Here is a 57,671-nt window from a genome sequence, read left to right on the forward strand (position 1 = left end):
TAGAAGAAAAGTGATTTATGGTAAATTGCGAGTGGATATAGAAGGATATTAAAGCAATTATGTCACTATAAAAATGTGGAAATTATCAAAGCACATGCAATGAAGAACCATATTCATATGCTCGTAAAGATTCCCCCGAAACTGGCAATATCAAGTTTTATGGGATATTTGAAAGGAAAATCTTCGCTGATAATATTCGAAAAGCATGCGAATCTGAAGTAGAAGTATGGAAACCGAAATTTTTGGGCAAAGGGATATTATGTGAGTATGGTAGGCTTAATACAAAAGTAGTTGAGGAATATATTAGGAATCAAGAAAAGGAAGATATGATTTCAGATAGTCTATCGAAGAAAGAATATATAGACCCCTTTAAGGGGTAAGCCATGGTGTTATTTGCAGCTGTCAGTCTTTCACATGCCCCTTGAGGGGCTGTGAAGTCCTAGGTCCTTATAGGGTAGCCTAAAAACCGCCCGTTTTACGGGCGGATTGTTATTTTAATTCAAAAAATAATTATTACATAGTTACTTCTTTAGTACCTTGTACTTGTACTTCAACACGACGGTCAGGTGCTAAGCAAGCAATTAATGCTTTACGACCTTTAACGGTGTCACATGTTGCGCCAGTTACAGGGTTTGCTTCACCGTAGCCTACAGCCGTTACGTTAGCTGCCGGTGCACCTTTAGAAACGATGTAGTTAGCTACAGTTTCTGCACGGCGTTGTGAAAGTTTTAAGTTTGAAGCTTCTTTACCGATACGGTCTGTATAACCGTTAACTTGGATAGCAGCATTTACTAAACCTGCATTGTTGATTTCTGTTTGCATTGCATCTAAAGCTTGAGCTGCTGCCGGTTTTAAGTTTGCTTTACCGAAAGCAAATAATACGTCAGAGCTGAATGCGAAGTTTTTAGTTTCAATTGCTGGCGCTGCAACAGGAACTGCACCTTGACCGAAACGGTATGATAAACCAGCAGATACAGAGCTGATATCCGGACGGTAGTCAGTTGCACCCATACGTTTTAATGTAGAGTAGCTTGCTTTACCTGCATTGTTTAACCATTGGTATTCAATGCGAGCCGCTAACTCTGGAAGGATTGCATACTCAACACCAGCACCTAAAATTAAAGAGCTTTGGAAACGACGAGTTTTCACTTTCTCTTGTGCTGCGTTAAATGTTTTATATGTGTTGTTTACTAATGCGATACCCGCTTTACCGTAAACATCTAAGTTAGGTAATACTTCGTAGCTTGGTTTTAATGCAATTACTGCACCGTGAGCTGCGTGACGGAAAGTTTTCTTGTCTGCTTTGCCGTTAGGTTTTTCTGTACCGCGTACACGACCAAAGTAGTCATAGCCAACTTCTGCCGCTAAACCTAATTTATCTTGGTTTAAGATTTGGTAACCACCGAATACACCGTAAGTTACAGAGTTTTTGTTGATACCATATTTACCCCCTTTAGCTGCATCTAATTGTTCGATGCCATCGTGGAATGATGCCCAGCCTGCTTTTGCGCCTGCATAGAAAGTATTTGCTTGTGGTGCTGCTTGAGCTACTGCTGCAGCTGATAATACTGCTAAAGCAACTAATGATTTTTTCATATTGGTGTCCTCTAAATTTTTATCATCATCCATTAAATACCCCTGTTATGGGGACAATGAATACCAGTTTTGGATGCTTTCTTGTGCGCTATGCAAGAAAGAAAACTGCTATTACCATTCTATTTTATCAAATTATGAGCTAAAAATACAATAAAACCGCTATTTGTGATTTATAGACAAAGGTTTGCTTTAAATCGTTGTAGCTTTTAATATCATCAAATAATAAAAAACGCCCATATTGCTGCGGGCGTTTTTTTATTATTTAGTTATAAAGAACACACTAAATTACATAGTTACGTTTTTAGAACCTTGGACTTGAACTTCAACACGACGGTCAGGTGCTAAGCACGCGATTAATGCTTTACGACCTTTAACAGCGTCACATGTAGTGCCAGTTACAGGGTTTGCTTCACCGTAACCTACAGCAGTTATATTAGCCGCGTTTTGACCTTTAGAAACTAAGTAGTTAGCTACAGTTTCAGCACGACGTTGAGAAAGTTTTAAGTTTGAAGCTTCTTTACCGATACGGTCTGTGTAGCCGTTAACTTGGATCGCAGGAGAAGCTAAACCTAAGTTAGCGATTTCAGTATTAGCTGCATCTAAAGCTGCTGCCGCTGCTGGTTTTAAGTTAGATTTACCGAAAGCAAATAATACATCAGAGCTGAATGCGAAGTTTTTAGTTACAACTTCTGGTTCAGCAACTGGTGCTACAGCGCCTTGACCGAAACGGTATGATAAACCTGCTGTTACAGAGTGGATATCTGGAGCATATTGGAAGCTCACATCTTGTGTGCCTGAACGAACTAATGCTTTATTGAAGTTACCCGCTTTGTTTAAATATTGGTACTCAATACGTGCTGCTAATTCAGGAAGGATTGCGTATTCAATACCCGCACCTAAGATTGTGGATGCTTTTAATTTGTGGAATTTCTCTGTCGGTTCGTTAGTGTTTTCTGCACCGTAGAATTTGTAGTCGTTACGAACAACGGCAACACCTACTTTACCGTAAACATCTAAGTTAGGTAATACTTCGTAGCTTGGTTTTAATGCAAAATTTAAACCGTGAGCAGAGTGTTTGAATTCACGGAAATTACCAATGTTACCACGTACACGACCGTAGTAATCATAACCTAATTCAGCTGCTAAGCCAAAGTTGTTTTGGTTTAAGATTTGGTAACCACCGAATACACCATAAGTTACTGAGTTACGGTTGATACCGTAAGCTGTTGTATCTGAGTTATAACGAGCATCGTTTGAATATTTGTCGTTAAATTGACGAACGCCTTCGTGGAATGACGCCCAACCTACTTTAGCACCTGCGTATGCGGTGTTTTGCTGTGGAGCTGCCTGAGCTACTGAAGCTAATGCTAAGCCAGATACTGCTAATGCAATTACTGTTTTTTTCATTTTGATGATCCTCTAGATTGTCATCGATTAAAAAAATAAATAACTTCAATACCACTTGGTACTAAAGCTTTAACTTATATGCTTTCGCCTCATTAGAGAAGAAAGATAGTTAATTTTCTAGGATACTGAGCAAAAGTACAACAAAAATTTGTAATTTTGCTAAAAAAAGTTGCAATATCCCTATACAACATATTCTTGTTCTCTAATTGAATGAGCAAGAATATGTTTATTATCGGAGTTCAAATTCACAAAATCAATAACCCATCCCCCCTAAAAGTGTAAGAAAGTGTATAGAACTGTTGATTTAATGAGCTGTGTGTAATAATTTTAATCATTCAACTTGTTTTCTTCACTTTCATTTTCAATATTCACAAATCTTGTTAATATCGTTTTACCTCGAATTTATACCTATAATTAATATGCTTCCACAATTGTCGAAAACGCCAGAACTGAATAAAACGGTTATACAGTTTTTAGCAGAACTCAAATATCAACATTTTAGCGGTGATATTGCTTCTAATTATGCTGACCGCCTTTCTTTAGCGACAGATAATAGTGTTTATCAACAACTTCCGCAGGCGATTTTATTTCCTAAATCGGTTTCGGATGTGGTGATTCTAATGAAATTGGCACAACGTTCGCATTTTCAACATCTGACATTTACCCCTCGTGGCGGCGGTACCGGCACGAACGGGCAATCGCTGAATAACAATATTATTGTCGATCTCTCCCGCTATCTAAATCAAATCCTTGAATTAAATGTAGAAGAACGTTGGGTGCGAGTGCAAGCCGGCGTGGTCAAAGATCAACTTAACCAATTTCTAAAACCGCATGGTTTGTTTTTCTCACCGGAACTCTCCACCAGTAACCGCGCAACCTTAGGCGGTATGATTAACACCGACGCCTCCGGGCAAGGCTCACTCCAATATGGCAAAACCTCTGATCATGTTTTAGCTATCAAATCGGTATTGATGAACGGCGAAGTGTTGGAAACACAAGCGGTCAAATCTGACGATTTTTTTGCAGAAATCGACCGCTTGAACTTAACCGCTACAGGTAAACAGCTCCACCGTGAAATTTTCAGTTGTTGCCGTGAGTTACGTCCGACTGTACTTGCCGAGTTGCCGCAGCTTAATCGCTTTTTAACCGGCTACGATTTAAAAAATGTGTTTAATGCGGACGAAAGCGAGTTTAACCTCACCCGTATTCTAACCGGCTCGGAAGGCTCGCTTGCTTTTGTTTGTGAGGCGAAGCTAAATTTGTTGCCGCTGCCGAAATTCCGTACTTTAATTAACATTAAATATAATTCGTTTGATGCGGCATTGCGTTCTGCGCCGTTTATGCTTCAAGCCAAGGCGCTGTCGGTTGAGACGGTCGATTCTAAAGTGCTGAATTTGGCGAAACAAGACATTATTTGGTATTCGGTGTCCGATTTATTAACCGAAGATGCGAATAACCCGATTCTCGGCATTAATATTGTGGAATATGCCGGCAGCGATCAGACGTTAATCGAACAACAAGTTGCGGATTTAATAAAAGCGTTAGACGAGAAACTGACGGATTCAACCAGCGGTATTATCGGTTATCAAATTTGTAACGATATTGCTTCCATCGAAAAAATTTATGCAATGCGTAAAAAAGCGGTCGGCTTATTGGGGAATGCCAAAGGTTGGGCGAGGCCGATAGCGTTTGTGGAAGACACTTGCGTACCGCCGGAGCATCTTGCTGATTACATCGCCGAGTTCCGCCAATTATTAGATGATCACGGTTTGGAATACGGTATGTTCGGTCATGTAGATGCCGGTGTGCTACATGTTCGCCCCGCATTAGATTTAACCGACCGTGCGCAAGTGCAAAAATTTAAAGCTATTTCCGATCAAGTGGTTGAGCTTACTGCGAAATACGGCGGTTTGATTTGGGGCGAGCACGGCAAGGGTATGCGTTCGGTGTATGGCGAGAAATTCTTCGGCGAAAAATTATGGCGAGAATTACGTTATATCAAACAGCTGTTTGATCCACAAAATCGCTTGAATCCGGGCAAAATTTGTACACCGCTGAATAGCAATGCGGTGCTTTACCCGATCGATTCATCAATGCGTGCCGATTTTGATCGCCAAATTCCAATCCAAGTGCGTGAAGCGTTTAAAGGAGCGATGAACTGTAACGGCAACGGCTTGTGCTTTAATTTTGACGTACATAGTACGATGTGTCCGTCAATGAAAGTGTCGGGTAACCGCCTTTATTCGCCGAAAGGGCGTGCGACTTTGATTCGAGAATGGCTCAGATTGCTTGCCGAACAAAACGTATCGCTGGACGATTTGATCTTCAAACCGCGTAAACAAGCGGCCAAATTAACCGATTTTGTGGTAAAAATTCGCAACACGCTGAATAAACAGAAGAAATATGATTTTTCGCACGAAGTGAAAGCGGCAATGGATACTTGCCTTGCGTGTAAAGCTTGTGCCAGCCAGTGTCCGATCAAAATTGACGTGCCGACTTTCAGATCGCAGTTTAATGAGCTGTACCATAGCCGTTATTTGCGTCCGGCAAAAGATTATCTGGTGTCTAATCTGGAGTTTTTCGTACCGATGATGGCGAAAGCACCGAAGTTTTTTAACTTTTTCAGCAGCTCAAAATTAGCGGAAAGTGTAGCGAATAAAACAATCGGAATGACTTGTTTACCGGCGCTTTCCGTACCGAACTTGCAGCAACAATTGGTCGAGATTGGTTATCAGGGGGTGACCTTAGAGGCTTTGGAAGCACAAGCAAGCGGTCAAAAATCAGCGGAATTTTGCAAAACCGTGCTGGTAGTGCAAGACCCGTTCACTTCGTTCTATGATGCGAAAGTGGTCGCGGATTTTGTACGGTTACTACAAAAACTCGGTTGTCGTCCGGTGGTGTTACCGTTTAAACCGAGTGGTAAGGCACAACATATCAAAGGTTTTTTAAGTAAGTTTGCCAAAACTGCACGCAATCAGGCGGAGTTTCTCAATCGTGTCGCCCAACTCGGCTTACCGATGGTAGCGGTTGATCCTGCTCTGACCTTAGTTTACCGTGATGAATATCGTGATATCTTAAAAGCGGAACGTGGTGATTTCAAAGTGCAACTGGCTCACGAATGGTTACGTGATATGATTCAAGCCGGTAAACTGGAGCATTGCAAAAAATCGGTGAATTCCGACCGCTTGAACTGGTATTTATTCGCACACTGTACCGAAGCGACCGAATTGCCGAATGCACCAAAAGAGTGGCAGGCGATTTTCGCCCATTTCGGCGAACAGCTCGTGAGCGAAAATGTCGGTTGTTGCGGTATGGCAGGAACATTTGGACACGAAACCAAACATCTTGAAATGTCAAAAGCGATTTATCAGCAATCGTGGCAAGTGAAGTTGAAAAATAAACCGCTGGAGCGTTGCCTTGCGACCGGCTATTCCTGCCGTTCGCAAGTAAAACGTTTTGAGCATTATTCGGTTAAACACCCGATTCAGGCATTGCTTGAGGTGGCGTAGTAAATCTCCCCTAACCCCTCTTTACTAAAGAGGGGGATCAATATTGAAGGCAAGGAGAGATCGTGACTTTTTATTCATGTCTTCTTTTATAAAGAAGGCTATAAAGGAAACATAATGACTATTTGGAAGCAAACTGCAACTTGTGAACAATTAAACGCACTTAGCCAAAAATCGGCGGTGGCACATTTAGGTATTGAATTTACCGCAATCGGTGAAGATTGGGTTGAAGCGCAGCTGATGGTGGATGAGCGTACCCAACAACCGTTTGGTGTATTGCATGGCGGTGTGTCAGCCGCTTTAGCGGAAACCACTGCCAATGCTGGTGCGTTAATGGTATGTGAAGCGCATCAAATTGCGGTCGGAATGGAACTGAATATCAGCCATTTAAAATCAGTGCCAGCAGGTACAAAAGCAATTGCCCGCGCGAATCCGCTGAAATTAGGGCGAGAGGTTCAAGTGTGGAATATTGATATTAAAGACGAACAAGGCAACCTTTGCGCCGTGGCTCGCCTTTCAACTAAAACCTTAGATAAACGTTAGTTTCTCATCAAATACAAGCGGTCGACTTTGATCAACTTTTTGCAAAATTCTTGTTAAATCCGACCGCTATTCGCAAAAGGCGGTTGGATCTAGTGCCAACCTATTATAAAATGCCTTTCTTTTTATCTGTCCTTAACCCAAGAGAAACTCAACATGAATTCAAATCGTAGTTTACTGGTACTGGGGCTGTTATTGGTGTCTTTCCTTGTATTCACTCAGTGGCAACAAGATTTTAACCCTGAAATTCAGGCGCAAAAACAAGCACAACAACAAGCTCAAGTTGCATCACAATCAGGCGATGTGCCTGCTGCATCTAACGCAAATACCGTTATTGCGGAGAATGCAACCCAAGGTAAAACCATCACTATCCAAAGTGATGTATTACGTTTAACCATCGATACTTTAGGTGGCGATGTGATTGCTTCGGATTTATTAGCGCATAATGCGGAATTAAATTCTGAAACACCATTTAAATTATTAAAAACCGGTGCAACAACTTATGTTGCTCAAAGTGGTTTAGTAGGTAAAAACGGTATTGATACCAATACAGGCCGTCCGCAATACCAAGTTGCGCAAGACGCATTTGTATTAGCTGAAGGTCAAAATGAAATCAGTGTGCCAATGACGTTTGAAAAAGACGGCGTACTTTATACCAAAACTTTCATATTAAAACGTGGTAGCTATGATGTCGCAGTGAACTTCAATGTGAAAAACCAATCTGCACAAGCAATCGAAGTTCAGCCTTACGGTCAGTTAAAACATACCTTAGTGAAAAGCTCTGGTAACTTAACCATGCCAACTTATACTGGCGGTGCGTATTCTTCATCGGAAACCAACTATAAAAAATATAGTTTCGATGAAATGGCAAAAGCAAATTTAAATATTGATACGAAAGCCGGTTGGGTTGCGGTATTACAACACTACTTCGTTTCTGCCTGGGTACCGAATCAAGATGCGCAAAACTCGCTTTATTCTCGTACTAACAACAGTATTGCAACCATCGGTTACCGTGGTCCGGTAACAGAAGTGGCGCCAAACAGCGAAGCGACGATTACCAGCCAACTATGGACCGGTCCGAAAGATCAAAAAGAGATGGAAGCGACCGCGGCAAACCTTGATTTAACCGTAGATTACGGTTGGGCGTGGTTTATTGCAAAACCGTTATTTGCGTTACTCACTTTCATTCAAAGTATTGTGACTAACTGGGGCTTAGCAATTATTGGTGTAACGCTTGTGGTTAAAACGATTCTTTATCCGTTAACCAAAGCGCAATACACTTCAATGGCGAAAATGCGTATGTTACAGCCGAAAATCCAAGAAATGCGTGAGCGTTTCGGTGATGATCGTCAACGTATGAGCCAGGAAATGATGAAGCTCTATAAAGATGAGAAAGTAAACCCGATGGGCGGTTGTTTACCGATTCTTATCCAAATGCCGATTTTCATCGCATTATATTGGACGTTTATGGAAGCGGTAGAACTTCGTCACGCACCGTTCTTCGGTTGGATTCAAGATTTATCAGCACAAGACCCGTACTATATTCTGCCATTATTAATGGGTGGTTCGATGTTCTTGTTACAAAAAATGTCGCCGACACCAGTGGCAGATCCGGTACAACAAAAAGTGATGACATTCATGCCGGTTTTATTCACGGTATTCTTCCTCTGGTTCCCATCAGGCTTAGTGCTTTACTGGTTAACTTCAAACTTAATTACGATTGCACAACAATGGTTAATTTACCGTAACCTTGAGAAAAAAGGTTTACACTCTCGTAGAAAATAAACGAGCGTTTTAATTAAAAAAGCACTGTTCACCAACGGTGCTTTTTTGTTTTTATGGTATGATAAAGCAACGACAAGCGGTCCGATTTGCAAATTTTTTTGCAAAAACGACCGCTTCTTTAATAGAAAAGGATACCAAATGAAAGATACGATTGTCGCTCAGGCAACCCCGATTGGTCGTGGGGGCGTGGGCATTTTACGCATCTCGGGGCCATTGGCTCAAGAGGTGGCAAAAGAAGTGCTGGGCAAAGAGCTAAAACCCCGTCTTGCCAACTATTTGCCGTTTAAAGATCAAGACGGCACAGTGTTAGACCAAGGCATTGCGTTGTTCTTTAAAGCACCGAATTCGTTTACCGGCGAAGACGTGTTAGAGCTGCAAGGGCATGGCGGTCAAGTGATCTTAGATATTTTACTGAAACGCATTTTAGCGGTTAAAGGCGTGCGTATTGCCCGTGCCGGTGAGTTTTCCGAGCAAGCGTTTTTAAATGATAAACTCGACCTTGCACAAGCGGAAGCAATTGCCGATTTAATTGATGCGACCAGCGAACAGGCGGCACGTTCGGCGTTAAAATCGCTACAAGGTGAATTTTCCAATAAAATTAATCAGTTAGTTGATTCGGTCATTTATCTACGTACCTATGTGGAAGCGGCGATTGATTTCCCCGATGAGGAAATCGACTTTTTAGCCGACGGTAAAATCGAAGGGCATTTAAACGATATTATTCGCCAACTGAACGGCGTACGCAAAGAAGCGAAACAAGGTGCGATTTTGCGTGAAGGGATGAAAGTGGTGATTGCCGGTCGTCCGAATGCCGGTAAATCAAGCCTGTTAAACGCTTTGGCGGGCAGAGAAGCGGCGATTGTAACCAATATCGCCGGTACTACCCGTGACGTATTGCGTGAGCATATTCATATTGACGGTATGCCGTTACATATTATTGATACCGCCGGTTTACGTGAAGCGAGCGATGAGGTTGAGAAAATTGGCATCCAACGTGCGTGGGATGAGATCGAACAGGCGGATCACGTTTTATTGATGATCGACAGCACCGAACAAACGGCAGAAGCATTTAAAACTGAATGGGCAGACTTTTTAGCCAAATTACCGCAAAACATTCCGGTCACTGTAATTCGTAACAAAGTGGATTTATCCGGTGAAAGCGAAGGCTTGCAAGAACTAGACGGCTTTACTTTGATTCGTTTATCGGCACAAACCAAAGTGGGTGTGGATTTACTACGTGAACACCTCAAAAACTCCATGGGCTACCAAAGCTCAACTGAAGGTGGCTTCTTAGCTCGCCGCCGTCACTTACAAGCATTGGAAACCGCCGCAGAGCATTTAGAGCGCGGTCATATCCAATTAACCCAATTCTTTGCCGGCGAATTACTCGCAGAAGAATTGCGTATGGTACAAAATGCGTTAAGCGAAATTACCGGTCAATTTACCTCGGATGATCTGCTAGGCAATATCTTCAGCTCATTCTGTATCGGTAAATAATCATGAAACAAGCGGTCGATTTTCGGCAAAATTTTGCAAAAAATTTCCAGAAAATGACCGCTTGCTCTGTATTCATTATTGGTTACAATGGCTTAAGTTTCATTCTTACTCGAGAACATTATGACTAAATCAATTTGCATTATTACAGGTAGTACATTAGGCGGTGCGGAATACGTTGCCGACCACCTCGAAAGTTGTTTAACAGCGCAAGGTTTTGAAGTGGAATTATTCAACCAAGCGACCTTGGCGGATATTCAGCAGCAAGCGCATTTAATTGTGGTGACTTCAACCCATGGCGCAGGCGAATTGCCGGATAATATCAAACCGTTATTTGACGAGTTGGCGGCAAGCGATTTAGATCTCAGCGGTATGAAATTCGGTGTGGTCGGTTTAGGCAGCACTGATTACGATACTTTCTGTCATTCGGTGGATATCGTTGAAAACAGCTTGATCGCAAAAGGTGCGAAGCTGGTATGTGAATCGGTTCGCATTGATGTGGCAAATAATTTTGACCACGATGGCACTGCAGAAGCATGGCTGCCAAGTTTTGTTGAGCAGTTATAACGAATAGTTTGAAATGACAAGCGGTCGAAATTTGCAAAAGATTTGAAGATTCCGACCGCTTTTTTTACGCTTAAAGCATCGCTTTTAACGCTTCGGTGAGCTGTTGATAACGCTGATATTTTTGTTGATAAGCGGCGAAATTTGCCGGGTTTGGTTGCACTTTTAACATTTCTGTTTTCAATGCTTGTACTTGTGAAATCTCTGCGCCGGTGCCTTGCATCGCCATTAATGCCGCACCTAAACAACCAGTTTCTTCCACTTGCGGAATTTTCAATTGCATACCGGTTAAATCGGCGAGCATTTGCAGCCAAATCGGCGATTTGGTCGGTCCGCCGGTCACACGTAATACGTTTGCATTCGGGAAACGTTGCTTCATACAGCTGAGGTGGTGCATAAGACTAAACAGCACGCCTTCATAAATTGCCTGTAATAAATGCGCTTGGCTATGGTGCGCTTGCAAGCCGTAGAAACCCGCTTGCATACCTAAGCCAGCATTCGAGCCGTATAAAAACGGCACAAATAACACAGAGCTGGCTGCCGGCGGTAGACTCGCCACCTGCTGATTAATTTCCGCATAATCCAGTTTCCATTGTTTCACAAACCATTCCAAATTACCGGCAGAAGTCGGGCTGGCTTCGTGTACGATAAATTTGCCTTCGTCTACATAGCGACCATAGACGAACGGCAAGGTTTGAGTCGAGTCGAGATTATCGGTAATGCCGCTGACAACCGACCATGTGCCTAATACTACATTCAGTTTGCTTTCGTCATCTAAGTTGGCACAACGCGCGGTGGAAACCACATCAAATAAGCCGCCGACCACCGCTGTTCCTGCCGCTAAGCTGGTTAGTTCGGCTGCCGCTTCGGTAACATAGCCGGCAATTTGATTTGGTTTAATCACAGGCGGTAGCTTTTCTAAAATATTTTGCAAACCGAGTAAATCGGTAAGCGCTTGGTCGTATTCGCCGGTTGCCATATTGTAGAGATTGCTTTCGGAAATATTGGTTTCTTCGGCAAATAATTCGCCGGTTAGACAGAATCGTAAATAGTCGTGCGACATCAGGACCGAGCCGATTTGCGCATAACGTTCCGGCTCGTTGTCTTGTACCCAACGCAAAATCGAAACAGGATGTCCGGTCCATAACGTCTGGCGGGTAATCGGATAAAGTTTTTCCGGAATACCGTCCGCCTGCCACTGTTTCACAATCGATAGAGAACGTTGGTCAGAAGACAAAATCGCTCTGCCAAGCGGTTGGTTTTGCTGATCAAGTAAAAATGCGCCTTTGCCTTGTGCCGAAATGCCCACCCCTTTGATAGCGGTCGGATTTATCCCACTTTTTGCAATAGTTTGACGTACTACCTCGGCACATACCTGCCAGAGTTGCTGCATATCACGCTCGGCATAGCCCGCCTGTTCACTGATAACCGCCACATTTTCACGATGAATGCCGTGCAATTCACCTATTTGGTTAAAAAGTGCGGCTTTAACAAAAGTACCGCCGCAGTCTATGCCTAGGTAGTAATTCATTGTCTACTCCAATTATTTGAGAGGCAAAACATTGCCTCCCATCATTGCTATGTTTTTTATCCTAATTTGTTACAAGCGGTCATTTTTGCAGAATTTTTTGCAAATCAAACCGCTTGTTATGCTTATTTAGCTAAGGCATCCACTTTTTCGACTAATTCTTTACCGTGTTTTTCGATAAAGTCTTTACGAACTTCCGCTTCAATTACCGCTTTAAACGGTGCGTTATCCACTTGTTCGATGACTTCTACACCGGCTTTGCGAAGTTTTTCGATAATATCTTTTTCGTTTTTCACGTTGAGATCACGCTGGAATTGACCTGCCTCTTTTGCTGCATCTAACACCACTTTTTGCAATTCCGGAGTTAAGCCGTCAAATTTCGCTTTGTTCATCACGACGATTAATGGTGTATAGCCGTGGTTGGTGAGGCTTAAATGTTTTTGCACTTCATATAATTTTGCCGACCAGAAAATACCGATTGGGTGTTCTTGTGCATCCACCGCACGGGTTTCAAGCGCAGTATAAAGTTCGGAAAGCGGCATCGGTACCGGGTTACCGCCTAATAAGCTGAATGCTTTGATATACATTGGGTTTTGGTTGGTGCGAACTTTTAAACCTTTGATGTCTTCAGGTTTATTGACGGCATGTTTTGAGTTAGAGAAAGCACGGAAGCCGACATCCCAGAACGCTAAGCCTTTTAAGCCTTGTTTTTCAAGATCTTGTAATAAACCTTGACCGATTTCACCGTCTAACACTTTGTAAACGTGTTCACGATCTTTAAAGATAAACGGAATATCGATCACGTTTAATTTCGGCTCTAAACCGGTGAAGTTTGGTGAACCTGACATTTCAATATCAATCGTACCGCCACGCACACCGCTGATCATGGTTTGTGCATTACCTAATGTGCTGTCCGGGAATAATTTAAGTTTGATTTCCCCTTTAGTTTTGTCTTTTAATAATTCATCAAATTTTTTCGCCGCAACGTGTTGGCTGTCGGAACGTGGCGCTTCATAACCGAAACGAAGCGAGATTTCCGCATTAGCCACACCTGAAAAAGCGACTGCACTGGCAACGAAAGCTGATAAAGTTTTTAGATTAAAAAATTTCATAGGGGTCTCCTAAGTAGGTTGGGAATTTGTTGTCTAGTTCCCCTCTTTACCAAAGAGGGGGAGCTAATTTTTTACTGCATCCAGCTTAACGGCACTAAAATTAAATCCGGTACGAATACGAAGAGCAGTAATAAACCAATCATCATAAATAGATACGGCATAATGCCTTTTGCCGCTTGGTCGAACGGCAGTTTTGACACGCCGGTAATCACGTTTAATACATTACCGACCGGCGGGGTAATTAAGCCGATTGAGGTGTTAAGAATAAATAACACACCGAAGTAAACCGGGTCGATTCCTGCTTCTTCAATTAACGGCATTAACACCGGTGTTAAGATTAAAACGGTTGGAGTTAAGTCCATCACCATACCGATCACGAATACCGCTAACATCACCACTAATAATAACGTTGTCGGGCTTTCGATTAACGGCTCAAGCAATTCGGTTAACATAGTCGGTAATTCCGCAACGGTAATTAACCAGCCGGTTACATTTGCCGCTGCCACTAAGAACATCACTACTGCAGTGGTTTTTGCCGCCGCTAAAATCACTTTGTAGAGGTCTTTGAATTTCAATTCACGATAAACGAACAGTGAAACCACTAACGCATAGAAAGTTGCTACCGCACCGGCTTCGGTTGGGGTGAACATACCTGAACGGAAACCACCGATAATAATTACTGGCAACATTAACGCCCAAATACTGTTTTTAAATGAAATACAAAGTTCTTGTTTGGTCGCTTTTGAGAAGGTCATTAAATCAAGGCGTTTGGCTTGCCACCACCAGAGGGCAGCTAAACAGATACCCATCATAATGCCCGGGAAAATTCCTGCTAAGAATAATTTAGTGATAGATACGCCACTTGCTACCCCAAATACGATAAACGGAATGCTTGGCGGAATAATCGGTGCAATAATACCCGCAGTGCCGATTAAACCGGCTGAACGGTCAATCGGGTAACCGGTAGTTTTCATCATCGGTAATAACATTGCTGCTACCGCTGCAGTGTCCGCTACCGCTGAACCGGAAAGGCTTGCCATAATCATTGCGGCAAGAATCGCTACAAAGCCTAAACCACCGCGTCTATGACCGACTAATTTCATCGGTAAGTCGATAATACGTTTAGAAAGTCCGCCCTCATTCATAATTTCACCGGCGAGAATAAAGAACGGAATTGCCATGAGCGAGAAGCTATCTGCACCACTAACAAGTTGTTGAGCAAGAATTTGCGCATCAAATAAATCTAAGTGAAGCATTAACGCCACACCGCAAATCAGTAATGCAAAGGCAACCGGCACACCTAAAATAATTGCACCAAGTAATACGGCAAGGAAAATTACGACTGTCATTGCACCTCTCCCTTAACTAAAGCGGTCAAATTTGTCGCTATTCTTGCAATAATCAAAATACCGATTAACACCCCCGCAATTACGCTAGCAAGGAAAGTAATCCCTTGCGGTAAACCTGAAATCGGTGCGAGGTTGTTGAGGTTGAGTTGGAATTGAATCCAACTACCGTCTACGATGAGATAACAGCAGAATAACATCGCCGCATCAGTAAATAGTTTTAAAACGTTACGAGCGATTGGCGAGAGTTTCTCTGTGAGTACGGTGACGCTAACGTGTTGATTTTCGCTAAATGCCAATACCGCACCTAAAAAGGCGAGCCAAACGAACATATAGCGAGAAACTTCTTCGGTCACATTGATACTGCTGTTAAAGCCGTAACGCAGCACCACATTGAGGAAAACCAAAATCGACATTGCCGATAAAATAATCACGGCAAAGGCTTCAATCGTTTTTCCAACAAATTGAGCGATGGGTTTCATCTTTTGCTCCTTGATTTGATCCTAAGGCTTACGCCCTTGGCTAGATTTCTGTCATTGCAATCTTAACGACCACTTTCCTAATCGTTTCAGTGCCGTTAAAAATCGCTGTTCTATGGCAATCTTCCGGGAAAAACACGGCAAAATTACCGGTTTCACAGGTAAAAATTTGCTCATTTTCGACCGTTTGATAATACTGTATATCTCGTTCCAGCAAGTAAGCGGTGTGAATTGGATTCTTACCGCTATCTACCGCAAACGCCATTTTCTCTTTACCTTTGTGAAGACTTTGTGAAGATATTGCACATCTAAGTAATTACGGTGGACTTCAGGTTGGAATGCTGAAATGTCTTTGGTTTCCAAATCCAATACTTGGACGTAAATATCTCTGCCTTTCAGCTCGTAAACGCCCGCTTCCATCGTATCAAAATCGGTATTTTTTAAATAATGCAATGCGTATTGAATCGCTTCCGGGTATTGCTTTGGGTTGTAGTTTGAAATGTGTCCGAAAAACATCGTGTGTTCCTCGTAAAATTTTTAAAGAATTTGACCGCTTACCCTTTTTAACCCTCGCCCCTTGTGGGAGAGGGAGGAGAAAATCTTTAGATTTTCGGAGGGAGAGGGGAGTTCCCTCTCTCTGCTTATTTCGCTGAACGCTTCAATAAGCTGTCTCTCGCCCCCTGCGGGAGAGAGTGTTTTTTACAACGATTTCAATTTTGCCCATACGGTTTCATCAACCGGAATACCGTTTGCGATGTTATCAGCAAGAATGGTGGTGAACTCGTGTCCCGGTAAACGTACTGGCACATTCGGATCTGCCGGTTCGGCGGTTTTTACATAATCCATAATGCGATTAAGTTTTTCGTCTTTGGTTTTACCATCAATTAAACGTTCAACTTCAATCGCAATAAATACTTGTGAAACACAGTATTCGTCATCTTTATCTTCGGTTACCGAGCAAGTAGATTCACCGTTAGAAAGTAGAGTGGCGATCATATCCAACACGATTGATAAGCCCGAACCTTTCCAAAAGCCCATCGGCATTAAGCGGCGGTTTTTCTCAACGGTTGCCGGATTACGAGTTGGGTGGCCGTCATCATCAAAACCGGCATCGACAAAGGTTTGGCGGCCTTGTAAGCGGTGAACTTCCAACATGCCGTAAGAATACATTGAGCAAGACATATCTACCATTGTGATTGGCGTAGTCGGTACGGCAACAATTAATGGGTTGGTACCGACACGGCATTCTTTTGCACCCCAAGGCGGCATTACCGCTAATGCATTAGTCCAGCAGATACCGATATAGCCTTTTTCTGCCGCTTGCCAGCCGTAAGAACCGCCACGCATCCAGTGGTTGGCATTACGTAACGCCACTACACCGATACCGTTTTGCGAAGCGAGTTCCATCGCTCTGTCCATCATTTTTTTCGCAGTGAGATTACCGATGGCTTGATGAGCGTCCCATTGCTCGATTGCACCCAATGAAAGTACTTTGGTCGGAACGGCTTCTGGTACAATATCGCCGTTTTCCAACTGCTGAATAAAACGAGGGAAGCGGTTTACCCCGTGTGAATATGCACCCGCTTGAGTGGTATCGGCAAATACCGTTGCACATTCTTCTGCGATTTCTTCACGTACGTTACGAGCCAATAAAACACGTTTAAATTCAGCTTTTAAATCTTGATAAGAAACTCTCATTGGACACCTCTAATTTATGTCGTTTCAAATAGTAAAATGGTGTTTCATAAGTTACGCTTCACCAGCACGGAAGTCAATTAAATGGGAAAAATAAAAATATATTAGAATCAATGAGTTATAAAAAAATTTTCCAACTTGTGACAGAGATCTCACTTTCTAAAGTCCATTTTTTAGGCTAAATTAAGCACAAAGCAAACGTTTTCTAAATTTCAGAGAAAAAGGATAAAGAATGAAAAAAGTATATGTAACCCATGGTTATACGGCGAATCCGAGCCGAAATTGGTTTCCGTGGTTAAAACAAGCATTGGAAAAATTGGGGGTAGAGTGTGAGTGTTTGGCAATGCCGGATGCCAATAACCCGAATCCGCAAGCGTGGTTGGAACATCATAAAAATACGCTTAAATTAAATGAAGAAACGGTATTGATCGGGCATAGTTTGGGCTGTATTGCGTTACTGAATTATCTGGCGGTAACGCAACAAAAAGTGAATACTGCAATTTTTGTTTCCGGCTTTTATGAAAAATTACCAACTTTGCCGGAACTGGATTCATTTGCAACTTTTTACGCAAATCAGACCGCTTGTTTGCCGACAAAATCTTATGTGATTTCTGCCTTAGATGATGAGATTGTGCCGCACTTATTCAGCGACAGATTGGCGCAATATTTACAAGCGGATTATATTCGCTTGGCGCAGGGTGGGCATTTTATTGATCGAGACGGAATAACCGAATTACCGGTTTTATTAGAACTCTTAAAACAAATTTTGAAATAGGCACAAGCGGGCGGCTTGTGCCAAAGTGAGAGGAGTGTGAAGTTAGGCACAGACTGAAAAGATTTTATGGTTTGTGTCTTCACTGTTAAGCACGGACAACACCGCATTGGCTAATGCTTTACGGCTCATATAACTGCCGGGCAGTTCAATCGCATTTTCAATTAAATGGAAGGTTTCGCCTTCGCTGGTATTTAGCCCGCACGGACGTAAAATCGTCCAGTTTAGCGAGCTTTCACGTAGTAAGTTTTCTGCCTGTGTTTTTTCTTGTAGCGCTTCACCTAACACTTGTTTTACTGGTTCAGGCAAGAAAGCCCACTGTTCACCGCAACCCATACTGGTAATAAAAATAAAACGAGCGGCAGGCGCATATTTCAGCATGGCACGAATAATATTGATATTACCGGCAGCATCGCTACGTACACCGTCTTTTTTGCCACCGATATAGCTGATTACTACTTTTGGCGAATATTGCTGCATCACCGCTTCACAGGCTTCCGGTGACATTACATCGGCAACCGCTGTTTGGCGATCAGCAAAAAGCGGGTCTGCCGAAGGTTGGCGCAACACCGAGACGATTGGCTGATCAGCCGCCGCCAGTAATGCGCGTCCGGCTAAGCCGTTGGCTCCAAATAATAAAATCATTATTCACCCTTGATTAATTGACGCATAAAGTCGATTTGGTTTTGGCGTAAATTGCGAGCTTCATCACGTCCGACAAAGATTTTAAACATTGCGCCGCCTTGATGGTTAATAAAGTTAAGTGATACGGTATGTTTGCCCATAAATGGACGCTCAAGTAAATAAATCGCCGCACAGTTTTCATAACGTAGGTGACCGTATACACCGCCTTCCTGAGCGTGATCGAAGTTGTAAAAACCTCTGCCGATTTGACCGCTTGGTAGCTTGCCGGTGACCTCAACCACCGCATCCGGCGTGTGTGCAATAAAGGTCACCGCATCTTCTAGCGTTGCTAGCGCTTGCATAATTTCTACAAAACGTGCGCCGTCCGTTTTTGCAACCATTTCCGCCGGTAAGCAGCTAATCACTTCTTCCAAACTACACTGTTTCATACCAGCAACCATTTCTAAAATTTGTCCCGGATTTTCGGCAAGTGATTGACGTAACTCGCTTAATTGTTCTTCACTTAATTTAATCATGCTGTTCTCCTTTTTATCTTCTGTGGGTAGCGTGAGCATTAATTTGCGGATCAAGGTCGGTGACCAGTATCGGCCGCTAATATTCAAGCGAGCGATGCCTTCTTGATCAATGTTTAATAAAGATAATTGTTGCCATTGCATCAGCAATTTCATTGCTTTCGGATTATGTTTAAATAACTTAATATCCAGATAGCCCAGTTCTAAATCGTGTTGCACGACACCAAGTAACGGCTTATTTACCCCGTGTTTACTTAAAAACGACAGCGCTTTTTTATCTGCAGGCGTATCTAAATAGGTTTGTAAGGTGGAATGCACTTGGAAGCTATAACCACCGAAATTACCGCCTGCACCGGAGCCGAAAGCAAGGCACGGCATATTGGATTTGACTAACGTGTTATAACGGTTACGTTCCCCGCGATTCGGGAAAGCAAAGTGGTTATTACTGACTTGTTGCCAACCGGCTTTTTGTAAATTCTCTACCGCATAAGCGTAATGTTGCGCTTGTACCTCAAAACTTGCGGCGGCAGGCAGAGAACCGTGTTCAATCATTTTATTAATCGGTAAAAACGGATAGTTATTAAATGCATAAATATCCAGACCCGATAACGGTAGGCTACTTGCCACTTGAATATCATTTGCCCAAACTTCGTCCGTTTGATTTGGTAAACCGAAAATCAAATCGGCAACGATAACCGCATCCAATTCACACAAGGCTTTAAGGTATTCATAAGCTTCCTCGCCGCTATGTTTGCGCCCTAAACGTTTACGAATTTTCGAGTTAAAGGTTTGAATACCGATTGAAATACGATTCACACCGGCGGCTATGCAAGCACGCGCCTTTTCAATATCAAAATGACTAATACGACCTTCAATCGTAAATTCACAATCGTCCGCTAACGGCAAATATTGATAGCAGGCTTTGATTAAGCGTACCAGATCTTCGGTATCCAGTGCGGTTGGCGTTCCACCACCGAAATAAACCGCTTTAATTTTACCGTTACTTTGGCGGATACCGGCTTCATACGCCAATTCTTCAATCAGTTTATCGGTATAAATTTTACTGTAGTCTTGTTTCCACGCATTGCGGTAAAAACCACAGAAAATACAGTGACTGGCACAAAAAGGAATATGGAAATACACCAAACCATCTTCTTTGAGGGCGTGAATAGCAGCTTGTCCCCATACGTTCTGCCATTCTTCTTGCGGCACCGCTTCACCACCCCAGATCGGCATTAATGCCTGACGTTCAGGGAATGCTTTTGGAGCAGCTTGAGTTGCCTGCCAATTTGTTGTTGTAATCATAATCACTCTCTCGATCAGTAATAGAAGAAGGGGAGAGTTATACCGAATCCAGTTGTAAATGATATTGATTTCTATCAACTTTTGTCAAGTTAACAGGAATTATTCGCATAAAAAAAGCAGAGCATTTTGCTCTGCTTTTTCGATTACTTATAAAAGGTTAACCTTTTAAACCTTCGGCAATACGTACCACATCTACGCCGGCATTTGCTTCTACACGTTGCATAAACGGCGAGAGTTGCTCAAGGTGTGAGAAATCCAATCCTAACAGACGGCACCAATTTAACATGATGTAAAGATACACATCTGCGACCGAGATATTTTCACCGAAGAAAATATGGCTTTCTAAATGCTCATTGGCGGTCGCTAACTGATTTAAAATCTGTTCTGCCGCTTGCTGACGAATAATGCGAGTTAACTCTTCATTACCCTCCGCATAGCTCGGTAAACGGAATAACGGTACAAATGATTTATGCACATCGCTATTAAAAAAGGCTAACCAACGTGCTGCTTTCGCTTTATCACGTAAGGTTTTGCTACCGAATAATTTTGCTTCCGGATATTTCTCATCTAAATAGTGCAAAATCGCTTGGTTTTGTGAAAGCGCTAAATCGCCGTCCACTAATAACGGTACTGCGCCACGTGGATTCAACGCTAAAAATTCCGCTGATTTAATAAAATCACGGCTCACGAGTTCCGCTTGATATTCTGCACCCGTCCATTCTAACGCAACGTGGGGAACAAATGAGCAAGCACCTTTTAAACAATAAAGTTTCATATCTTTCTCCAAATCAAATATCCTCGACCATTTTTAGCCGAGGAAGTAGTAATTTTATGGTAATAATTTCTCTAAACGCCACAAGTCCGCAAAACTTGCACGTGCTTTAATTAGGTGTGCTTGGTCACCGTCAACCATAATTTCAACCGCTTTCGGACGAGAATTGTAGGTTGAAGACATCGCCGCACCATAAGCACCTGCCGAACGCATTGCAATTAAGTCGCCTTGTTCAATCGCCAGTTCTCTGCTTTTACCTAAAAAGTCTGAGGTTTCACAAATCGGGCCAACTACGTCATAGACCGCTTTTTCACGTGCAAGTGATTGATCTACCTCGGTAATTTGCATATAAGCTTCATAAAGCGCCGGGCGGATCATATCGTTCATACCGGTATCAACAATCGCGAAATTACGATCTTCATTCGCTTTAAGGTATTCCACTTTAGTGACTAAGATCCCTGCATTTGCCGTGATCGCACGCCCCGGCTCTAAAATGATCTCAAGATCTGCATAACCTTTTAATTTTTCGAGTAATGCTTTGGCATATTCGGTTGGGTGCGGCGGCTCTTCACTGTTATACGGTACGCCCAAGCCACCACCTAAATCTAAGTGATGTAACTCAATACCGTCTTCTTTTAATTGTTCCATTAACACAATTAGGCGATCAGTCGCATCTAAAAACGGTTGTAATTCGGTTAATTGTGAACCGATATGGCAATCCATACCGGTAATTTTTACGTTTGGTAACGTTTTGGCTAAACGATACACCTCACGTGCTTGGGTTACGCTTACCCCAAATTTATTTTCTTTTAAACCGGTGGAAATATAAGGGTGAGTATGTGCATCAACATCCGGATTTACACGTAATGAAATCGGTGCGATTTTACCTAACTGACCGGCAACTTCATTAATGCGATGTAGCTCGGCGATTGATTCGATATTAAAGCAGCGAATACCGATTTCTAACGCACGCTGGATTTCACTGTGTGATTTTGCTACACCGGAAAATACCACTTTACTCGGTTCGCCACCTGCGGCAAGTACACGTTCAAGCTCGCCTTGCGATACTATGTCAAAGCCCGAGCCAAGGCGTGCCATTACATTTAATAAAGCGATATTGGAATTGGATTTCACCGCAAAACAAATTAAGTGTGGGTGTGAGCCGAACGCTTTATCAAAAGCGTGCCAGTGGCGCTCAAGTGTTGCACGAGAATAGATATAAGCCGGTGTACCGTATTGATTAATGATGTCTGAGACGGAAACGTCTTCCGCAAAAAGCTGTTGGTTTTTATAGTTGAAATGATTCATTTATTTACTTGTCCGTTGTGTTTGAAAAATAAAACCACGGCAAAGTAGCCACACTCGTATTTGCAAAAAATTGGGTAAATTTGACCGCTTGTTATACGCATATTTTTGAATTGCCGTGGTTAGAAATTATTTTGTTTGTTGGTGAGTCGGTTGCTGCTCAGGAAAATAAAGCGGGCCTTTTACACCACAAGCCGCTAACCCGAATGAGGTAACCAAAGCCACTAAAAGTAATTTTTTCATCATAAATCCTTGAGAGTGAATTATTTGCTGATTCTAAAACAAATTGAGGTAATGAAAAAGTAAAAAAGCCGTTTCGCCTGTTTTTAAATAATCACTCTCGCCCCTTGCGGGAGAGGGACAGATTTTTCTTCGTCTAGGAGAAAAAACAGGGAGAAAGGGAAGTAGCTAAAAGGCCTTATGATTTAACAGCCACGCACGGCAAGCCGTACGTGGTTACGATCAGCCTACAGCTGAGTGAGCCATGCTGTGGCTCCAAATCTTTCTACGATAGTGCTTGTTTCCGACGAATGCTTTTATTTTCCTTATATATTGACCACTTATCTGAATCTACTGAGAGACCAAAGCTATTCGAAAGATCATAGCTTGTTAATATTTAAAGGAAATCCCCCCCCTCTTTAGCAAAGAGGGGATAGGGGAGATTTGGCAGAATTAAAAAACGAAAAAATAAATCTGATTAAGATAATATAAAATTGAGTGGATTATATCAATATTGCTATATAGCATATATTTCTCAATTATATGTGAATACGCCCATAATAAATTCTAATTTTATATAATAATAGGAATAAAATAAGCGGTCTTATTTTTCCTAAACTTTACAAGTTGTTAGAAAAATTTGACCGCTTGGTTTTGGAGGCTCTTAGGAAGAACAATAACTATTTGCTGCTAAGGGCCTACCCCTCAATATTATCAACTAATTTGAAGAGTTGATGTCCAATTTCTAACTGTTTATTTAATTTAACAGTAAAGACTTCGCTTTTGTAGCTTAAAGAAATATATAAATCATAGAATCCAAATTCTAGCGCACTCATATCAATACCTTTTAGCATTTTTGTTGCATAGTAGCAGGCATTATAAGAACCTTGTGGATTATTGATTTTTTCTCCTAGTCCAGCTTTTTTGATCTGTCCTAATGCAAAGGAGTATTGCTTCTGTGTAATCGCTTTTTGGGCAATTAAATAGTATCTTGCTTGATTAAATTCAGTAATATCAATACCAGGGATTACAAATGCACCTTCAATATGCATTGTTTTTTCTTTGACCCATTCTTTTTCAATACTAATAAAATAATCAGAAATAGGATTTCTTCCGATTAACTTTCTTTTCGCTAAATAAATCTTATTTTGATTTTTAAATAAGCGATACTCAAAATAATCATCTGAGGCATATTTATCTAAATGACCTGCAGTAAAGTTGATACTTTGATAATTTCGTTCTTCTTTATTTTCAGATACAGAAATCTGAACTTCATATAACCCTTCTTCAAGATGGTTAACATCTATACCTTTAAATCCCATTGTTGCAGTACCTGCTGCGGTATAGTCAAAATATTTATCTCCATATAATGTATTTGACATGTCCTTTTTCTGGGTTATACCAAGGGGATATTCAAACTCAACATTTGTTGCTAGGTTAATAAACTTTAAATTTTTTGATAAATAAGTATAGTCAGGGGAGTTAACTCCTTCTATATAAGACAATCCTTCAATAAAAAATAATCTATTTTCTGAAATATGTAGATTATCTATCTTGTTTATGTGTAATTTTGGTTTTTTATTATTTGGCTTCTTAAAAAATAAACTCATGCTATATTCCTAGTAATAATTTCAATTATAGACTATAAATAAATTTATTGTCTTATATAATATCTATGATAAGGTGAATATTAAAATTCACATTGTTTATCGTTAACTAATAATATTTTATTTAGTTTTTCACTAAAAATCTCGTTGTTATGACTCAACGATACATACAACTCATATTCTCCATTCTCCCATATCTGAGTATCTATGCCTTCGAATTTCATAGTAGCATAATAACAGGACACGTAATTACCATATATGTCATTTAATTTCTTAGATAAGTCATTCTTTTTTACCTGCCCTAATAAGTAAGAATATGTTTCATTACTCGTTAAGTTTTTAGCTACTAAATAATAATTCCCAATATGAAAATCAGGCATGGCAAGCCCTTTTATGATATATTCACCTTCGATGTGAAACCTACTTTCTCTCACCCAATAACTGTTTAATGTAAATAGGGATGAAATATTTTTATCTCCTAATATATTTCTTTTGGTAAGAAAGATATCATTTTTTCTGCTAACTAAATAATATTCACAATCTTTATAAATATATTTATGATTGATCTGTTTATCTAAAACCAGGCTTTTATAATCTCTATCAGTGTTTGATTTTGTTACAGAGATATTTAGTTTATAAGTACCATTTTCTAATGATGATAAATTAATGCCTTTAAAATTTAATGTTGCAGTTCCCCCTGCAGAGTAATTAAATAAATAATCTTCATATAATTCTCTTGTTTGTTCAATTTTAGGTACAGTACCTAAAAGGTATTCTGTCATTGTATTATTAATAATGCTATTAAAAGAAATATATTTGTTTAAGTCTTTATAAGTTTCAGAATTATAATTTTTTATATATAATAGTCCTTCTATAAACAGCTTTCCATCTATAATCTTGATCATGCTGATTTTATTAATACTTTCTTCTTTTAATAAGATAGAATGTTTTCTATGACTAAGAATTGCTTTGCTTCTTATGTTAGGCAATACAATACTATTGTAGCTAGCATCATCAATAAAATTTTTATTTAAATTTTGGTATACTTTCTGTGATAATAAATTTGTTACAGATAGTATTTCTTGTAAAAAATAAGAAGTTACTTGGTTATGTTGAAATGCTAACTCAGATTCTGTATAGAAAACATTTAAATTCTTGTATTTAGATTCTAATTTATCGAGTAATTCTTTTTGTCCATATTCATGATAAAAATGATCGTTTCTTGATAAAAAGAAGTATATTGATTTATTTAAATTCTTTGAGTTTTCTATTTCTGTGAATAATAAATTATTATAATATGCGATATTATCTTCATTATAATTGTTTCCCATAACATGTGTGGCGATGTCTTGATTATAATTTTTCATCCATGAGCCAATGTGGGCTACTGGAGCAGAAGATACAATATTTGGAAAATCATATTTTATTCCAATAAATAAAGCTGCAAATCCACCTTTAGAAGCTCCAAGAAGAGTACAATCATCTTTAGTAAGATATAAACGATTTAATACTCTTTCTATTAAACAAGCAACTACATCAGAAAAATGAAGTTATCCAGAACTGCCTAAATAACAGGATTGCTCATCCTTAAATATATCTACAATCATCAAGGAATTACATTTGAAGAAATTTATAGATTTATCAAAATCCCATCCGTAATGTCTATATCCATTAAAAAGAACAACTAAATGTGCAATATCTTTTCGACTTGGCTTAAGGATATAACTAATTTTATAACCATTAATAACTTCTACTTGGATTTTTGATTTATGTGTTAATTGCATGATTTTACCTTTTAAACCTTTTGCTTCTTACTTAACTCCTCCTGGAATAATTTAGATAAAATATTAGAAATATAGATGAATTTATCTCTGTCTCTTATATAATTTATCTAAACAAGCTATATTCCAGCTATTGGGGATTAATCTATTATAAATATATTTCTTATGTGTCTGGGTAAATTCCTATTTAAAATAAAACTCTTCTAATGAATGGAAGAATAATGAAAGTGAATTGGTTATTTCTTCATTTAATTTATCATGGCATAATGAATAATCAAAAATTATTAATTTATTTTCATTGCTTGAAATATCATGTTTTTCTGACATTTCATGTATGAATTGGTCATTTCCTTTTCGTGTAAAAATATTACATATAATATTTTTTTGACTTATTGAGTATTCAATAACATGATTCTCTATATTATTTTCTGAATTAATGTAAACATCTAATACTAAAGTAGAATCTCGATATACCCATGATTTGTATGCAAACTTATCACTTTTTTCAGATGCTTTTGTGTCTAAGAACCGTTTAATAAAGTTAAGAAAATAAAGATAATTCGCGCGAGTTTTTAATAGTTTTTCAATATCAAGTAAAGCTTTATTCTTTAATTGATTAATTATTTTTTCTACATCAACAGGACTCACAAAAACTCTATTTATTAAGTCAGGAATACTTTTAGAAGTACTAAGTAAATTAACTATTTCATGATTTAGAGTATTAGCAAACGTTTCTGGAGAACGGCTTGGATGTAATACCTGATTCTTTTCAATAAGATTCTTTGCATTAGGTATAATAATTTGATTACGGTATGTGAAAAATTTAAAGCAATCTTTCCAAAAATCATTTAATTTTGCTACCTTCAAATTAGCTTTCATTACAGCAGTTGCTACCAATGACTCATCATTTGGGTATTGGTATAAATCCACTTTGTTTTCTATAAAATGATGGGTCAACTTTTGACGTTCTATCAAACAAGAATCTATAGCTTTTCCTGATAATCGGCTTAATGGAAAAAATGCTTGATAAACAGAGGGGGCAATCAATTGTCCTCTTTGAGTCCAAGCCCATGAATCCATTGCGGGACCAAAATTATATAATAATGCATCATCTTCAATTTGCTCAAATTTCTGAAAGAAATTACCTAGATTAGGAAATGTAAAATCTACGTCAGATTCAATTAACCAATAGTAATCAGCCTGAATATTTCGTCTGAAAGCATAATAAAAGTAGTCCCCACATAGCCAGCCTAAGCCTTTCTGGTTTGGGTGATTACTTAAAATTTGAATGTTTTCTAATAGTTCTTTATTTAAAGAAATTTTATTAGCATACTGTGGATATTGAATAATTTCTTTCGTTTCATCGACAATAAAGTAAATGTTTTCAGATTTAAAATATTCACCTAACTGTTTGTACAATCTTTCTTCATTAATAGTCCATTGATGAGTTCTAATACCAATAACAGTCTTCTTCATAAGTTTTTGCTCCTTATATTAATATTAGACTCTTTGTTTTTTAATTAACTCTTCTTGGAATACTTTTGATAAAATATTCGCTGTATAAATAAACTTTTCTTTATTTCCTTCACATAGTGCATCAAGACAAGCTCGGTTCCAGCTATTTGAAACAAGTCTTTTATATACGTATGCTTTATGCTTTTGTATAAATTCATAAGCAATATTGTATATTTCATCTTTCTCTTCTTCAGAGTAGAATTCAAATTCTCTGAGATAAATTAGTAAATCATGGTTCATGTAGAAAGCAATTTGATATGCTTTACGTAATTCGGGGATGTATTGCCATAAATTATTAATTGCTGCCATTCTTCCTTTAAAATTGCTTACGGATTTAGATGTTGTAATACTAGTTGCATTACCATAAATCAACCAAACATATACTCTGTTATTAATCAAGCCTATTCTCGCTACTTTTGAATACAGTTTGGCGGTAAACAGCTTGTCCTCATATAAACCTGTTTCAAAATATATATTATGTTCTTGAAGAGTTTTTACTCGATATAATTTATTCGTCGATAATGAATCATCAAATTGAGATAGTCTATTCTCAAAAGTACTAATTTTATTGGTTTTGTATAATGATCTAAACCACTCGCTTTCTACATTAGTTTCAAAGTCGCGACGTACTGTAACACCAGATACCACATCTAAATTGTTTTCCAGCATATACTTCATTAAATTTGAGAAAGCATCAGGATAAATTAGATCATCTGAGTCTAAAAAGAAGATAAATTCACCTTTCGCATTATCAATACCAAAATTTCTAGTTAAACCTAAGCCTTCATTTTTTTTATAAAAATAACGAAAACGAGGATCGTTAAATGAGCTAACAATATTCTCTACGGTCACTTCATGCCCATCATCAACAATCATTACATCTAAATTTTTATAATTTGATTGTTGAATAGATTTTAATGTTGCAGGCAATGTTTTACGAGAATTGTAACAAGGTACAAGAATCGAAATTAAAGGCTGTTCTAATTTATTGCGGCTGAATAATTTTTTTAATAGTTTCATGCTGTATCTCCTTTACGTTGTTTGATCTAAAGATAGGATTAAGCTATCCCATTTAGCAAAAACAGTTTGATTAGAGAAGTTGTTAAAGATCATTTCAATATCCTTTAACTTAATATTTTTACTATTTTCAATGGCTTTAACTACGTTCTCATAATCACCGTAAGGTAATAAAAATCCTGATTGATTATGGTTTACAATTTCTTTAGCAGCTGTAAATGAATCAAAAACAATCACAGGTTTGCCATAAGCATAGGCTTCTAGTAAAACAAGAGGAAAGCCCTCTGATTTACTCATTAATAATAAGGAATTATTTTCTGAGAAAATTTTAGTTTTATTACTTTCAAAGCCTCTCACTTTTAAAATATGCTCTAGACCATGACGATTAATTTCAGCTATAAATTCATCTTTTAAAGCTCCATCACCATAGATATTTACTACAATATTTGAGTTCTGAGCAAGAATTGTTTTTCCAAGGTCAATGATGGCAAATATATTTTTATCCGCATCTAGACGGCTAATTACTGCAGTATTTAATTGATGTTTTTTATTCTGTTTAATTGGACCAAATTCCTCATCAATAGAGTTATGCATAAATCCTAATTTATCTTGAATCTCAGGATTTAAATGAGGTTTAAGTAAGTCTACAGCTGATTGTGTAAGCAATAATAACTTTTGATAGTTATAGAGTTTGCCTTTATTTAACCAATCTAAATGTGGCCCATAAAGTTCTCTGGAAATCATATCTTTAACATCACCATGGAACATCAGAATTGATTTAGCGTTAGTTAAATATTTTTGGAAATACATATGAGCAGAAAACTGTAATGAAATTACAATGCCATCTGTATTTTGTAAAATATTAGCGCAAGCGCCATTTAAATATTGGCTAGATAATTTAAAATCAATATATTCGCTTTCTAATAAATGATATTCAGAGTTTGCTTCTGCAAATTCTTTAATAGCAATAACATAAATGCGAGAGTTATACTTCTGCTTATAGTATTTTGCCATATTCTTTAAAAATGAGTGGACACCACCAATTTGGTTTAAGTCATTTACTAAGAAAATAATATCCTTGCTGAATCTTAAATCTGCATTAAAATTTATTTTATCTACAATACGCTGAGTAGATTTTCCATCTTCCAGTGGATAAAATTCATTAATAATCTTACTATTGTTTGAGTTAAGCTTATTCCAGTTTAATGTATATAATTCAAATTCAGTTCGAATAATTTGCTCTTTAGGTAAATAATCTCCAAAATCGAAGTAAACCCCTCGTTGTTTCATATATTCATCATAATCATACTGGAATAGAATGATTGGCTTATTTAATACAGCAAAGTCAAGAACTAATGATGAATAGTCGCTGATTAAGATATCTGCGATTTTCATTAGCTCTGCCATATTTTCATGTGAGGTACAGTCAATAACGCCGTTATATGTATTAGCTAAATAATTTAGGTAATGCATTTTTGTGATCAATACATAATCATTATCTAAGTAATTTAGTAATGTATTTGGGTCAAAGGGCAATTGTACGGCACCAGCTTTACGGAAAGTTGGTGCATATAAAACAATTTTCTTATCAAATGGAATACCTAATTTATGCTTTATATATGAGCTATCAAGATACTCGGGTAAAGTAGTGTGTTTACTATATTTTTTTAGTAGATTCCAATTAAATTGATATAATTCTTCCGCTTCTTGTGCGACATATTTCCTAGATGCTAGTATTTCTAGCTCTTGTTTTCTGGAAGTATGTTGTTTTACAAATGATTCATAGTCGTACTGTATTAGAACTGCAGGCTTATTATATCTATCAAATGTATAGATTAATTCGTGGTAATCGCTAATTAATAAATCAGCAATTAAAAGGGCATCCTTATTATCTAAATCGGAAGTATAGTAGATATTATTTTCTGCTTGTTCGATATATCCTTTAAAAGGTAATAAAGTAAGCAAACAATACTCTTCACCTAAATGAGATAATAATTTATTAGGATCAAATGGGAAATAAAGTTCACCTACCCCTCTAAATTCAGGAGCATATAAAATAACCTTTTTATTAGGTAAACCTAATTTATTACGTAAGGCATTGATTTTATCGGCATTGCTTGTAGAAATAGATGAAAATAAATTATCCATTTTGGCACAACCAAGTTGTAATATTTCACCATCATAGCGCATTGCTTTACGTAAAAATGTATCAGTATAAAAATTAGACATTGAAATCATGCTGTCATAGGCAAGATCATAGCGGATTGCTGTTGCTAGATTTTTAATGTCAAAGTCAATGAACATTTTTTTATAAGGGATACCGTGCCATACCGAAACCCATTTATTAGTATCAGTAATACGGTAGCTATAGTTCATTGTGCCTGAGTCAATAACATAATCTGCAGTAAATTTTAAATATTCACCAAATGAAGTTCCATTCTTGACTAATACATGAGTATTTTTATACACAATGTCTTCAGGTAATTCACGTAATATAATATATACGTCAAATTTATCTTTATAGTATTGGATAAATGATGAAATATCAGCCATTACTCGATGGTTATAGTCTGATGGAATAAGTAGTACTGTTTTTCTGATAGCGGTACCAATAGACTGGCTAATACCACTTTGTTTCATTCTAGTTACAACAGTAGTGATTTTATGTGGAGATGAGTATGTGTTATTAAGGTGGCGTTCAGCCTGTTGGAGCTGCTTTTTCCAATGTGTATTATATGGAGCTATTTCAAGAGCTTTAGCAATAAATGAATGAGCCTCTGAGAAATGCCCTAATTTAAGGTGACATAATCCTAGCTTAAAGGTATTTTTTGCATGTAAAGGAGATGTGCTATAAGCAGCTTCAAAGCAAGATAAAGCTTCTGCCCATTGTTTTTTTCTGTATAAAACTAATCCTCGATGATACCCTTTAGGAGCAATCACATTATGATAAGAGTTTTTCAAAAATTTCATTCATTTATTCCTTATTTTATTATTTTTGTATTTTAGCTCTATAAATCTTCATTTCCGCCTCATTGATAACTTCCATATTTGGCGTATCAAAGGCGCTATCAAATTTAGTTTTTGGCGTACGCCAATCACCGTAATTTTCTGTTAGGTATAAATCATAATTTTCAGGTATTAAATATTGTTGTCCGAGAAAATGCGTATATACCAAGTTGAATGGCGAGTTATGCCATTTTATTTTGACACCTGCGTGCCAATAGTCATTAGGTTCGCGATAATGGATAAATACATCAATCACGATGCCATTAACGTGTCTTAACATTACTAAATGTTTTGTTCGAGTTGGTACTACATAAAAATAGCCTGAGGTCGCTAAATAATTTGCTAATTCTTCATAGGAATGGTCATCCCAAACACCGACATCAATATCTTTATCATGTCCTAATAGTTTTCCTTCTCGGATGCAGCCTAAGAGGGTACCGCTAATTAGAAAGAAAGGAATTTTGTGTTGATCCAGTACTTTTTTGAGATCTGCTAACGCAATAGAAGCTGATTTATCGTTATAAGCGGTCTTTTTTTTCTTAAATTTTGCTTGCTTTGGTACAGTTTGCTTTGCGCTAAGTGCTAATGCCGTTTCTGTTAAACCTGCTCGTAATGCCGCATTTGTTCTTGGATGAATAAGCAAATCGGACTTTAGGTAAGAAGTCGTTGTTCTTACTTGTTCAATACGCTGGTCTAAACGCTGATAATCCTCAGCGGTATTTACTAGGTTTGCCAAATGTATCCAAACTTTTTTTCTTTTATTGAGTAATGCACACTGTTCTAATAATTGCCAAGCCTCTTCTTGGCGTTGGCACTTCACTAGAATGTCGGCATATAAAAAAACAGCTTCGGGTACTTTTGCAAAATTTGTTATTTTTTTAACCGCTTGTTCAGCTAGGGAGTATTCTCCACATAAGAAATAGCTTTGTGCTAAGAAGTAATATCCGATATTAATGCCTTTATTGAGCATTTTATTGGCTATCTTTCTTACATGAGAATGATCTGCCCGTTCAAGTGCGGAAAGTAGGTGAAGCCCATACCAATAGGCAAGCAAAGAACGTTGGGAGTTACTTTCTCTCAGGACTCTTTGCAAGCTTGGTAAATGCTTTTGTAAGGTTTGGAACATTAACAAATTACTCTTATTCGTGAATTTGTTTTTGTCCGGCAGCGAGGTCTTTCTTCGCAAGCATTTTTTTTACCTGAGTGGTTGAGATATCAGGGGTTCTGGGCAAATAAACCACTTCGCAGTAATCTGCCAAGAAGTCGAATTTCCCTTCCCAGTCATCGCCCATCACAAATACATCGATTTCGTGATTTTTTACATCCTCGATTTTTTGCTCCCAGTTTGTTTCTGGAATCACTTCGTCCACATAACGAATTGCTCTCAGAATATGCTCACGTTCTTCGTAGGTGTAAGCACAGACTTTGCCTTTTCCAAGGTTAAATTGGTCGGTTGAAATTGCAACAGTAAGGTGATCTCCTAATGCTCTTGCTCTTTCTAGTAGGCGGATATGTCCATGGTGTAATAGATCAAATGTGCCATAAGTTAACACTTTTTTCATCCCTAAACTCCGTGTCGTTAAATATAAAAAGAAAATGTTATAAATTATTTTTTGATTAATTTTTTAGAAATCTGTCGTATTTGAGTAAAGGATTGCTTTTTAGCTTTTTGTTGTTTTATTTTTTCAATATTTAATAATTTTTCTGTATGCCGCACATATAGTTGTTGTTGCGATAATACATACTTGCCGTCAGCCAGTTGTTGTAAAGCATTTATTGCTTGCTGCGTGGCGTTTTTATTATGGACAAACAGTTCTTGATATAGTGCCTCATCTACTAATTTTTGCTCAGTTAGCGCCTGGGTCACGCTGATAGCGAGCTTTTCAGGAGTGGTAACTTCATAGCCTAATTTAGAGCGATGAGCAACTTCTAAGCTAAATTCATCCAGTTTTTGTTGATTCATTAGCGGTATAGTAAGCAATACCACCGGTTTTTTGCCAAAAATAGCATCAAAGATTGCGCCGCTAAAATCGGAAATAACAATATCTGCTATTGAAATAAGTGAGAGTAAGTCATCACTTTCATAGAAAAAATGTAGATTAGGGTACAGTTTTTCATAATTTTGATGCTTATTAGCTAATAAAAGCGTGTTGTGATGCAATTTCACCAATACGTTGTGCGATTCAGCTAATTTGGCTATTTCTGTTATATATAGTGAGAAGCTAGATAATTCTCCCCAGCTTGGTGCATATAGAATCGTTTTTTTATTCGTATCTAAGACATTGCCGTAAGTTTTTTTCGCTTTTTGATGAAATAAAGGCTGATGCCATAAATCATATCGTGGGCAGCCTGTTATCTCAGTCGGAGAGAAATAGGAAATTCGTTTATAGGCATAATGCCCATAAACCAAATTTAGATCTGCAAATGTTCTCCAAGTACCATAGTTATGTGGTTCCTTAGCATATCCATATTGAAGCAATGCAATTTTTGTATGGCGAAATAAATAAAGTTGCTCAAAAGTTGTTTGAGCAACTAGAACGTCAAAATTTCCATCAATTTTTGCATGTATATCTGTATGGCTGATATAAGCAATATTATTGTTTATATCTCGTAATATATCCTTACAGATTGGTACACTACGCCTACGTTTTTCAATAATCAGTAAGGCAATAGGTAACGCTTGTAATAAGGGCTTGAAATGTAAAACCTGAAAACTATTCCAAGCGATAAATGCTATTTTCATCAACATTTACACCCAGTTATATTTATTAAAATAATGTCTATTCTTTATAGAAAAGTAATATCTTAGGTTGTCGTTTTAAAAGACACAATGTTAGACTATAATCCGTAATTATTACATTATATCTATAAGCTTGTATAGCTTATACTCATTTTACACACTTTTTCAATAGAGTCTTTTCATAAGATGAAAATAAAAAAACATAATTCAATCATAGGGTTAACTTTAGCTGCTTTGTTAATCTCAGCCTGCTCAAGCCTCCCAACTTCAGGCCCTAGCCATAGTGCGATTTTAGAAGCTAATTCTCAGAACTCAGATAAACCTTTACCGGAAGTTAATTTAGTGGAGTTAGATAATGGATTAGTTCAACAGTTGTATCAGACTCAGCAAAGTCAGCAATTTTCCGGCTTTGTAGGTACGGCAGGTGGTGCGGGCTATGCCGGTGCGGTTAATGTGGGAGACGTGCTTGAAATTTCGATTTGGGAAGCGCCGCCGGCTGTGTTGTTTGGCGGTACCTTCAGCTCTGAAGGGCAGGGTAGCGGGCATTTAACCCAATTACCAGCACAAATGGTTAACCAAAACGGTACGGTTACAGTGCCGTTTGTCGGTAATATTCGTGTTGCAGGTAAAACACCGGAAGCGATTCAGTCTCAAATTGTTGGGGCATTGCAGCGTAAAGCGAATCAACCGCAAGTATTGGTAAAAATTGCTAATAATAACTCTGCGGATGTTACTGTTATTCGTCAAGGTAACAGTATTCGTATGCCGCTGAGTGCAAATAACGAACGTGTGTTAGATGCTGTTGCGGCAGTAGGCGGTACAACAGAAAATATTGAAGATGTTACGGTTAAATTAACCCGTGGCTCTCAAGTAAAAACATTAGCGTTTGAAACCTTAATTTCCGATCCAGCGCAAAATATTATGTTATGTGCCGGTGATGTGGTTTCGTTGTTGAATACACCTTATAGCTTTACCGGTTTAGGCGCGGTGGGTAATAACCAGCAAATGAAATTCTCCAGTAAGGGTATTACGCTTGCTGAAGCAATCGGTAAGATGGGTGGTTTAATTGATACTCGTTCGGATCCGAGAGGGGTATTCGTATTCCGCCACGTGCCTTTTGCACAATTAAGTTTAGAACAACAAGCGCAATGGAAGGCTAAAGGCTATGGTATCGGTATGGATGTGCCGACGGTTTATCGCGTGAATTTACTTGAGCCGCAATCTATATTTTTATTACAGCGTTTCCCAATGCAAGATAAAGATATTGTGTATGTTTCAAATGCGCCATTGTCTGAGTTCCAAAAATTCTTAAGAATGATTTTCTCAGTAACATCACCGATTACAAGTACAACTAACAGTATTCGTAGCTATTAATGAAGGTCGATAGACCCTAAAAGATAAATCTATTTAGAGGAAAGGATAATGGTAGCGATTACCGCAGAAAAACCGAATAAACCTAAGAAAAAAAGCTTATTAAGAAAGTTAAATCCATTACTTTGGTTAACGGTGATTTTTCCAACATTATTTTCAGCCATTTATTTTGGACTGTTTGCTTCGGATATTTATGTATCTGAATCAAGTTTTGTGGTGCGTTCGCCACGTAATCAGTCGTCGCTTTCAGGCGTGGGGGCGTTGTTACAAGGGACAGGTTTTACTCGTTCGCAAGACGATACTTATTCGGTGCAAGAATATATGCGTTCCCGTACTGCATTAGAACAATTACAAACCGAATTACCGGTTCGTGATTTTTATGCAACAAAAGGCGATATTCTGAGCCGTTTTAACGGTTTCGGTTTAAATGATACGCAGGAAGCGTTTTTCCGCTATTTTAAAGATCGTTTAAGCATTGATGTGGATTCCGTATCAGGGATTGCGACTTTACGTGTACAAGCGTTTGAAGCGAGTGAGGGACAGCAGTTAAATGATAAATTGTTAAGACTGGGTGAAGACTTGATTAACCGTTTAAATGCTCGAGGTCGTAAAGATACCCTTGAGTTTGCTGCTCAAGCGGTGCAAGAAGCAGAAAAAAATGTCAATGAGACCGCTGAAGCGTTAAGTAAATATCGTATCAAAAATAAAATTTTTGATTTGCCGGCACAATCGGGCGTACAGCTTTCTTTAATTTCGAGCCTGAAAAGTGAACTAATTCGTGTGGAAACGCAATTAGCGCAATTGCAGTCAATTACACCGGATAACCCACAAGTTGATGCATTACTGATGCGCCAAAAAAGTTTACGTAAAGAAATTGATGAACAGTCAAAACAGCTTTCGGGTAATACAGGAAGCTCGGTTGCGAATCAATCGGCGGATTATCAACGTTTAGTGTTAGCCAATGAATTAGCGCAGCAGCAACTTACCGCAGCAATGGCATCATTACACAACACCCGAGGCGAAGCCGACCGTCAGCAACTTTATTTAGAAGTTATCAGTCAACCAAGTAAACCGGACTGGGCGTTGGCGCCAAGTCGTTTATATAACATTATTGCCACTTTTATTATCGGTTTAATGTTATATGGAATTTTCGGTTTATTAATCACGAGCGTGAGAGAGCATAAAAACTAATGCAGTATGGTGACCAAACAACGTTTCGACAATCATTAGCCATTCAGGGGCGTGTGATTTATGCGCTGTTGATGCGGGAGATTATTACCCGCTATGGGCGTAAGAATTTAGGTTTTTTATGGTTGTTTGTTGAGCCGTTGCTCTTAACGTTTTTAATTGTGTTAATGTGGAAGTTTTTCCGTGCGGATAAAGTTTCTACGTTAAATATTGTTGCGTTTACGATTACCGGCTATCCGATGGCGATGATGTGGCGAAATGTCTCAAATCGTGCGATTGGTTCGATTTCCGCTAACTTAAGTCTGTTATATCACCGTAACGTGCGCGTATTAGATACGATTTTTGCTCGTATGTTATTGGAAGTTGCCGGTGCGACAGTTGCTCAAATTCTTATTACGGCGGTGTTAGTTTTTATCGGTTGGATTGATACGCCGAAAGATGTGTTTTACATGGTGCTGGCTTGGACTTTAATGGCATTTTTTGCCTTTGGGTTAGGGCTGGTTATTTGTTCGTTAGCACAGAAGATCGAAGTATTCGGTAAAATTTGGAATACGCTGAGTTTCGTGTTATTACCGCTTTCAGGTGCATTTTTCTTCGTACATTCATTGCCTTCACAAATTCGTGAAATTGCGCAATGGGTGCCGATGATTAGCGGCACTGAAATGTTTCGTCATGGTTATTTTGGCGATTTAGTCCCAACGTATGAAAATATCGGTTTTTTAGTGGTATGCGATTTAGCAATGCTGTTATTAGGGCTGATTCTGGTGCGAAACTTCAGTAAAGGAATTGAACCGCAATGATTAGTGTAAAAAATGTGAGCAAGCGCTATCATACTAATAGCGGTTGGAAAACGGTGTTACAGGATATTAATTTTGATCTACATAAAGGCGAAAAAATTGGTATTCTGGGACGTAACGGTGCAGGTAAGTCAACCTTAATTCGTTTAATGAGCGGCGTTGAGCCGCCGACAACCGGTACGATTGAACGCCATATGTCGATTTCTTGGCCGCTTGCGTTTAGCGGGGCGTTTCAAGGCAGTTTAACTGGTATGGATAACCTGCGTTTTATTTGCCGGATTTATAATGCTGATTTCGATTATGTGAAAGCATTTACCGAGGAATTTTCTGAGCTTGGCGATTATTTATATGAGCCGGTGAAGAAATATTCTTCCGGTATGAAAGCCCGACTTGCGTTTGCCTTGTCGCTTTCAGTTGAGTTTGATTGTTACTTAATTGATGAGGTAATTGCGGTAGGTGACTCTCGCTTTGCGGCAAAATGTAAGCACGAATTATTCGAGAAACGCAAAGATCGTTCGATTATTTTAGTATCGCATAGCCCGTCTGCAATGAAGGAATATTGCGATAATGCGATGGTGCTTGATAAGGGCATTATGCATAAATTCGAAAATATGGAGGAGGCTTATAAGTTCTATAATGCCACCCAGTAAGAAAGACAAGCGGTTAAAAATGTAAAATTTTTTGCAAATTTGACCGCTTGTAGCTTTAAACTCTCTACGATGGCGCTCGTCTTTGACGAGTGCCTTTATTTTTCCCATATATCAATCAATTATCAGCACTCGTCAGGTGACAGGTGCTTATCTTCCGTGCAATTCGTGTTTTCCGTGGTTGAATTTCAGGCGTTTCCTGTTTTATTTAAAGCCGTCTTTACGTAGCAGTAACCGCCGTTATCTTGCGGGACAAATTCAAATAAATGCGTGATGCAATTTGGGGCGTCTGCATCTTGGTGCGAAACAAATAGCAACTGGGTTTGACTATTAGTCACAAGCTGTTCGATAAACTGTTTAACCAATTTGCGGTTTACGCCGTCTAGGCCTTGCAGCGGTTCGTCTAAAATCAGAATCGGCGGGTGTTTTACCATGGCACGAGTAATCAATAATAACCGTTGTTGCCCCCACGAAAGTGAACGGAACGGTTTTTTCGCCAGATTGGCTAAATGCAAATGTTCCAGCCATTCCATTGCTTTTAGCTGTAAGGCACTTGGTACTGGTTGATAAACGCCGATTGAGTCAAAAAAGCCGGATAAAATCACGTCTAACGCCGAACAATTCACCCGATAATCCATATGTAATTGGCTGCTCACATAGCCGATATTTTTCTTTATGTCCCAAATTGTTTCACCGGAGCCACGCTGACGTCCGAATAAATGTACGTAATTAGCATAGGCTTGCGGATGGTCACCGGTAATAATCGAAAGCAAGGTCGATTTGCCGGCACCGTTCTGGCCTTTAATCCACCAATGTTGTTTTGGGGCAACCGTCCAAGTTAGATCATCAATAATGGTTTTTTCACCGTAATGAATCATCACGTTTTTCAGTTCGAACGGATTGGTATTCGGCGGGAGCTGAATCAGCGGTGCAGCACTGTCCGGTAAAGGCGCATTCACATTCTGTTCTGCAAATTTTAGCGGAGAATAGACCGCTTGTTGTTCAATCGCTTGGCGTTCGCCTTGTAAAATTAGTTGCAGATTATCTAACAAAGCAATATGCGTGGCACAGTCGGGAATATCATTAAAACGGTTGGAAATCAGTACCACCGCCATTTGCTTACCGAGCTGTGCCATAACGCCTTGCCAATAAGCGACCGAGGCTTGGTCTAACCCTTCAAAAGGCTCATCTAAAATCAGTAGATCCGGTTCGCTAACTAACATTTGGCAAAATAATACTTTGCGGCTTTCACCGGTCGAGAGCTGAATAAACGGGCGATCTAATAACGGCTGGATACGTAACTTCGCTGCATATTCTTCGCATAATTGCGTTTTTTCGCTACCGTTTAAGATGATTTGACGGGCAGTCAATCCGAAATCATCCGGTGAAACCATATCGTTATTACGGTGTTTAAATATTTGCTCAATGATTTTTTGTTGCTGCTCGAAAGAGAGTAAAGCGATATGTTGGAAGCTGTTTTGATATTCACCCGAATATAACGAAAGTGAATTGTGTAACGCTTGGGCGAAGGCGGTTTTGCCCGAGCCATTACCGCCGACAATTACCCAAAAATCGTGAGTGTTAATCTCTAGTGATTCAATCGACAGTTTACGTTGCTGCGAAAGGAAAAATAAGGCGTTATGGATGTTGATGTTTGGCATATTGTGTTCCTGTTATGACGGAAAACACAACGCTAATGGAATAATTATGCTAAGTGTGCGCGTTATATTTTCCGTATCAGAGAGTTTTTATATTTTTAGAGTTGTTTGCCTACTGCAAACCAATCGGCACGCCCGTTAAGGAAGTCTTGCACGGACATCGGTTTTTTGCCAGAAGGTTGTAATTGAGTGATATTTAATACACCGTCTTGTGTTGCAATTTGAATACCGTTTTTATCCACTTGTAATACCGTACCGGCAGCTTTGGTTTGATGCGGTAACACATTCGCTTGATACACTTTCACGCTTTGTTCCACGCCGCCCACCTCTAACGTGAGGAAGCTAATCGGCCACGGGTTAAACGCACGAATATTGCGTTCTAGCTGACAAGCGGTCAAATTCCAGTCTAATTTTGCTTCTTCTTTTGAGAGTTTTTCCGCATAGTTGGAAAGCGCTTCATCTTGTTTTTCCGCTTGAAATGTTTGGCTTTCTAAACCGTTTAACACCGCTAATAACGCCGGCGGCGCAAGTTCGGCTAATTTGGCATATAACGAAGCGGAGGTTTCGTCTGCAGCAATCGGTGTAGTAACTTTGTGTAACATATCGCCGGTATCTAAGCCGATATCCATTTGCATAATGGTCACGCCGGTTTCCTGATCGCCTGCCCAAATCGAGCGTTGAATCGGTGCCGCACCACGCCAGCGTGGTAACAGCGAACCATGCACATTTAAACAACCGTATTTCGGCGCATTCAGTACCGCTTCCGGTAAGATTAAACCGTAAGCTACTACGACCATCACATCGGCATTCAGTGCTTTTAATTCCGCTTGCGCTTCTTCTTTACGTAAGGATTTTGGTTGATATACCGGAATGTTATGTTGTTCGGCTAATTGTTTTACCGGGCTGGCTTGCAGTTTTTTACCTCTGCCGGCAGGTTTGTCCGGTTGGGTATAAACCGCAATCACATTATGTTCTGAATCTAATAACGCTTGTAAGTGTTGTGCGGCAAAATCAGGTGTGCCGGCAAAAATAATATTAAGTTTTGACATAATTTTTCGTTGATAAGTGAATGGATAACGGAATTGTAACAGAAGAAATGCGGCAGCTGTGTTTTGTGCTAAATATTTTTAACCACGGAATGCGCAGATTGCACGGAAGATAGCGCCCGTCTCCCGACGGGTGCTGATAATTAAAAATACAGGCACGCGTCAGAGCCGAGCGCTATTAGGGGGATATTTGAAAAGCTGCAGAAGGGGTAATTATAACCAACCGCGTTCTTTATAATATTTCACAGCACCGGAATGGAGCGGAGCGGATAGCGCATTTTTGACCATTTCCGTTTCGGATAAATGAGCAAATGCCGGATGCGATTTTTTAAAACGGGCGAAATTTTCAAATACCGCTTTCACTACTCGGTAAACCTGTTCCTCACTTACATCGCTTGACGTGACTAAAGTTGCATAAACCCCGAAAGAATCGACCGCTTGTTCAACACCTTTATAAACTTTTGCCGGAATGGTTGCTTTCGCATAATAACTTTGCTCCGCCACCAATTTACTAACCACTTCATCGGTAACCGGAATCAAGCGAATATCGCAACTATTCGCGGTTTCTTTTAACGCTGCATTCGGGTGACCGACATTATAGCTAATCGCATCGACATCTTTATCGCATAATGCGCTACCCATTTCAGCTGGCGTGAGTTTTAACGCTTCTTTAAAATTCGCTTCCGTCCAGCCTTTAGTTTTTAGTAATACATTCATTGTTGCTTGCGTACCGGAGCCATCTACGCCGACATTCACTTTTTTACCTTGCAAATCATCGACCGATTGAATAGCGGAATCGTTGCGTACTACTAAGGTAAACGGTTCGGGATAAATCGAGAAAATGGCACGTAGTTTGTCGTTCTGTTTGCCTTCAAATGAACTGGTGCCGTGATAAGAATGATATTGCCAATCCGACTGCACAATGCCCATTTCTAACTGACCGTTAGCGATTTTATTCAGATTATCAACCGAAGCATCGCTGGCAAATGCTTTACAAGCGGTGTGATTTTCGCTGCGATTTACAAATTGGCAAATCACATTACCGGTGACGAAATAAAGTCCGGTGTCACTGCCTGTGCCTAATTTAATTTGGGTTTGTTCCGCCTGTGCGAAGCCTGCAAGTAGCATTGTGGCTAAGAGTGAGAGTTTTGGTGGGATTTTCATGGAAATTTCCTCAAAATAGAATGGTGTTTGCCGGTTGAAGATATCCTTTTTTGTACAATATATGCAACTTTTTTCTCCATTTTTTAACCGCAAGCGGTCAAAAATCGCCAATTTCTTGCAATTAGGGTATGATCTAATCTTTTATTTGAGCATGATGACATATGGAATACTTTATCCCTCAACAGCCGGTAATTTTTGAGGAAGAAATCAAAAAGAGCCGATTTATCACATACTTACGTCATACGGAAGGTATGGAACAGGCGAAAGCGTTTTGGGCGGAAATGAAAATGCTTCATCCTCAAGCTCGCCATTGGTGTTGGGCAACGGTGGCGGGAATGCCGAATGATTCGCAACAATACGGTTTTTCGGATGACGGTGAACCTTCCGGCACTGCCGGTAAGCCGATGCTCAATTACCTGTTAGGTTCGGGACTGGGAGAAATTACTGCGGTCGTAGTGCGCTATTACGGCGGCATTCAATTAGGTACCGGCGGTTTGGTTAAAGCATACGGTGGCGGTGTGCAACAGGCGTTATTGCAAGTGGAAAAGCAGCGCAAAGTGCTGCGCCAAAATTACCAGTTGGTATGTGAATACGATCAATTCAATACAGTGCAGCATTTGCTGAATAGCTACGATATTGAGCTGCTTGAGCAGCATTTTACCGAGGTAATTGAGCTGAATTTAGCGATTAATCCGGCGGATATTGCGCTGCTAAGTGAACAATTGACGCAGCGTTTTTCCGGCAAGTTGCAGCTTAACAAACCGGATTAATTTATGTATGGGCGCTTTTTTGCTAAAATCCCGCCTTATTTAACCGCTTATAGAAACACTTTGAGGACTTTGTGCAGTTTTTAACTATTATCCGCATTGTCGGAATTTTGGTAATGAGCTTTTCGGTTACGATGCTTTTACCGGCGTTTGTCGCACTGATTTATGGTGATGGTGGCGGTCGAGAATTTTTACAATCGTTCCTACTCACATTTTCGGTCGGCGCACTTTTATGGTGGTTTTGCCGAGATCGAAAGGAAGAACTCCGCTCACGGGAAGGTTTTTTAATCGTGGTCTTGTTCTGGGTGGTACTGGGCTCATTAGGGGCTGTGCCTTTTATTATTTTAGAGCACCCGAATTTAAATATCAGTGAATCGATTTTCGAATCGTTTTCGGGGCTTACCACCACCGGTGCAACGGTAATCACCGGTTTGGACAGTCTACCGAAAGCGATTTTATTCTACCGCCAATTCCTGCAATGGTTGGGCGGTATGGGGATCATCGTATTAGCGATTGCGATTATTCCGCTGATTGGTTTAGGTAAATTATACCGAGCCGAAATGCCAGGTCCGTTAAAAGACCAAAAAATGCGCCCTCGGATTGCGGAAATTTCCAAGTTACTTTGGCAGATTTATTTCACCTTAACCGTCTTATGTACCTTTGCGTTTAAAATGGCGGGGATGACATGGTTTGATGCGATTTGCCATAGTTTTGCCACGATTTCCATCGGCGGTTTTTCAACGCATGATGCAAGTATGGGCTATTTTAACAGTGGTGCAATTAATCTGATCACTGTGGTGTTTTTATTGATTTCGTCTTGTAACTTCGGGTTACATTTTGCCTTAATCGATCGCCTTAAAGATAAAAATAGTAAACGTTCCGGTAATCTGGTTAAGCGCTTATATTGGAAGGATTATGAGTTCCGTTCGTTTGCTTTTATTCAGCTTAGTTTATTCCTAATTTGCTTGGCAATTTTGAGCGGTTATAACTATTTTGAAGATTCGCAGATAACTTTCCAGCAAGCGTTATTCCAATCGGTCTCGATTTCAACCACAGCCGGTTTTACCACCAATGATTTCAGCCAATGGCCGTCATTTTTACCGATCTTATTGGTGATGGCGTCATTTATCGGTGGTTGTGCCGGCTCAACCGGTGGCGGCTTGAAAGTGATTCGTGTGATGTTACTGTATTTGCAAGCCAATCGAGAAATTCACCGCTTCGTACATCCAAATTCGGTTAAACCGATTAAGTTAGGTACGCATATTTTCTCGGATCGTATTGAAGAGGGGATTTGGGCGTTTTTCTCCGCCTATGTCTTTGTATTTATTGTGTGCTGGCTTGGCAGTATCGCCTTTGGCATGGAAACCTTTGATGCGTTTAATGCGGTGATTGCCTCATTAAATAATCTGGGGCCGGCACTAGGCAGCGTAAGTAGTAATTTTACCCAAATACCGGACGGCGCCAAATGGGTACTGACCATTGCGATGGTGTGCGGACGTTTAGAAGTATTTACCTTATTGGTTATTCTAAGCCCGGTATTTTGGAAAGATTAATCATAAAAACGGAATGAATAAATGAAAACCCTAATTCTCTATTTTACGACGGACGGGCAAACTCAGCGCATCGCACAAGCGATTGCCGCTGAAATTGCACACGAAGTGGAATTAGTTTCACTGAAGCAACAAGCGGTCGATTTTGCCGAAAAACTTGCAAGTGCCGATCAAATTGTGATTGGCGCTTCGATTCGATACGGGCATTTTGATCAAACGGTGTATAAGTTTATCGAGCAGTATCATCAGATGCTGAATCAAAAAACGTCTGCATTTTTTAGTGTGAATCTGACCGCACGTAAAGAGAATCGAAAGACGCCGGAAACTAACGTTTATACCCGTAAGTTTCTCGCTAGAATTAAGTGGAAACCGACTAAGGTAGAAGTAATTGCCGGCGCACTATTGTATCCTCGCTACACGTTATTTGATCGCCTTTGTATTCAGTTAATTATGAAATTGACCAAAGGCGAAACGGATGCAAGTCGAGAATATGAATATACAAATTGGCAACAAGTTGCCCAATTTGGACAAATGTTAAACAAATTCCGGTGAGTGTAAATTTAGTTAAATATATTAATCGGATTTTAACGTTTGCTTTATAATCGCCCGCCACCACCTAATGGTGGGCATAGAGTGTTTTATTTTTCAAAGGAAAAGCAAATGAGTATCTTAAAAGAGTTTCGTGAATTCGCTGTAAAAGGTAACGTAGTTGATATGGCTGTCGGTGTGATCATCGGTGGTGCATTCGGTAAAATCGTATCTTCATTAGTAAGCGATGTAGTAATGCCACCTATCGGCTGGTTAATCGGCGGCGTGGATTTTAAAGATCTTGCAGTTGAAATCGCACCAGCAAAAGAAGGTGCTGAAGCGGTAATGTTAAAATACGGTGCATTCATCCAAAACGTATTTGATTTCTTAATTATTGCAATCGCAGTATTCGGTATGGTTAAAGTGATCAACAAACTTAAAAAACCAGCAGAAGCTGCGCCGGCTGAACCATCAGCAGAAGAAAAATTATTAACAGAAATCCGTGATTTATTGAAAAAATAATTCGGATAAAAAAAGAGGGAGCGTAAGCTCATCTTATCTAAGGAATAAAAAATAGCGAGTAGATTACTCGCTATTTTTTATGTTTACGGATTGATACGGTTTAACTCGTGTTTTAATAACACAATTGCCCCACTGATTAGTAAGAAGTCTTTGAAAATAAAGCTACTAAAGCCGAGCTGGAATAACAGACTGAGCGTCACGACACCAGTACCTAATAAACCTAATGCGCCGATAATGCCTGCTCTCGGTGAGAAAATTCCCGCAAATAAGCTTAGGTAAGTAATTCCTTCAATTGTCCCCAGCACATAGCTTGTTCCATAGAAACCAAACCAATCATATAAAAAACTTAGCCAGCTATTCGAAATCAACGGCTTGAGTGCCTCCACCTCAAAATCAAACCATTTAAATACCCCGAAAGTCGCAAATACAATAAAAAGTGATAAACGTAAAATCAGAATATCAATCTCAGATTTTTGAAAACGACGAAGTAGGTTTTGCATAATGTCTCCTTATAAATAATTATGATACTTATAAGGGACGCAAGAATAGCTAGGCTCTTACACGGAAATTTGCAAGTGTCATCATAGAGCGATTTGGAACCACAGGGTAGCTCACTCAGCAGTAGGCTGATCGTAACCATGTATGGCTTGCTGAGCGTGGACAACAAACGATTTCCCCTCTCCCTGATTTTTCTTCTGTACGAAGAAAAATCTATCCCTCTCCCACAAGGGGTGAGGGTGATTATTTACGAAGGTACTCGTATAGGCAAGCGCCATTGTAGGTGTGTCGCTAGATATATATGAAAGCGGTCAAAATCCGCAAAAAATTTGCAAATTTTGACCGCTTGTTATCCGTTAATTAAAGAATAAAACGACTTAAATCTTCATTCTCTACTACGTCATTTAACGCATCTTGTACGTATTTCTCATCAATTACGATTTTCTCGCCTGAGCGTTCGCTTGCGTCGAATGAGATGCCATCCATAAGGCGTTCTAATACGGTGTGTAAGCGACGAGCACCGATGTTTTCGGTTTTTTCGTTTACACGGAATGCCGATTCGGCGATTTTGCTGATACCGTCTTTAGTAAACTCGATTTCCACACCTTCGGTTTTCATTAACTCACGATATTGTAGCGTTAATGAAGCGTTAGGTTCGGTAAGGATACGTTCGAAATCTTCTTTCGTGAGTGATTTTAATTCAACACGAATCGGTAAACGTCCTTGTAATTCCGGTAATAAATCTGACGGGCGAGCCACTTGGAATGCTCCTGAACAGATAAATAAAATATGGTCGGTTTTTACCATACCGTGTTTGGTGTTGACCGTAGAACCTTCGATAATCGGCAGTAAATCACGTTGTACACCTTCACGAGAAACGTCGCCGCCTGAATGTTCGCCTTTTTTACAGATTTTGTCGATCTCATCAATAAATACGATACCGTGCTGTTCAACTGCTTCAATCGCTTGTTGTTTTAGCTCTTCCGGATTCACCAGTTTTGCTGCTTCTTCGTCTACCATTACTTTTAACGCATCTTTGATTTTCATTTTGCGTTTTTTGGTTTTGTTCGGCGACATACCTTCAAATAACGATTGAAGCTGCGAAGTCATTTCTTCCATACCCGGCGGAGTCATAATTTCTACGCTCACTTGTGCCGCTACATCGATTTCGATTTCTTTGTCATCAAGCTGACCTTCACGCAATTTTTTGCGGAACACTTGGCGGGTTGAGCTGTTATCGCTTTCTTGTACGTTACCCCATTGATCTTTTGCCGGCGGTAATAACACATCTAGAATACGATCTTCCGCCGCATCTTGCGCACGCATACGGTTTTTCTCGACCGCTTGTGATTTGACTAATTTCACTGCAACATCGGTTAGATCTTTGATAATCGAATCGACTTCTTTACCAACATAACCTACTTCAGTGAATTTAGTCGCTTCCACTTTAATAAAAGGTGCGTTAGCTAATTTTGCCAAACGGCGTGCGATTTCGGTTTTACCCACACCGGTCGGACCGATCATCAGAATGTTTTTAGGGGTAACTTCCTGGCGGAGATCTTCCGGTAATTGCATTCTTCTCCAACGGTTACGTAGTGCGATTGCCACCGCACGTTTTGCTTCGTTCTGTCCGATAATATGTGCATCTAATTCCGACACAATTTCACGAGGGGTCATTGACATATTTTTTGTTCCGTATTTATGGGCTTTTATTTTGCCCGTTTGTTATTTTGTAGGGACGCCATGCTTGGCGTCCATTACATCACGTTCTATGTTTGATAGGACGCCAAGCATGGCGTCCCTACCCAAAGGCGATCTTTCCTTAAACTTCTTCAATTACGTGATTATGATTTGAGTAAATATCAATATCACCAGCGATTTTTAATGCTTCCGCCACGATTTCTTTTGCAGATAAATTATTTTGTGTGCGAAGTAACGCAAGTGCGGCAGCTTTTGCGTAGTTACCACCTGAACCGATTGCTAACACGTCTTGTTCCGGCTCAATCACATCGCCCGAGCCTGAAACCAGTAAAAATTCACTGTCGTTCGCCACAATCATCATTGCTTCTAATTTACGCAGTGAACGTTCGGTCCGCCATTCTTTTGCCAGTTCCACCGCAGATTTGATTAAGTGACCTTGGTGTAATTCTAATTTTTTCTCGAATAAATCACGTAAGATAAACGCATCGGCAGTTGAACCCGCAAAACCGGTTACCACTTTATCTTTATACATACGGCGCACTTTGCGCACCGTACCTTTTTCTACACAATTACCTAGCGTTGCTTGTCCGTCACCACCGATAGCGACTTTGCCATCTTTACGAACACATACGATCGTTGTCATATTAAATCCTTGTCCTTTTATTTTAGGGAAAACTGGGGTGTTAAATGGGGGAAAATTTGCCTTTTTCAAGGATAAGCGGTCAGATTTCACAAGAAAATTGCAAATTCATTGCTATTGGCTTGCCGTGTACTAATTCGATTTGAGCTTTATACGCTAACACTTTTGCCCCAGCATTTTTTGCTTGTTCAAATAATGCGGCATATTGCGGATCAATCTGTTTTGCTACGGCAAAACGTTGGATACCGGTGTGTAAAATTGCGAAAAATATGACCGCCAGTTGTCCTGATTCAGCAATAGCAGCCAGTTCTCGCAAGTGCTTTTGTCCTCGCTCCGTTTTCGCATCAGGGAACATTCCAAAGCCATTTTCGGTAAGTAAGGTGGTGGATTTCACTTCTACAAAACAGTCGGGCTGATTGTTCGCTTTTAGCAGAAAATCAATCCGGCTGTTTTCCGCCCCGTATTTTTGTTCGGGTAATATAGTTTGATACTCGGCGAGTTCGGTGATCCAACGCTTTTCTAATGCTTCTTGCACCAGCTGATTAGCACGTTGGGTATTCACACAAATAAAATCGCCCGCTTGGGTTTGAGTCAGTTCCCAAGTGTGGGCATATTTGCGTTTCGGATTATCAGAGGTGGAAAACCAAACGGTATTGCCTGTAGTGGCACAACCGGTCATTGCGCCGGTATTCGGACAATGTAGGGTAATTTGCTCGCCGTTGGGCAGCAGAATATCGGCTAAAAAACGTTTATAACGTTTGATTAATTTGCCGCAAGAAAGAGAAGGAAATTGCATAATAGTCTTTGATTTATAAAGAAAAAAACCGCTTTTTGCAAAGCGGTTTTTGTGTCAAACTGATTAACGGTTGGTCAGGTTGTTATTACCTGACTGGCGGGTCAGGTAATAACTTAATCTCGATCAGCTTTGTTTAACAATCTGATAAAGGAGAATGAGATATGAACATCCATTGGATATTAATTATCTGCTTAGTGTTATTACTTGTTAGCCCACCAGCTTTATAATAACTTAAGCACCAACTACACGGCGGGCATTTGCTTGCCGTGTTCTTACTATAAGTCGAGTTGCTTAAATTTTCAACTCTTAAATTTCATAAAATTCTAACGGTAAACCGTCCGGATCTTTAAAGAAAGTGAAGCGCTTACCGGTCAGTTCATCGATCCGAATCGGTTCACATTCCACTGCATTTTTTGCTAAAAACTTGACCGCTTGTTGTATGTCTTTTACTCGAAATGCTAAATGACGTAAACCGCAGGCTTCAGGGCTATTTGGGCGTTGTGGAGGATTCGGAAAACTAAATAATTCAATTTGCGAGCCGTCGGCAAAACGAAGATCGAGTTTATAGCTTTCACGTGCCGCACGATAAGTTTCTTCAATAATTTCCGCTCCGAGAATTTGCGTATAAAAGTGTTTGGATTTGGCATAATCAGCGGCAATAATTGCCACGTGATGAAAGCCGAGGATGGGCTTTGACATAAATTTCCTCTTGTAAAAGTTTTGCAAAAAAACTGTTAAATATGACCGCTTAGGTTATGATGCACGGCTTGATATTATTTTGATATTAAAAGGCTTCAAGTGAAAACAAAATTGCAGTTCCCTTTAGCAGAATCTGACCCGGATCACCCGTTTGCCAAAGCAGTGTTAACTTGGTTTGCACAGTATGGGCGTAAACATTTACCTTGGCAACAAAATAAAACCTTATATGGTGTTTGGTTGTCGGAGGTGATGTTACAACAAACGCAGGTTGTAACAGTTATTCCGTATTTTGAACGTTTTATTGAACGTTTTCCCACGGTAACGGACTTAGCTGATGCGCATATTGATGAAGTTTTGCATTTGTGGACCGGTTTAGGTTATTACGCGCGTGCCAGAAATTTGCATAAAGCGGCACAACAAATTCGAGATCAATTCGGTGGTGAATTTCCGACCGATTTTGATAATGTTTTGGCGCTTTCAGGTGTTGGACGCAGTACGGCTGGTGCGATTTTATCGTCTGTGTTAAATGCGCCGCATCCGATTTTAGACGGTAATGTAAAACGGGTGCTTTCTCGTGTGTTTGCGGTGGAAGGCTGGAGTGGTGAAAAAAGCGTAGAAAATAAATTGTGGCAATTAACTGAAAGTGTTACGCCGAATCGTCAAGTTGCCGATTTTAATCAGGCGATGATGGATCTCGGTGCAATGGTATGTACCCGCAGCAAACCGAAATGTTCGTTATGTCCGTTAGCGAATTTATGCGAAGCGAATCGGCTTGAAGCATGGGATAAATTTCCGGCGAAAAAACCGAAAAAAGCTTTGCCTGAACGTCAGGCTTATTTTTTAATTATCAAATCGGGCAACAAGATTTTATTGGAACAGCGTAAAGCCAAAGGGCTTTGGGGCGGATTATACGGATTTCCGCAATTTGAAGATATGGATGAGCTTAACCGGTCTCTTTCTGAACAGAATTTGCAAATTTCCCAGCAATTAATCGCATTTCGCCACACATTCAGCCATTTTCATTTAGATATTACCCCGATTTTGGTAGATCTGGATTTGCAAAAAAATGCTAAAAATCAACCGCTTGTCTTACAAGAAAATTGCGGAAATTATCGCCTTTCAGTATCTTCAACCGCTAATTATTGGTATGATTTACAATTACCGAGCGAAGTAGGTTTGGCGACGCCCGTAAAACGTATTTTGGATGAACTCAGTTTAACGCTAACTAGCACTAATAAGGAATAAAAATGGCTCGTATTGTATTTTGTGAGTATTTAAAACAAGAAGCTGAAGGCTTAGATTTTCAATTATATCCAGGCGAATTGGGTAAGCGTATTTTTGATTCTATTAGTAAACAAGCGTGGTCGGAATGGATTAAAAAACAAACTATGCTCGTGAATGAGAAAAAGTTAAGTATGATGAACCCAGAACACCGTAAATTGCTGGAAACGGAAATGGTAAATTTCTTGTTTGAAGGCAAAGAGGTTCAGATTGATGGTTATGTTCCTGTCGAACAGATGTGATAAGGTATTGATTTTTAATGAAAAAATATACTAAGTATTTACCGTTATTGTTGGTAATCCCGTTCTTAGCCGCTTGTGGCAGCAGTACTAAAAAAGTGAAAAGAACGAAGACGAAAGTTGATTACACTAAAGACACTAACGGTTTAGATATTTTAACCGGACAGTTTTCGCATAATATCGATGATATTTGGGGAAGTAACGAACTGTTAGTCGCGAGTAAAAAAGACTACGTAAAATATACGGACCAGTTCTATACTCGTAGCCATATTTCATTTGAAGATGGCCAGATTACGATTGAAACCTTAGGTGACCAAAACCACTTACGTAACAGTATTGTACACACCTTATTAATGGGATCAGACCCGAAGGGGATTGACTTATTTGCTTCGGGCGATGCGCCGATTAGTAATAATCCGTTCCTTGCCGGTCAGGTGAACGATCAATTTGGGCGTGATATTAATAATATTGCGATCGCTAATGATTTTGCGACTTATTTAATTCAAAATAAATTACAAACTCGCCGTCTTCAAAACGGTAGAACAGTAACTTACGTGGCGATTAAAATGGTGGCGGGACATATTGAAGTACGTGCGCGTCAATATTTACCATTGGTACGTAAAATAGCGAAGCGTTACGGCATCGAGCCAAGCTTGATTCTAGGTATTATGGAAGTTGAATCGGCATTCAACCCGTATGCGGTAAGTTATGCAAATGCGATTGGGTTGATGCAGGTTGTGCCTCGTACTGCCGGACGTGATATTTTTGCGCGTAAAGGATTTGGCGGTCAGCCGGATCGTGCTTACTTGTATAATCCGGCGCAGAATATTGATGCGGGGACTTTATATTTGACCATTTTACGAGACGAATATTTAGACGGTATCACTAATCCGGTGGCAAAACGTTATGCGATGATTTCCGCTTATAACAGTGGTGCAGGTGCGGTACTTAAAGTATTTGAGTATGATAAATATGATGCGATTGATCGTATCAATGATTTATCTCCAGATGCGGTTTATCGTATTTTGACAACGGCACATCCATCAAGCCAAGCACGAAATTATTTGAAGAAAGTAACGAAAGCTCGAGAAAAGTATTTACACGTTCGATAATTTGTTGTTTTTTAAAGCAAAAAGTACAAAAAAAGCACGTTTAAACCGAGTTTTTTAAATTTTTAAAAAAAGTGTTTGACGAAGCAGGGTGAAATCAGCATAACGCACCCCGCAAAAAAACCCAGCCGCCACAAAACAGTCGGTAGAGCAGGGGATTGAAAATCCCCGTGTCGGTGGTTCGATTCCGCCTCGAGGCACCATCTATTCCTCCTTAGTTCAGTCGGTAGAACGGTGGACTGTTAATCCATATGTCGCAGGTTCGAGTCCCGCAGGAGGAGCCATATTTCGAAGCCCTGATGATTTTCATTAGGGCTTCACTTCATTAGCAATTTGCTTTTGCTAGCTTTTCAAAAAGTTATCTTGGAGAGCTTGACGCTGAGTTAAAATAATTGCATAATAAACTCTCGCAATCAATGAGATGCCTCGATAGCTCAGTCGGTAGAGCAGGGGATTGAAAATCCCCGTGTCGGTGGTTCGATTCCGCCTCGAGGCACCATTAATTGCAAAATTCAATTCCTCCTTAGTTCAGTCGGTAGAACGGTGGACTGTTAATCCATATGTCGCAGGTTCGAGTCCCGCAGGAGGAGCCATATTCAGGAGCCCTGATAGTTAAATAACTATTAGGGTTTCGCTTTTTCTAGACGCTGAAAAGCATATTTTCTATATGCTAAGTGCTATTGCTGAAATTTTGTGATCTCTCTCCAATTTTTGAAAAAAACTTGAAATTTCCCTTCGCAAAATTGTGTGAGACAGAGTATTATTAGCGAAACAATAAAAATGATTCCTCGAATATCGTCAATTTTGCGACATCACTTTTAATACGAGTGATGTCGCATTTTTTTATACCTGAAAATCCACCTTTTATCCTGTCATAAAGGTGGATTTTTTGTATAATGAAAGTAATTTTCCGCTTATGAGCCCTTTGGGTTTAAAAAGAAGCGGTCGGATTTTAGAAAAATTTTGCAAAGAGAAAATTATGTTTGAGAACCTATCTGACAGACTATCGAAAACCTTGCGTAACATTACCGGTAAAGGTCGTTTAACGGAAGATAATATTAAAGATACGTTGCGTGAAGTGCGTATGGCGTTATTAGAAGCCGACGTTGCGTTGCCGGTTGTGCGTGAATTTATTAATAAAGTGAAAGAGCGTGCGATTGGTGAAGAGGTAAATAAAAGTTTAACGCCGGGTCAGGAGTTTCTTAAGATCGTACAAAGCGAGCTTGAGAAAGCGATGGGTGAGGCGAATGAGGAGTTAAATCTTGCAACCCAACCGCCGGCAGTAATTTTAATGGCGGGTTTACAAGGTGCGGGTAAAACTACCTCGGTCGGTAAATTAGCAAAATTCCTTAAAGAGCGCCACAAGAAGAAAGTATTAGTGGTTTCTGCCGACGTTTATCGTCCAGCGGCGATTAAACAGCTTCAAACCTTAGCGGAAGCGTTAAAGGTTGATTTCTTCCCGACAGAGACAAGCCAAAAACCGGTTGAAATCTCGGAACTTGCCTTAAAACACGCCAAACTTAATTTCTTTGATGTTTTAATTGTAGATACCGCAGGTCGTTTACACGTTGACGGTGAGATGATGGAAGAAATCCAGCAAATCCACAGCGTATTAAATCCGATTGAAACACTTTTCACCGTGGATGCGATGACCGGTCAAGATGCGGCGAATACGGCAAAAGCTTTCAACGAAGCCTTACCGCTTACCGGGGTGATTTTAACCAAAGTGGACGGTGATGCACGTGGAGGTGCGGCGTTATCTATTCGTCAAATCACCGGCAAGCCGATTAAATTCCTCGGTGTGGGTGAGAAAACCGATGCGTTAGAACCGTTCCATCCGGATCGTGTTGCTTCACGTATTCTGGGTATGGGCGATGTGCTATCGTTAATTGAAGATTTACAGCGCTCGGTTGACCAAGAAAAAGCCGAGAAAATGGCACAGAAGTTCAAGAAAGGTGATGATTTCACCCTTGAAGATTTCCGTGAACAGCTCATCGAGATGAAAAAAATGGGCGGTATGATGTCGATGCTGGATAAACTGCCCGGTGCAAAGAATTTACCTGATCATGTAAAAAATCAGGTAGATGATAAAATGTTCGTTAAAATGGAAGCGATCATTAATTCTATGACGCTGAAAGAGCGTGCGAATCCGGATATTATTAAAGGTTCTCGTCGTCGTCGTATTGCGTTAGGTTCGGGTACACAGGTACAGGACGTAAACAAATTGCTCAAGCAGTTTGATGAAATGCTGCGTATGATGAAGAAAATGCGTAAAGGCGGTATGGCGAAAATGATGCGCGGCATGAAAGGCTTAATGGGCGGAGGCGGTTTAGGCGGCCTCGGTGGCTTAGGCGGAATGTTTGGCGGTAAACGCTAATTAGCTGACGATCAAGCGGTCGGATTTTGTAGAAAATTTGCAAAATCCGACCGCTTTTTTATGCCTTATTTGGCGAGTGCTTGACGCAGCTTTCCGTGATGCACAGAAAGTAATTGTTCGGCAGTAGTTTTATCCGAATCACTCAATATCATCATAATCGCTAATTTTGCGTTGTTTTCGGCAATTTTTAGTGCATTTTCGGCAACTGTTCGATCACATTCGGTGGCTTCCATCACGATTTTAATCGCACGGGCTTTGAGTTTTTCGTTGCTTGCCTGCACATCAACCATTAAATTGGAATAGCATTTGCCGATCATCACCATTGATGCGGTGGTCAGCATATTCAACACCAGCTTTTGTGCCGTGCCGGATTTCATGCGGCTTGAGCCGGTCAGTACCTCTGGCCCCACAATCGTATCAATCGCAATCTCTGCAATTTGCGCCATTGCTGAATTCGGGTTGCTGGCAATCGAAACGGTAGTTGCACCTAAAGATTTAGCGTATTCTAACGCACCGATAACATAAGGTGTGCGTCCGCTTGCTGCAATTCCGACCAATACATCTTTTTGTGAAAAATTGATCGCTTGTAAATCGGCTTTGCCTCGTTCAGTATTATCTTCCGCTCCTTCAATTGGGTGACGTAACGCCCGTTCGCCTCCGGCAATAATGCCGACCACCATTTCTGGCGGAACGCCATAAGTTGGTGGACATTCCGAAGCGTCTAATATGCCTAATCGTCCGCTGGTGCCGGCACCAATATAGACTAAACGCCCCCCATTTTGGAACGCTTGTACGATTTTTTCGACTGCTTGAGCAATTTGCGCTAAACATTTTTCTACCGCGAGTGGGACTTGTTTATCCTCTTGATTGATCACTTTCACTAGCTCAAGTGCAGAGAGTTGATCGATATTCATTGAGTTAGGATTACGTTGTTCGGTAAGCATTTTTGACAACGCCGCTAATAAATTTTTTTCTGACATATTTATCTCCAACCACCTTTTACTTTCGGTGTTTTATACAAGTGAGGAAATGATTACTTAGGATAAATTACCCCTAAACTCACCGGTTCTTTTGCACCGGTTACGCTTGGTAGATTACTTGCTAAATTATGTACACGTTGATAAGCTAGCCAGGCAAAAGCAGCTGCTTCGACATAATCAATATCCAATCCATATTCGCTAGTGGTTGTGACCGTCCATTTCGGTAGTAATTCACTAAAACGCTGCATTAACAATGGGTTACGTGCGCCACCACCACATGCAAGTAACAAGCATTGCTTTTCACTTTCTAAAGTTTTTAACTCGTTTACGACACTTTGTGTGGTAAATTCTACCAGTGTCCGTTGTACGTCTTCAGGACGATAAGCGGTTAAATTTACCGATTTTTTTGCAAGCCATTCGAGATTAAATAATTCTCGTCCGGTGCTTTTCGGGGCAGGTAATTTGAAAAAAGGCTCATCAAGTAAACTGTCGAGTAGTTCTGGAATCAGTGTTCCGGTTTTTGCCCATTCGGCATTTTTGTCATAGCGTTTAGCTTGGTGCAGCTCTATCCACGAATCCATCAGCGCATTTCCGACACTGACATCATAGCCGATGGTCGGTTGCTGTGGCGCAAGTACCGAAATATTGGAAATACCACCGATATTTAGTACCACGGTTAAGCGTTCCGGTGAGGCAAAAATCCCTTCGTGAAAAGCGGGAACCAGTGGCGCGCCTTGTCCGCCGACTGCCATATCTTTACGGCGAAAATCTGCAATAGTGGTAATGCCAGTGTGAGCAGCAACCAAATTCATATCGCCGATTTGTATCGTAAACGGGAATTTGCCGTTTGGAGAGTGCCATACGGTTTGTCCATGACAACCGATCGCTTGAATATCACTGGCGCTTAATTGATGTTCGGTTAAAAAGCGATTGATACTTTCGGCATACAGTAAGCCTAAACGGTGATCGATTTCACCTAATGTTTGTAACGAAGTTTCGCCGCTTTTGAGTAATTGCGATAAATCGGTGCGTAAATCTTCCGGCATAGGTGTAAAGCCGCAAGCGGTCAATTTTGGCGGATTTTTTGCAAAATCCATTACACATAAATCAACACCGTCAAGACTGGTGCCGGACATCACGCCGAGGTAGAGGTTTTTAGTCATAAAAGTGAGATAAAATGAAAATTTGTTGAATTATATCGAATATCCTGCATAAAAGCGGTAAGATCTCGGCTGATTTTTACAAATTTATCTCTTTATGAACCTTCAAAAACTTTTATTGATTCGACGTTTTTTCTCCACGCTTGCATTTTTCTCAATGCAAACCGTGTTTTTTATCTATTTACAGAAAAAAGGCTTAAGCAATAGCGAAATCGCTTTTTCGTTGTCTTTATTATTCTTTTGTAATCAAGCGTTGGCGATTTTAGCCGGCATCTGGGGCGACCGTTACGGCTTGGCTAAAATGATGTTACTAGGCTGTTTGCTGGACGTGTTGGCTTATATTTTCTTCCTCTCAGCGGATAATTACGGACTATTATTGCTAGCCACTACTTGCTTCGGGCTGGGGAGCTGTTTGTTCGGTACTAATGCAAAGGCGTGTTTACTGGCTTTGGCGGGCGATGAATATAGCGAAAAAACCCGTTTGCAGGGCAAGTATCTGAAAGTGACCAGTATGTCTTCAATGTTTGCGCCGTTATTGGTGATTCCGTTTATTAAATTTGAGCAAATCGAGTTATTAATTTGGGTTTGTTTTGCGATGGAGACGGTGCTATTTGTGCTAATGATCAAGCCGTTTTATCAGATTCAAACGTTACAAAGTTTGGTGAAATTCCGCTTCGGGCAAATTCGAGAAATTATCACCAAAGA

50 protein-coding genes, 3 tRNA genes and 2 pseudogenes (1 of these 55 running past the window's edge) are annotated in these 57,671 nt (G+C 39.9%); 23 read left to right on the plus strand and 32 right to left on the minus strand.

Features of this window, described 5'->3' with window-relative positions:
• A pseudogene (gene tnpA / locus C228_RS13610) lies at window positions 1–380 on the plus strand (IS200/IS605 family transposase); the annotation flags it as partial.
• Between the two features lie 133 nt (window positions 381–513).
• Here the strand turns inward: tnpA and ompA (C228_RS0109620) are convergent.
• Window positions 514–1,596: a porin OmpA gene (gene ompA / locus C228_RS0109620; protein WP_026313270.1), complete on the minus strand. Its 1,083-nt coding sequence runs from the start codon at window positions 1,594–1,596 to the stop codon at window positions 514–516.
• A gap of 285 nt (window positions 1,597–1,881) precedes the next feature.
• Complete coding sequence (gene ompA / locus C228_RS0109625; protein ID WP_018652410.1) at window positions 1,882–3,003, minus strand: porin OmpA; 1,122 nt, start codon at window positions 3,001–3,003, stop codon at window positions 1,882–1,884.
• Window positions 3,004–3,422: 419 nt separating this feature from the next.
• Here ompA (C228_RS0109625) and ydiJ point away from each other — a divergent pair, with 419 nt between their 5' ends.
• The 5 genes from ydiJ to mioC all read left to right on the plus strand — a co-directional run bounded on the left by ydiJ (window position 3,423) and on the right by mioC (window position 10,895).
• Window positions 3,423–6,512: a D-2-hydroxyglutarate dehydrogenase YdiJ gene (gene ydiJ, locus C228_RS0109630; protein ID WP_018652411.1), complete on the plus strand. Its 3,090-nt coding sequence runs from the start codon at window positions 3,423–3,425 to the stop codon at window positions 6,510–6,512.
• Between the two features lie 114 nt (window positions 6,513–6,626).
• Window positions 6,627–7,052 carry a hotdog fold thioesterase gene (locus C228_RS0109635; protein ID WP_018652412.1) on the plus strand — a complete coding sequence of 142 codons (426 nt, stop codon included), beginning with the start codon at window positions 6,627–6,629 and terminating at the stop codon, window positions 7,050–7,052.
• Between the two features lie 153 nt (window positions 7,053–7,205).
• Window positions 7,206–8,834 carry a membrane protein insertase YidC gene (gene yidC, locus C228_RS0109640; protein ID WP_018652413.1) on the plus strand — a complete coding sequence of 543 codons (1,629 nt, stop codon included), beginning with the start codon at window positions 7,206–7,208 and terminating at the stop codon, window positions 8,832–8,834.
• 138 nt (window positions 8,835–8,972) lie between these two features.
• Window positions 8,973–10,331, plus strand: coding sequence for a tRNA uridine-5-carboxymethylaminomethyl(34) synthesis GTPase MnmE (mnmE, locus tag C228_RS0109645; RefSeq protein ID WP_018652414.1), 1,359 nt, complete (start codon window positions 8,973–8,975; stop codon window positions 10,329–10,331).
• A gap of 120 nt (window positions 10,332–10,451) precedes the next feature.
• Entirely contained in the window at window positions 10,452–10,895 is a 444-nt protein-coding gene (gene mioC / locus C228_RS0109655) for an FMN-binding protein MioC (protein ID WP_018652416.1), read from the plus strand.
• 70 nt (window positions 10,896–10,965) lie between these two features.
• On the opposite strand, the gene C228_RS0109660 is transcribed toward mioC, so the two are convergent.
• From C228_RS0109660 to yiaK, 6 genes and pseudogenes are all read right to left on the minus strand, one after another.
• On the minus strand, window positions 10,966–12,423 hold the full coding sequence (locus C228_RS0109660) for an FGGY-family carbohydrate kinase (protein WP_018652417.1): 1,458 nt from the start codon (window positions 12,421–12,423) through the stop codon (window positions 10,966–10,968).
• Between the two features lie 122 nt (window positions 12,424–12,545).
• On the minus strand, window positions 12,546–13,532 hold the full coding sequence (locus C228_RS0109665; RefSeq protein ID WP_018652418.1) for a TRAP transporter substrate-binding protein: 987 nt from the start codon (window positions 13,530–13,532) through the stop codon (window positions 12,546–12,548).
• A 71-nt stretch (window positions 13,533–13,603) separates the two neighbouring features.
• Complete coding sequence (locus C228_RS0109670; RefSeq protein ID WP_018652419.1) at window positions 13,604–14,881, minus strand: TRAP transporter large permease subunit; 1,278 nt, start codon at window positions 14,879–14,881, stop codon at window positions 13,604–13,606.
• Entirely contained in the window at window positions 14,878–15,360 is a 483-nt protein-coding gene (locus tag C228_RS0109675; protein WP_018652420.1) for a TRAP transporter small permease, read from the minus strand. The genes C228_RS0109670 and C228_RS0109675 overlap by 4 nt, the downstream gene beginning before the upstream one ends.
• A gap of 40 nt (window positions 15,361–15,400) precedes the next feature.
• Window positions 15,401–15,873: pseudogene (locus C228_RS13615) on the minus strand (NanQ anomerase/TabA/YiaL family protein).
• 183 nt (window positions 15,874–16,056) lie between these two features.
• Window positions 16,057–17,055, minus strand: a complete 999-nt coding sequence (gene yiaK, locus C228_RS0109685) for a 3-dehydro-L-gulonate 2-dehydrogenase (RefSeq protein ID WP_018652421.1) — start codon at window positions 17,053–17,055, stop codon at window positions 16,057–16,059.
• Between the two features lie 229 nt (window positions 17,056–17,284).
• Here yiaK and C228_RS0109690 point away from each other — a divergent pair, with 229 nt between their 5' ends.
• Entirely contained in the window at window positions 17,285–17,827 is a 543-nt protein-coding gene (locus tag C228_RS0109690) for an RBBP9/YdeN family alpha/beta hydrolase (RefSeq protein ID WP_018652422.1), read from the plus strand.
• 42 nt (window positions 17,828–17,869) lie between these two features.
• Here C228_RS0109690 and C228_RS0109695 read toward each other — a convergent pair whose 3' ends face one another.
• From C228_RS0109695 to C228_RS0109760, 14 genes are all read right to left on the minus strand, one after another.
• The gene (locus C228_RS0109695) at window positions 17,870–18,469 is read right to left on the minus strand and encodes an NAD(P)-dependent oxidoreductase (protein WP_018652423.1); all 600 of its coding nucleotides are present in this window, start codon (window positions 18,467–18,469) and stop codon (window positions 17,870–17,872) included.
• Window positions 18,469–20,286: a heme anaerobic degradation radical SAM methyltransferase ChuW/HutW gene (gene hutW / locus C228_RS0109700; RefSeq protein WP_018652424.1), complete on the minus strand. Its 1,818-nt coding sequence runs from the start codon at window positions 20,284–20,286 to the stop codon at window positions 18,469–18,471. Before hutW ends, C228_RS0109695 begins: the two co-directional genes overlap by 1 nt.
• A gap of 157 nt (window positions 20,287–20,443) precedes the next feature.
• Window positions 20,444–21,061: a glutathione S-transferase family protein gene (locus C228_RS0109705; RefSeq protein WP_018652425.1), complete on the minus strand. Its 618-nt coding sequence runs from the start codon at window positions 21,059–21,061 to the stop codon at window positions 20,444–20,446.
• Between the two features lie 54 nt (window positions 21,062–21,115).
• The gene (gene lysA, locus C228_RS0109710) at window positions 21,116–22,366 is read right to left on the minus strand and encodes a diaminopimelate decarboxylase (RefSeq protein WP_018652426.1); all 1,251 of its coding nucleotides are present in this window, start codon (window positions 22,364–22,366) and stop codon (window positions 21,116–21,118) included.
• A 126-nt stretch (window positions 22,367–22,492) separates the two neighbouring features.
• On the minus strand, window positions 22,493–22,606 hold the full coding sequence (lptM, locus tag C228_RS14185; RefSeq protein ID WP_018652427.1) for an LPS translocon maturation chaperone LptM: 114 nt from the start codon (window positions 22,604–22,606) through the stop codon (window positions 22,493–22,495).
• A gap of 674 nt (window positions 22,607–23,280) precedes the next feature.
• Window positions 23,281–24,192, minus strand: a complete 912-nt coding sequence (locus C228_RS0109720; protein ID WP_018652428.1) for a hypothetical protein — start codon at window positions 24,190–24,192, stop codon at window positions 23,281–23,283.
• A gap of 80 nt (window positions 24,193–24,272) precedes the next feature.
• Window positions 24,273–25,709 carry a hypothetical protein gene (locus tag C228_RS0109725; RefSeq protein WP_245552764.1) on the minus strand — a complete coding sequence of 479 codons (1,437 nt, stop codon included), beginning with the start codon at window positions 25,707–25,709 and terminating at the stop codon, window positions 24,273–24,275.
• 30 nt (window positions 25,710–25,739) lie between these two features.
• On the minus strand, window positions 25,740–25,973 hold the full coding sequence (locus tag C228_RS0109730) for a hypothetical protein (protein WP_018652430.1): 234 nt from the start codon (window positions 25,971–25,973) through the stop codon (window positions 25,740–25,742).
• 180 nt (window positions 25,974–26,153) lie between these two features.
• Window positions 26,154–27,446 (minus strand): hypothetical protein, encoded by a 1,293-nt coding sequence (locus C228_RS0109735; protein WP_018652431.1) that lies wholly within the window; start codon window positions 27,444–27,446, stop codon window positions 26,154–26,156.
• 24 nt (window positions 27,447–27,470) lie between these two features.
• Window positions 27,471–28,505, minus strand: coding sequence for a glycosyltransferase family 2 protein (locus tag C228_RS0109740; protein ID WP_018652432.1), 1,035 nt, complete (start codon window positions 28,503–28,505; stop codon window positions 27,471–27,473).
• Window positions 28,506–28,517: 12 nt separating this feature from the next.
• Window positions 28,518–31,472, minus strand: a complete 2,955-nt coding sequence (locus tag C228_RS0109745) for a CDP-glycerol glycerophosphotransferase family protein (protein WP_018652433.1) — start codon at window positions 31,470–31,472, stop codon at window positions 28,518–28,520.
• 19 nt (window positions 31,473–31,491) lie between these two features.
• On the minus strand, window positions 31,492–32,634 hold the full coding sequence (locus C228_RS0109750) for a LicD family protein (protein ID WP_026313273.1): 1,143 nt from the start codon (window positions 32,632–32,634) through the stop codon (window positions 31,492–31,494).
• Window positions 32,635–32,647: 13 nt separating this feature from the next.
• Window positions 32,648–33,070, minus strand: a complete 423-nt coding sequence (tagD, locus tag C228_RS0109755; protein ID WP_018652436.1) for a glycerol-3-phosphate cytidylyltransferase — start codon at window positions 33,068–33,070, stop codon at window positions 32,648–32,650.
• A gap of 44 nt (window positions 33,071–33,114) precedes the next feature.
• Complete coding sequence (locus C228_RS0109760) at window positions 33,115–34,257, minus strand: CDP-glycerol glycerophosphotransferase family protein (RefSeq protein ID WP_018652437.1); 1,143 nt, start codon at window positions 34,255–34,257, stop codon at window positions 33,115–33,117.
• Window positions 34,258–34,434: 177 nt separating this feature from the next.
• On the opposite strand from C228_RS0109760, the gene C228_RS0109765 reads away from it, so the two are divergent.
• Genes C228_RS0109765 through C228_RS0109780 form a run of 4 tightly spaced genes read left to right on the plus strand, consistent with a single transcriptional unit; the run spans window position 34,435 to window position 38,254 of the window.
• Window positions 34,435–35,622 carry a polysaccharide biosynthesis/export family protein gene (locus C228_RS0109765; protein ID WP_018652438.1) on the plus strand — a complete coding sequence of 396 codons (1,188 nt, stop codon included), beginning with the start codon at window positions 34,435–34,437 and terminating at the stop codon, window positions 35,620–35,622.
• 48 nt (window positions 35,623–35,670) lie between these two features.
• On the plus strand, window positions 35,671–36,810 hold the full coding sequence (locus tag C228_RS0109770) for a capsule polysaccharide transporter (protein WP_018652439.1): 1,140 nt from the start codon (window positions 35,671–35,673) through the stop codon (window positions 36,808–36,810).
• A complete protein-coding gene (locus tag C228_RS0109775; RefSeq protein ID WP_018652440.1) occupies window positions 36,810–37,607 on the plus strand; it encodes an ABC transporter permease in 798 nt (265 codons plus the stop codon). Before C228_RS0109770 ends, C228_RS0109775 begins: the two co-directional genes overlap by 1 nt.
• On the plus strand, window positions 37,604–38,254 hold the full coding sequence (locus C228_RS0109780) for an ABC transporter ATP-binding protein (RefSeq protein WP_018652441.1): 651 nt from the start codon (window positions 37,604–37,606) through the stop codon (window positions 38,252–38,254). The genes C228_RS0109775 and C228_RS0109780 overlap by 4 nt, the downstream gene beginning before the upstream one ends.
• A 185-nt stretch (window positions 38,255–38,439) precedes the next feature.
• Here C228_RS0109780 and modF read toward each other — a convergent pair whose 3' ends face one another.
• The 3 genes from modF to C228_RS0109795 form a co-directional block, all read right to left on the minus strand.
• Complete coding sequence (gene modF, locus C228_RS0109785) at window positions 38,440–39,912, minus strand: molybdate ABC transporter ATP-binding protein ModF (RefSeq protein WP_018652442.1); 1,473 nt, start codon at window positions 39,910–39,912, stop codon at window positions 38,440–38,442.
• Between the two features lie 95 nt (window positions 39,913–40,007).
• Window positions 40,008–40,958, minus strand: coding sequence for a methionyl-tRNA formyltransferase (gene fmt / locus C228_RS0109790; RefSeq protein ID WP_018652443.1), 951 nt, complete (start codon window positions 40,956–40,958; stop codon window positions 40,008–40,010).
• 210 nt (window positions 40,959–41,168) lie between these two features.
• On the minus strand, window positions 41,169–42,119 hold the full coding sequence (locus tag C228_RS0109795; protein ID WP_018652444.1) for a TAXI family TRAP transporter solute-binding subunit: 951 nt from the start codon (window positions 42,117–42,119) through the stop codon (window positions 41,169–41,171).
• A 161-nt stretch (window positions 42,120–42,280) separates the two neighbouring features.
• On the opposite strand from C228_RS0109795, the gene C228_RS0109800 reads away from it, so the two are divergent.
• From C228_RS0109800 to mscL, 4 genes are all read left to right on the plus strand, one after another.
• Window positions 42,281–42,889: a YigZ family protein gene (locus C228_RS0109800; RefSeq protein ID WP_018652445.1), complete on the plus strand. Its 609-nt coding sequence runs from the start codon at window positions 42,281–42,283 to the stop codon at window positions 42,887–42,889.
• Between the two features lie 71 nt (window positions 42,890–42,960).
• Entirely contained in the window at window positions 42,961–44,439 is a 1,479-nt protein-coding gene (locus tag C228_RS0109805) for a TrkH family potassium uptake protein (protein ID WP_026313275.1), read from the plus strand.
• Window positions 44,440–44,460: 21 nt separating this feature from the next.
• Entirely contained in the window at window positions 44,461–44,988 is a 528-nt protein-coding gene (gene hemG, locus C228_RS0109810) for a menaquinone-dependent protoporphyrinogen IX dehydrogenase (RefSeq protein ID WP_018652447.1), read from the plus strand.
• A gap of 108 nt (window positions 44,989–45,096) precedes the next feature.
• Window positions 45,097–45,486: a large-conductance mechanosensitive channel protein MscL gene (gene mscL / locus C228_RS0109815; protein WP_015674322.1), complete on the plus strand. Its 390-nt coding sequence runs from the start codon at window positions 45,097–45,099 to the stop codon at window positions 45,484–45,486.
• 83 nt (window positions 45,487–45,569) lie between these two features.
• On the opposite strand, the gene C228_RS0109820 is transcribed toward mscL, so the two are convergent.
• The 5 genes from C228_RS0109820 to gloA2 all read right to left on the minus strand — a co-directional run bounded on the left by C228_RS0109820 (window position 45,570) and on the right by gloA2 (window position 49,820).
• The gene (locus C228_RS0109820; protein WP_018652448.1) at window positions 45,570–45,986 is read right to left on the minus strand and encodes a DUF417 family protein; all 417 of its coding nucleotides are present in this window, start codon (window positions 45,984–45,986) and stop codon (window positions 45,570–45,572) included.
• Window positions 45,987–46,344: 358 nt separating this feature from the next.
• Window positions 46,345–47,667, minus strand: a complete 1,323-nt coding sequence (hslU, locus tag C228_RS0109830) for an ATP-dependent protease ATPase subunit HslU (RefSeq protein WP_018652450.1) — start codon at window positions 47,665–47,667, stop codon at window positions 46,345–46,347.
• A 139-nt stretch (window positions 47,668–47,806) separates the two neighbouring features.
• Window positions 47,807–48,328, minus strand: a complete 522-nt coding sequence (hslV, locus tag C228_RS0109835; RefSeq protein WP_018652451.1) for an ATP-dependent protease subunit HslV — start codon at window positions 48,326–48,328, stop codon at window positions 47,807–47,809.
• Between the two features lie 79 nt (window positions 48,329–48,407).
• Window positions 48,408–49,121 carry a DNA/RNA nuclease SfsA gene (sfsA, locus tag C228_RS0109840; protein WP_018652452.1) on the minus strand — a complete coding sequence of 238 codons (714 nt, stop codon included), beginning with the start codon at window positions 49,119–49,121 and terminating at the stop codon, window positions 48,408–48,410.
• A gap of 306 nt (window positions 49,122–49,427) precedes the next feature.
• Window positions 49,428–49,820 carry an SMU1112c/YaeR family gloxylase I-like metalloprotein gene (gene gloA2 / locus C228_RS0109845; RefSeq protein ID WP_018652453.1) on the minus strand — a complete coding sequence of 131 codons (393 nt, stop codon included), beginning with the start codon at window positions 49,818–49,820 and terminating at the stop codon, window positions 49,428–49,430.
• Between the two features lie 99 nt (window positions 49,821–49,919).
• Between gloA2 and mutY the strand changes: the two genes are divergently transcribed.
• The 7 genes from mutY (at window position 49,920) to ffh (ending at window position 54,826) form a co-directional block, all read left to right on the plus strand.
• Window positions 49,920–51,065 (plus strand): A/G-specific adenine glycosylase, encoded by a 1,146-nt coding sequence (gene mutY, locus C228_RS0109850; RefSeq protein WP_018652454.1) that lies wholly within the window; start codon window positions 49,920–49,922, stop codon window positions 51,063–51,065.
• A gap of 2 nt (window positions 51,066–51,067) precedes the next feature.
• On the plus strand, window positions 51,068–51,343 hold the full coding sequence (locus C228_RS0109855; protein WP_018652455.1) for an oxidative damage protection protein: 276 nt from the start codon (window positions 51,068–51,070) through the stop codon (window positions 51,341–51,343).
• A 17-nt stretch (window positions 51,344–51,360) separates the two neighbouring features.
• Window positions 51,361–52,452 (plus strand): membrane-bound lytic murein transglycosylase MltC, encoded by a 1,092-nt coding sequence (gene mltC / locus C228_RS0109860; protein ID WP_018652456.1) that lies wholly within the window; start codon window positions 51,361–51,363, stop codon window positions 52,450–52,452.
• 205 nt (window positions 52,453–52,657) lie between these two features.
• Window positions 52,658–52,733: transfer RNA gene (locus C228_RS0109865), tRNA-Asn, on the plus strand.
• Window positions 52,734–52,872: 139 nt separating this feature from the next.
• Window positions 52,873–52,948: transfer RNA gene (locus tag C228_RS0109870), tRNA-Phe, on the plus strand.
• Window positions 52,949–52,966: 18 nt separating this feature from the next.
• Window positions 52,967–53,042 (plus strand) — tRNA-Asn (locus C228_RS0109875).
• Window positions 53,043–53,428: 386 nt separating this feature from the next.
• A complete protein-coding gene (gene ffh, locus C228_RS0109880; RefSeq protein ID WP_026313276.1) occupies window positions 53,429–54,826 on the plus strand; it encodes a signal recognition particle protein in 1,398 nt (465 codons plus the stop codon).
• A 65-nt stretch (window positions 54,827–54,891) separates the two neighbouring features.
• Here the strand turns inward: ffh and murQ are convergent, their stop codons facing one another.
• Both murQ and C228_RS0109890 read right to left on the minus strand, forming a co-directional pair.
• Window positions 54,892–55,806, minus strand: a complete 915-nt coding sequence (gene murQ, locus C228_RS0109885; RefSeq protein WP_018652458.1) for an N-acetylmuramic acid 6-phosphate etherase — start codon at window positions 55,804–55,806, stop codon at window positions 54,892–54,894.
• 53 nt (window positions 55,807–55,859) lie between these two features.
• Entirely contained in the window at window positions 55,860–56,969 is a 1,110-nt protein-coding gene (locus tag C228_RS0109890; protein ID WP_026313277.1) for an anhydro-N-acetylmuramic acid kinase, read from the minus strand.
• 94 nt (window positions 56,970–57,063) lie between these two features.
• On the opposite strand from C228_RS0109890, the gene C228_RS0109895 reads away from it, so the two are divergent.
• On the plus strand, window positions 57,064–57,671 hold the 5' portion of the coding sequence (locus tag C228_RS0109895; RefSeq protein ID WP_018652460.1) for an MFS transporter. Its footprint extends 457 nt past the window's final position; only the first 608 of its 1,065 coding nucleotides appear in the window; its start codon is at window positions 57,064–57,066; its stop codon lies off the right edge, out of view.

The sequence above is a fragment of the Actinobacillus capsulatus DSM 19761 genome (genome assembly GCF_000374285.1).
Taxonomy (GTDB): Bacteria; Pseudomonadota; Gammaproteobacteria; order Enterobacterales; family Pasteurellaceae; genus Actinobacillus; species Actinobacillus capsulatus.

Bases quoted from the DNA above. Each gene is read 5' to 3' on its own strand.
- ffh (WP_026313276.1), top strand. From the start codon at position 53,429: ATGTTTGAGAACCTATCTGACAGACTATCGAAAACCTTGCGTAACATT.
- C228_RS0109730 (WP_018652430.1), bottom strand. From the start codon at position 25,973: ATGCAATTAACACATAAATCAAAAATCCAAGTAGAAGTTATTAATGGT.
- gloA2 (WP_018652453.1), bottom strand. From the start codon at position 49,820: ATGTCAAAGCCCATCCTCGGCTTTCATCACGTGGCAATTATTGCCGCT.
- hslV (WP_018652451.1), bottom strand. From the start codon at position 48,328: ATGACAACGATCGTATGTGTTCGTAAAGATGGCAAAGTCGCTATCGGT.
- C228_RS0109695 (WP_018652423.1), bottom strand. From the start codon at position 18,469: ATGATTTTATTATTTGGAGCCAACGGCTTAGCCGGACGCGCATTACTG.
- C228_RS0109735 (WP_018652431.1), bottom strand. From the start codon at position 27,446: ATGAAGAAGACTGTTATTGGTATTAGAACTCATCAATGGACTATTAAT.
- modF (WP_018652442.1), bottom strand. From the start codon at position 39,912: ATGCCAAACATCAACATCCATAACGCCTTATTTTTCCTTTCGCAGCAA.
- C228_RS0109760 (WP_018652437.1), bottom strand. From the start codon at position 34,257: ATGTTGATGAAAATAGCATTTATCGCTTGGAATAGTTTTCAGGTTTTA.
- yiaK (WP_018652421.1), bottom strand. From the start codon at position 17,055: ATGAGAGTTTCTTATCAAGATTTAAAAGCTGAATTTAAACGTGTTTTA.
- C228_RS0109690 (WP_018652422.1), top strand. From the start codon at position 17,285: ATGAAAAAAGTATATGTAACCCATGGTTATACGGCGAATCCGAGCCGA.
- ompA (WP_026313270.1), bottom strand. From the start codon at position 1,596: ATGAAAAAATCATTAGTTGCTTTAGCAGTATTATCAGCTGCAGCAGTA.
- C228_RS0109740 (WP_018652432.1), bottom strand. From the start codon at position 28,505: ATGAAACTATTAAAAAAATTATTCAGCCGCAATAAATTAGAACAGCCT.
- mnmE (WP_018652414.1), top strand. From the start codon at position 8,973: ATGAAAGATACGATTGTCGCTCAGGCAACCCCGATTGGTCGTGGGGGC.
- C228_RS0109770 (WP_018652439.1), top strand. From the start codon at position 35,671: ATGGTAGCGATTACCGCAGAAAAACCGAATAAACCTAAGAAAAAAAGC.
- C228_RS0109800 (WP_018652445.1), top strand. From the start codon at position 42,281: ATGGAATACTTTATCCCTCAACAGCCGGTAATTTTTGAGGAAGAAATC.
- mscL (WP_015674322.1), top strand. From the start codon at position 45,097: ATGAGTATCTTAAAAGAGTTTCGTGAATTCGCTGTAAAAGGTAACGTA.
- C228_RS0109670 (WP_018652419.1), bottom strand. From the start codon at position 14,881: ATGACAGTCGTAATTTTCCTTGCCGTATTACTTGGTGCAATTATTTTA.
- C228_RS0109855 (WP_018652455.1), top strand. From the start codon at position 51,068: ATGGCTCGTATTGTATTTTGTGAGTATTTAAAACAAGAAGCTGAAGGC.
- fmt (WP_018652443.1), bottom strand. From the start codon at position 40,958: ATGTCAAAACTTAATATTATTTTTGCCGGCACACCTGATTTTGCCGCA.
- hutW (WP_018652424.1), bottom strand. From the start codon at position 20,286: ATGATTACAACAACAAATTGGCAGGCAACTCAAGCTGCTCCAAAAGCA.
- mioC (WP_018652416.1), top strand. From the start codon at position 10,452: ATGACTAAATCAATTTGCATTATTACAGGTAGTACATTAGGCGGTGCG.
- lysA (WP_018652426.1), bottom strand. From the start codon at position 22,366: ATGAATCATTTCAACTATAAAAACCAACAGCTTTTTGCGGAAGACGTT.
- C228_RS0109820 (WP_018652448.1), bottom strand. From the start codon at position 45,986: ATGCAAAACCTACTTCGTCGTTTTCAAAAATCTGAGATTGATATTCTG.
- hemG (WP_018652447.1), top strand. From the start codon at position 44,461: ATGAAAACCCTAATTCTCTATTTTACGACGGACGGGCAAACTCAGCGC.
- ompA (WP_018652410.1), bottom strand. From the start codon at position 3,003: ATGAAAAAAACAGTAATTGCATTAGCAGTATCTGGCTTAGCATTAGCT.
- C228_RS0109890 (WP_026313277.1), bottom strand. From the start codon at position 56,969: ATGACTAAAAACCTCTACCTCGGCGTGATGTCCGGCACCAGTCTTGAC.
- C228_RS0109660 (WP_018652417.1), bottom strand. From the start codon at position 12,423: ATGAATTACTACCTAGGCATAGACTGCGGCGGTACTTTTGTTAAAGCC.
- mltC (WP_018652456.1), top strand. From the start codon at position 51,361: ATGAAAAAATATACTAAGTATTTACCGTTATTGTTGGTAATCCCGTTC.
- C228_RS0109675 (WP_018652420.1), bottom strand. From the start codon at position 15,360: ATGAAACCCATCGCTCAATTTGTTGGAAAAACGATTGAAGCCTTTGCC.
- hslU (WP_018652450.1), bottom strand. From the start codon at position 47,667: ATGTCAATGACCCCTCGTGAAATTGTGTCGGAATTAGATGCACATATT.
- sfsA (WP_018652452.1), bottom strand. From the start codon at position 49,121: ATGCAATTTCCTTCTCTTTCTTGCGGCAAATTAATCAAACGTTATAAA.
- C228_RS0109665 (WP_018652418.1), bottom strand. From the start codon at position 13,532: ATGAAATTTTTTAATCTAAAAACTTTATCAGCTTTCGTTGCCAGTGCA.
- ydiJ (WP_018652411.1), top strand. From the start codon at position 3,423: ATGCTTCCACAATTGTCGAAAACGCCAGAACTGAATAAAACGGTTATA.
- C228_RS0109780 (WP_018652441.1), top strand. From the start codon at position 37,604: ATGATTAGTGTAAAAAATGTGAGCAAGCGCTATCATACTAATAGCGGT.
- C228_RS0109750 (WP_026313273.1), bottom strand. From the start codon at position 32,634: ATGTTCCAAACCTTACAAAAGCATTTACCAAGCTTGCAAAGAGTCCTG.
- yidC (WP_018652413.1), top strand. From the start codon at position 7,206: ATGAATTCAAATCGTAGTTTACTGGTACTGGGGCTGTTATTGGTGTCT.
- C228_RS0109720 (WP_018652428.1), bottom strand. From the start codon at position 24,192: ATGAGTTTATTTTTTAAGAAGCCAAATAATAAAAAACCAAAATTACAC.
- tagD (WP_018652436.1), bottom strand. From the start codon at position 33,070: ATGAAAAAAGTGTTAACTTATGGCACATTTGATCTATTACACCATGGA.
- C228_RS0109745 (WP_018652433.1), bottom strand. From the start codon at position 31,472: ATGAAATTTTTGAAAAACTCTTATCATAATGTGATTGCTCCTAAAGGG.
- C228_RS0109775 (WP_018652440.1), top strand. From the start codon at position 36,810: ATGCAGTATGGTGACCAAACAACGTTTCGACAATCATTAGCCATTCAG.
- murQ (WP_018652458.1), bottom strand. From the start codon at position 55,806: ATGTCAGAAAAAAATTTATTAGCGGCGTTGTCAAAAATGCTTACCGAA.
- lptM (WP_018652427.1), bottom strand. From the start codon at position 22,606: ATGAAAAAATTACTTTTAGTGGCTTTGGTTACCTCATTCGGGTTAGCG.
- C228_RS0109705 (WP_018652425.1), bottom strand. From the start codon at position 21,061: ATGAAACTTTATTGTTTAAAAGGTGCTTGCTCATTTGTTCCCCACGTT.
- C228_RS0109765 (WP_018652438.1), top strand. From the start codon at position 34,435: ATGAAAATAAAAAAACATAATTCAATCATAGGGTTAACTTTAGCTGCT.
- C228_RS0109795 (WP_018652444.1), bottom strand. From the start codon at position 42,119: ATGAAAATCCCACCAAAACTCTCACTCTTAGCCACAATGCTACTTGCA.
- C228_RS0109635 (WP_018652412.1), top strand. From the start codon at position 6,627: ATGACTATTTGGAAGCAAACTGCAACTTGTGAACAATTAAACGCACTT.